Genomic DNA, 57,341 nt, shown 5'->3' with positions numbered 1-57,341 from the left:
CCGACTCGGCCCGGTTGCTGACCGCGACGCTGGAGGCCGGCAAGCCGCTGGGTGTGGTCTGTCACGGTGTGGCGGCCTTGCTGGCCACCGAGCGCTCGGACGGCTCTTCGCCGTTCACCGGCTACCGGGTCACCGGCTTCACCAGAGCAGAGGAAGTCCAGACCGGTCTCGCCGAGAAGGCGAAGTGGGTGTTGGAGGACCGGCTGGTCGCTATGGGCGTGCGGTTCTCCGCAGGCGAGCCGTGGGCGCCGAACGTGGTGGCCGACCGCAACGTGCATACCGGGCAGAACCCTGCCTCCTCCGCCCCGCTTGCCGCCGAACTGGTCAAGACGCTGGGCTGATCCGAAGTCACCTCGCCTAGGCGGGGCGATCCCGACCATCGCCCCGTGTACGGCGCATGCCGGCGCGAGTTGGGTCACCACGGCCACTCTGCTCTCCGCCGCCATCTGCACGCCCCTGCTCGGCCGATTCGGCGACCAGCACCGCACCAGACCCACGCTCATAGGGGTGCTGGTGCTCACGCTGGCCGGGTCGGTACTGGCGGCCATCAGCACCACGCTGACCTGGCTGATCACCGCGCGGGGGGCTCCTTGATCGCCGCGCAGGCCGGCGGGGCGTTGGTCCGCCGGATCGGGACACGCCGGACGCTCGCCTCAGGCGCCGCGTGCGGAGTGGTCGGCTTCATCCTGCTCGCCGTCGCGCACCATACGACCGGCTCGGTCGTCGCGGCAGGCATGGTCGTCGGCGTCGCCGTCGCCTTCGGTTTCGCCGCCCTCCCCGCCGTCTTGCTCGGCGCGGTGCCCGCGAGCCGGACCGGCATCGCCAACGGGATCAACTCTGTTTTCCGCTCCGTCGGCAGCTCCGTCTCCAGTGCCTTGATCGGGACGCTGCTCATCGTCAAGCCGGCGAAGAACCTCGCCCCCGGGTGATCGTCCTGCCGCCCGAAGGCCGGTTCACGCTCGGGTTCTCCCTCTCCGGAGGCGCGCTGGTCCTCGTAGTGGTCGTGGCCCTGGTCGGGTTGACCACCGCCCGCCCGAGCGCGCCGCATGAACTCGGCACCCGCTGCGTCCCGGAACCCGAGACGGTACGCGGCGGCGCCGCGTAACGCCCCAGCCATTCCATGGCTCTGCTGCGGTGGTACCTCCTGCGGCTGAGCATCCCGAACATCCATTCCCCGTCGATTCACTCAACTCTGAGAGAGACAGATGGCACTGATCCTGATCACAGGAGCTTCGGACGGACTCGGCCGTGCCCTGGCCGATGACCTCGCAGCGAGCGGGCGGCACCGGCTGCTGCTGCACGGACGCAACGCCCAGCGCCTCCGGGAGGTCGCCGACGCCACCGGTGGCGAGACGTTCCGAGCGGATTTCTCATCGCTCGCCGAGGTCGGCTCTCTCGCCGCCGAGATCGCTGGCTCGTACGACCGGTTGGACGTGCTCGTCAACAACGCGGGTGTCGGATTTCACGCCAACGGCACCACACGGGAATTGTCGGCGGACGGCTACGAATTGCGCCTGGCAGTCAACTACCTCGCACCCGTGCTGCTCACCCGCAAGCTGCTGCCACTACTACGCCGGGGCGCCCCCTCGCGGATCGTCAACATCGCCTCGGTCGGTCAACAGCCGATCGATTTCGACGACCCGCACCAGGAACGCGGATACACCGACGTCGCCGCCTACTGCCGGTCCAAGCTCGCCCTCATCAGCCACACGTACGACCTGGCCGAAGAGCTCGTGGGAACCGGTGTCACAGTGAACAGCCTGCATCCGGCGTTGTACATGCCGACGGCCATGTCCAAGAGATCCGGCATGGAGATCGTCGACTCCCTGGAAACGGGAGTGGCGGCCACTCGGCGCCTGGTGGACGCGCCCGAACTCGCCGACGTCACCGGACGCTACTTCGAAATCGAGAAGGAGGCACGAGCATCCGAGGAGGCCTACGATCCGGAGTACCGCCGACGCCTCGGCGAGCTGACGCGGGACCTGCTGAAGGATCTGTGAACAGGATGCCGAGAGTGGTGACCTTGAGGTCGGCATCGACCGGTTCGGGCAGTGCTCGCAGCGGGCTCGCCTGGTTCAGGGCCCGGTGCGGACGATGGGTGTTGCAATGGGTCTCGTACTCGGCGAGGACCTCGCGCAGGTGCCGGACGTTCATGATGGGGATCCGGCCGAGGAGTTCGCGGCGTACGCTGCCTGACCACCGCTCCACGATCGCGCTCATCCGAGGGACCTGTGGAGCAGTCAGCCCACACGGATCTTCTCGGCCCTGAACACCTCATCGAACAGTCCGGTGGAACTTGCTGTCCCGATCTCTGATCAAGAATCGGAAGTCGCCGGAGCGTCGGCCGCCAACCGCACCAGGGGCCCGGACGGTCGGCCGGGTCGGTGGCCGTCCCGGCTCGCGCTTGGGGGTGGGTCCAGCGCCGCTTCACCGGGTCGGCGTGCCAGCGCAGAAGCGTCCGTGGCGTGACGAACAGCCGGCGTCGGTGGCTTCGTGGCAGTAGTCCGCGTGAGCGCGGAGAGGATCGCCGGTCGGCCACGTCGGCTGGGGTTGCGCACCGAGCCGGTCGCCACCACCGCGACCCGCACGCCCAGCGCGGTCCCGTCGGACAGCCCGGCCCGGCACAGCCGGCCGGACGTGTCCGCCTCCAGTCGCCGCACCGTGGTGCGCACCCGCAGGTCGACGCCGTGCGCCCGCTGCGCGCGTGGTCGTATTCCAACGATTCCTCGCCTCGGGAACAGAACACCTCCGGTGCGGCGAACACGCGCTGCCCGTAGCTTTGGCAGCGATTCAGGTCGACAACGATGTGCACGACGACCTCGCATTCATCTTATTCGATACTCGGTTAAACAGCTTCGGCTGTAGCCGAACCGACCTTTATCTGGTCGCCTCCAACGCTACGACCTGTGTCGTCGGCGTGTCGTGCGACGGAAACCGTAGCCCGGGTGGAGAATCCTCCACCCGTGAATACGGCGGACGCCGCACGACAGCCCATCGGTCGGCTCCGTAACTTCATGGGCGATGGAGTTCTCGGGCATCCCCGAGTTCGTCGCGAATGAAAGGACTAAGATCCGTGGGCTATCTGCGAGGCTTTCTCCCCTGGATCACGTTCGACGCGGTATCGCTTTTCGGCTCCCAGCGGGCAGCGCTGGTCGCGCTCGTGATGACCACATACTTCCTGGTGAAGGACCGCCGGGCGGGGGTGGCCGCGGACGCGCAGATCCTCGACTTCGGCACGATCGCCTACTTCGGCATGCTGACCGCAGTGGCCTTCGCCGATCCGCACTCGCCGCTGCTGAACTACGAGAGTGGGCTGTCGTCGATGTGGCTGGCGCTGATCGCCGGGGTAAGCCTGCTGGTGCGGCAGCCCTTCACGCTCGGCATCGCCAAGCGCCGCACCCCGCCCGAGATCTGGCGCACCCCGCGTTTCCGGCACACCAGCACGGTCATCGCGCGGGTCTGGGCGATCAGCTTCACGTTCGGCGCGGCCGCCACGCTCGTCTGCGAGGCGACCGGCACCAGTCAGGTGATCCGTGCCGTCATTCAGGTGCTCGCGTTCGGCGTCCCGGCGACCTTCACCCACCAGTACGTCAAGAAGGTCCGTGCCCGGAAGGCGGCCCCCGTCGCCACCACCGAGAGCGTTCCGGTGGCCGGTGAATGACGGCCGCGGCGGCGCGGTGCCGTACCCGGCCGATGTCGTCGCCGAATAGCGCCGTCGTGTGGGCGGCGCCGCCGTCCACACGATCCCTGCCGATGACCCGGCGGGTCGTGTCGCCCGCGGCGTGCGTCCACCCCGGGTGCAGACGGTTCTCCACCCGGAGATACGGCGCTCGCCGCACGACGGCGATGCCGGTCGGCCGTAATTTCCATCGCAACGGAACGACGTCCGAGTGGAGGCGATCCAGATGAGCGGTCCCGTTGAGATCGTGTTGATCGTGGCCGCGGTCGGCTACGTGCTGGTCCGGCGCGTGCTGGGGGAGCCCGCGCAGGCCAAACGGATGCTGGTCCTGCCGGCCGTGCTGAGCGTGATCGGGTTGTCCGACGTGGCCTCGCAGGCCAAGACCCCCGTGTCACTGCTGTTCCTGGTCGCGACAGTAGCGATCAGCGTCGTCCTCGGGTTGTTGCGCGGTGTGAGCGTGCGCGTCTCCGGGCGTGACGGCCTGGCCTTCGTCCGGTACACCTGGATCACGGTCGTGTTGTGGGCGGTGAACCTGTTGATCAAGTTCGGCGCGAACGCCGGGCTCGCCGTGGCGGACCCGAAGGACGCCGGCGCGGTCGGCGACAGCCTGCTGTTCCCCCTCGGGCTGGGCATCCTCGCCGAAGGTCTCGTGGTGCTCTACCGCGCGTTGCGCGCCGACCACGCGGTGATGTGGGCCCAGGGCCAGGACGGCACCCCGCACCGGATGTCGCCGTTCCTGGACGACCTGCGGCGCGGGCTGAACGACCGTGACGACGCCCCCTACGATGACCGCCGTGGGGCCGGACGGAACACTCGGCCCCACCGGCTTCGCGACCGCCGTCGATGACGATCGGATCCACGGAACCATGACCACGCCGGAAGAACGGCCGCCGGCCCGACCCGAGCTCTTCCGGGACGAGCTGATCCGGCCGTTCGTCACGCTCGCCGCGCTCGCCGTCGCCGTCGTCCAGTGGCCGCAAAAGCAGATCCTGTGGCCTGCGGTCGCGGTGCCGCTGTTCGTCCTCACCTCGATCGCCGCGGTCGGCACGCTGTTGCCGTGGACCCGGCTGACCGGCCGTTCGCGACTCGCCGCGGCGACCGTCTACATGCTGCTCGGCTCCCTGTTGCTGCCGCTCGCGCACCATACGGCCACCACGTCGCTGTTCCCGTTCGTCGCGGCCTCCACGGCGGGTGCCAAGCTCGCCTCGCGCACGGCCGCCATCGGGGTCGCCGTGGCCGGTTCCGTCGTCGCGGCCGCCGCGACCTGGCTCGACGGGCTGCTGGCACCGGGCTCGGAGCAGTGGCCGTGGTGGCTCACGCTGACCGTCGGCCTGCCCGTCTACATCGGCATGTCGCATCGAGACCGGCTCGAAGCCCTGCGCAGTGCGCGACGCGCGGCCGAACAGGCCCAGCGCGCCAGGGAGTCCGAAGCACGCGAGGCGGCGCTGATCGAACGTGGCCGCATCGCCCGCGAGATCCACGACGTGCTCGGCCATTCGCTGTCCGGGATCGCGCTGCAACTGGACATGGCCGACGCGCTGCGCGACAGCGGCCGCCAGGAGGAGGCCACGGCGGCCATCCGCAAGGCCCGCGGGCTCGCCGTCGACAGCATCAGCGAGACCCGCCGCGCCGTGCACGCGCTGCGTGAGGACACCCTGCCGCTGCCCGACACCCTGCGCCGGCTCGCCGAACACGGTGAGGTCCCCTTCGCGCTCACCGGCGAGGTGGGCCCGGTGGCCGCCGAGACGGCGCACACGATGGTCCGGGCGGCGCAGGAGGCGCTGACCAACGCGGCCAAGTACGCTCCGGGCGCGGAGCGCGCCCTGTGCCTCGCCTTCACCGCCGACCGCATCACCCTGACCGTGCGCAACGGACCGGCCACCGAGCCCCCGCGCGCCGATCTGGCCGGCGGCACCGGGGTCGGCCTCGTCGGCCTACGCGAACGCGCCGCCCTGCTCGGCGGAACCCTGCACGCCGGGCCGACGCCCGAGGGCGGCTGGACCGTGGAACTGGAGCTACCCCGATGACCGAGAATAACCCGATCAGCCTGGTGGTCGTCGACGACCAGGCGACCGTTCGCGAGGCGCTCGCGGTGATGCTCGATCTCGCCGCCGACGTGACCGTCGTGGCCACCGCGACCAACGGCGCGCAAGCCGTCGAGGCGGCCGGACGACACCGTCCGGACGTGCTGCTCATGGACCTCAACATGCCGGTCATGGGCGGTGTGGAGGCGACCGAACGGATTCACGGGACCCGGCCGGACACCGCCATCCTCGTGCTGACGACGTTCGACGACGACGAGTCGATCCTGGCCGCCCTGCGCGCCGGTGCCAGCGGCTACCTGACCAAGGACTCCGACCGGAACACGATCCTGCACGCCGTCCGAACCGCCGCCCAGGGCCAGACCGTGCTCGCCCCCGAGGTCCAGGGGCGCCTGCTCGCGCTGGCCTCTCGGCCCGTGCCGGCCATAGCGCCGCAGGACGACGGCATCGACCTGACCCCCCGGGAACACGAGATCCTCGGCTTGATCGGCGAGGGCCTGCGCAACCCGGAGATCGCCGCGAAACTGGTGATCAGCGAGGCCACGGTGAAGACGCACATCAACAACCTGTTCGCCAAGGCCGGTTTCCACTCCCGCGCCGACGCCGTCCGCTACGCCCTGCGTCGCCGGCACCCTGGCGACCGGCGCTAGGTGTACTTGCCGGATCAGCCACGCCTTCCAGCAGGCATGTGCCGACCTGGGAGCCCGCCAAGAGTTCACCCGCCCGCACTGCCCGTGGACCAACGGCAAAGCCGAACGTCTCAACCGCACTCTCGCCACCGAATGGGCCTACCGGCGGCCCTACATCAGCAACGACCAGCGCACCCAGGCCCTCACACCCCGGCTCGAGCACTACAACACCACCCGACCGCACTCAGCCCTCGGCCACAAGGCACCCATCAGCCGACTGACACCGACCTCATGACCGAGTACATCTAGCTCCCGCATTCTCGTGATATCCGCGGACTGAGCTGAGTGCGCGGGGTCAGCGATCTACGGGACGATCGGCGAGTGCTTGAGCCATTCGTTCGAGCAGGAGCCTGCGCTCATGCCGGGTGGGCGCGAGTTGGGCGGCGCGCTCCAGTTCTTCGGCCGCCTCGGTGTTCCGGCCGAGGCGGAGAAGGATGTCGCCCCGGACCGCACCGAGCAGGTGGTACCGGGCGAGCCTTCGATCCTCCCGGAGGGAGTCGGCCGCCGCCAGCGCGGCCTCTGGCCCGTCGGTGTAGAGCAGCGCCACCGCCCGGTTGAGCTCGATCACGGGAGACGGGGTCAGGTGGGCGAGAGCGTCGTAGAGCGCGACGATGGCGGCCCAGTCAGTGTCGGCGAAGGTGGCTGCCCGGGCGTGGTACGCGGCGATGGCGGCCTGGAGTGTGTAGGGCCCGAGTGGGCGGCGCAGACCGGTCGCCTGGTCGAGCATGGCGAGACCGTGGGTGATAAGCGTACGGTCCCAGCGGGTCCGGTCCTGGTGTTCGAGCAGCACCGGCGCGCCGTCCGCATCGGTACGGGTGGGGAACCGCGAGGCCTGCAGTTCCATGAGCGCGACCAGCCCGAAAACCTCGGGTTCACGCGGCAGCAGCCCCGCGAGTACCCGTCCGAGCCGCATCGCTTCCAAGGCCAGGTCTCGTCGTACCCACCTCTCGCCGGAGGTCGCTGTGTAGCCCTCGTTGAAGACGAGGTAGACGACTTCGAGTACCGCGCTGACCCGCGCCGGCAGTTCCGCGGGCTGCGGGGATTCGAAGGGAACGCGCGCTTCGGACAGTGTGCGCTTCGCCCGCGAGATGCGTTGGCCGAGCGTGGCGGAAGGGACGAGGAAGGCGTGGGCGATCTCCTCGGTGGTCAGACCCGCGACCAGGCGCAGAGTGAGCGCCACCCGGGACTCGGGCGAGAGTACCGGGTGGCAGGCGATGAAGATGAGCGTGAGCAAGTCGTCGGGAATCGGGTCGAGCGCTTGCTCGGCGGCGTCCGGTGTCCGGTCGTCCAGGTCGGCCGCGAGCAGCGCCGCCTTGCAACGACCGGCCTCCTCCCGGCGGGCACGGTCGATCGCCTTGTGCCGGGCGGTGGACATCAGCCACGCGCCCGGCCGCGGCGGGATGCCGTCGCGGGGCCACTGTTCGAGGGCGGCCACGAACGCCTCGGAGGCGAGGTCCTCCGCTATCGCGACATCTCCGATCTGCCGGGCGAGCGTGGCGATGATCTGTGGCGACTCGATCCGCCACACCGCCTCGATCGACTGGCGGACATCCATGATCAGGCATCGCCCCGCTCGATGAGCTCCTGGCCCTTCGCAAGCGTCTGGGAGTCGACGACCTCGGCGAAGTCCGCCATGTCGAAGAACGGCCGGATCTCAAGTATCTGCGTTGCGCCGTATCGAGGGTCGAAGGGGCACCGCCTGGCCCACTCCACGGCCTCCGCGAGCGAGCTGACCTCCCAGATCCAGTACCCGGCGATGATCTCCTTCGACTCCGTGAACGGCCCGTCGACCACCGAGGTCTCTCCCGCCGTAAAGACCACCTGGGCCCCGGCGTCGCTGGGCTTCAGACCTTCCCCGGCGAGCAGGATGCCGGCTTTGACGAGTTGTTCGTTGTAGGCCTGCATCTTCTCGAACATCTCCTGGGACGGCTGGCCTTGGCTCTCATCAGCGCCGGTCCCCTTCGTCATCACCATGACGCGCACGATGCGGTCTCCTTCCTTGTCGGTCAGCGCGCGCCGCTGGTACGGCGCAGGATGTCGGCGAGGAGGTCGTAGTCGACCTCGTCGGCTTCACGGATGTCGACGGCCTTCCGCTCACCGTTGCCGAGCGGCCGAAGAAGTCCCGGCACGGCCTCGACGCCGACCGCGTCGAACACCATGAACGAGACCTTGTCCCGCGCGACGTGGATCACCGCCGAGTGACGGCCATCGCGAACGAAGTGGGGCTTTCCGTACTGGAACGCTTCCTCGACCCCGGGAATGGTACGGTGCATCATCTCCCGCAGCCTCGTACACACCTGAGCCTGCCAGGGCTTCGTCTTCTCGATGTAGGCCGTTACGTCGTCGTTCATCCGGTCCACCTTCAAGTGTTCGATCAACGCTCGTCTCGTCGCGCCGGTCATGCCGCAGCCGGGCGATAGGTGAGCACGACGACGCCCGAGTCGAAGGTGACCGTATCGACCAACTCGACCGGACCGGTGCTCTCCGGCCGGAAGAGCGGCTGGCCGTGGCCCTTGATCACGGGGTAGAGCCAGATGCGGTACTCGTGGAGCAGGCCGGCCGCGGCGAGATCATCGGTGAGCCGACCGCTGCCCCAGATGATGATGTCGGCGCCGTCCTGCTGCTTGAGCTGGCCGACTGTCTCGACCAACTTGTCCCCGGGGACCACGGTCGACGGTCCCCACGTAGCGATGTCAACCGGCTCGGAGGCCACGACGTACTTGGCGATCGAGTTGACGTGGTCGGCGTAGGGATTGCCGCCCATGTTCGGCCACGCCTGAGCCATGCCCTCGTAGGTGACACGGCCGAGCAGCAGCGCGTCGGCACCGAGGATGAGCTCGAAAGCGTAGTTCTGAGCTCCCTCGTCGTTGTACTGGAGCGACCACTCGTGCGGGTTGTCGATGTAGCCGTCGAGCGTCGTGTAGGTCGAAGCGATGATCCTGCGCATGGCAGTCCTCCAATGATGAAGTGATCGGGCTCGGCAGCCCTGACACCCGGTCTTCGAACGGGGGCCCGCGTTTTCGACACCGGCATGAGAGAACTTCGGATCGGTCACGCTACCGACGGCCAGTGAAAACGCGCGGAGCCCGGTCACCGTGCCGCCAGCAGCGAGGACGGCGTGGTCAGGCAGGCACCTCATGACCGGTGGGCTTCGCCGCGGGGAGCTGGAGCCGCGCCGGGAGCGGGAGACCGCGGCCGGTCTATGGCCGATCGGCTGGGAGTTGACCGTCGCCGGTCTCAGCGTGGCGGTGGGGCTCACGGCGGTGACCGTTGTGGCGCTGGCGGTGCTGGGATATCCGCACCTGGCCCGGCACCCGGCGCTGTGGGTCGGGGATCTGCTGGATGTGCTGAAGCTCGTGGTGGGCACGGTCGCCGGGGCCGGCGGCCTTGCCGCGCTGGTGATGTTGTGCGCCTACCCGCGCATGCCGTATGAGCCCGACCCGGGCCCGCGCAACGTCGTCGAACGCTGCTTCGCCCGCCTCAAGCAATACCGCGCCATCGCCACCCGCTATGACAAGACCGCCCTCTCCTACCAGGGCATCACCGACCCGGCCACCCTGCTTAACCGGGGCGTCGGGCCGCCAGCCGGCGCGCACGTCGCGCACGTGCGCCCGGTCGGCCGGCGTGAGCCGGTGAAGACGCCGCGGTGTTGCGTCGGCTTCCACGGGCTCGGGTTCGGCGCTGCGCCGTCGCTGCGGCTGGCGCAGGTCAACGGCCACCCGGCGCTGATTCTCCGACTCGACAGCGAGGTCGGCACCGTCATCGCGGTGCGCATCGACGATGGCATCATCACCGGGCTCTACGCCGTGCGCAATCCCGAGAGGTCGTCGCGGGTGGAGCGGGAGACCGCCCTGCGCCGCTGAGCCGGCACTCGATACGGAAGCCGTCCCGAGCCCCTCCCCGGGACACGTCAGGTCAGCCGGACCCGTCGCACTTCGTTCCGCAACTCGCCCAGTCGGCTGACTCGGGTGACGATCACATCGCCGTCTTTCAGGAAGATCTGCGGCTGGCGCGCGCTGCCGATCCCGCTCGGCGTACCGGTGAGGACCACGTCCCCGGCGCGCAGGGTCATGCCCCGGCTCAGCTCGGCGATGACCTGGGCGAACGAGAAGGCCATCTGAGCGCTGGAGGCGTTCTGCAGCAGAACGCCGTTGACCTCACACTGCACCCGCAGGCCCTCGAGATCGTCGATCTCGTCGGCGGTCGTGAGCCACGGGCCGAGCGGCATCGTGCCGTCGATGCTCTTGCCCTTGAGCCACTGGCCGCCGTGCGCCCGCTGCAGATCGCGCTGGGATACGTCGTTGGCCACGAGGTAGCCGAAGACGTGCTCGAGCGCCTTCTCCTCCGGGATCGACCGGCCGTCGCGGCCGATGACGAGGGCGATCTCGGCCTCGTAGTCCCACTTGGCGGACAGCTCGGGGTCGTAGGCGATCTCGTCGGCAGGTCCGATGACGGTGCCAGGGCCCTTGGTGAAGAACGTGGGGTGCTCCGGACGCTGGGGCGGGTCCTGGCCTTCTCGCTTGCCCTGGGACTCCTCGAAATGGTCCCAGTAGTTCCACCCGGTGCACAGGATGTCGCGGTTGAAGCGGTGCAGGGGCGACTCCAGGCGTACTTCGCGGAGCGGCACGGGGTGGGCGTCGGCGAGCGCCGCCCGTACCGCGTCGAGGGCCGCCGGGCCGCCGCGCACGATGTCGTCGACCGTGCCGATGGCGGCGGGCAGCAGTGCCACCATGCCTTCGGCCTCGTTCACGGCGCCGGCTCGCCGTGTGCCGTCGACGGTGACGGAGGCGAGTCTCATCTCCGCGGCCCATCAGGGCCCGGTCCGGGGAGCGGCGCCGGCGGTACGAGCCGGTGTTCCGGGATCACGGCCACGCCCAGGATCTCGATCATGGCCTCCGGCTGCCACAGGGCGGTGCAGCCGATCCCGGCCATGGCCGGGTAGACGGGACCCGCGAGCTCGCGCCAGACCCGGCCGATCTCCTTGCCGTGAGCCTGGTAGTCGGGGATGTCGGTGAGGTAGAGGGTGATGCTCACCAGGTCCTCGGGTTCGCCCCCCACCGCGCGGAGCGTGGTCAGCACGTTGCCGAACGCCTGGCGGAACTGCTCGACGATGCCGCCGGGAACGATCTTCATGTCGGCGTCCAGGGCGGTCTGTCCGCCCAGGTAGAGCGTGTTTCCGGTGAGGGTTCCATGCGAGTACCCGCTTGGCGCCGGAAGGGCGCTCGGGTTCACGGCGGCGGGCGTCATACGGCCTCCCGTTGGGATGGGTCGGGCTCCGGTTCGTCCGCGGAGCAGTATTGACAATAAATGACGGTCGTGAAAAATACGACATGTCGAACGTTCACAAGCACGCTCCGACACAGCGATCCGCCGACAGCCGTCCCTGGCACCGGTCTCGCACCTCGACCGGCCGGCGCCTCCCCCCACGCGATTGAAACGGAGCCCTTCCGATGGAGCCCGACTTCAGCAAGTACCGCCTCGAGGGTGACAACTCGATGTATCGGCTGCCGAGCGGCCTCGTCCAACCCGTGGTGACGCGCGGCGGACTGGAGGACACCGGTACGGCCGACTCCGGTGGAGCGGTGCGGATCTCGGGGGTCAGCATCCAGCACACCCCGGCCACGAAGCTGTGGTTCGGCAAGGTCAGCAACGAGCCGGGCTACCGGTCGGTCTCGCACCACCACGGCGAGGCCGAGACCGGCGGCTACGTCCTGTCGGGGCGGGCGCGCATCTACTTCGGCGACGAGTTCGAGGACTACGTCGACATGGAGGAGGGCGACTGGGTCTTCGTGCCGCCGTTCATGCCGCACGTCGAGTGCAATCTCTCGCGCACCAGGCCTCTGGTGTGGATGACCACCCGTACGCCGGAGAACATCGTCGTCAACCTGCCCGACGTCGCCGACACCGACCTGCGGGACTGGCTGAACCGATGACGACTCAGGCCCTGGAGACCTCGGCGGTCTTCACCGCCGCCGTCACGCTGACGCCCGCGGAGACCGAGCACTTCGACGTCGCCTTCACCGCCACCACCCAGCCCTGCCCCTGGCCGAAGGCCTATGGCGGTGATCTGGTCGCCCAGGCCGCGGCCGCGGCCATGCGGTCGGTGACCGACGGCAAGACGCTGCACTCGATGCACGGCTATTTCCTGCGCCCGGCCGACATCGGGGCGCAGGTGCGCTACGAGGTGGAGCTGCTCCGCGACGGCCGTGGCTACAGCACCCGGCAGGTACGCGCTTATCAGCACGGCAAGCCGATCTACGTCTGCCTGGCCAACTTCGCCGCCGGTGAGCCCGGCGGGACGTTCCAGGCCGAGCCGCCCGAGGACGTCCCCGATCCGGAGGAGCTGCCCAGCTCCGCGACGTACCTCGCGCACCGGACCGGCGGCACGATGACCGATGAGTCCAAGGCATACTGGTCCGGCGGCCGCAGCTTCGACATGCGACATCTGCCCGGGCCGGTCTACCTGACCATCGAGGGGCGGCGGACGCCGCACCAGGCGGTGTGGATCAAGCCGTTCGACCCGCTCCGGCCGGTCGAGGGCCTGAGCGACCCGCAGCGGGACATGGCCGCGCTCGCCTATGTCTGCGACTACACCATCCTCGAGCCCGTGCTGCGTGTGCTCGACCTGCCCTGGGCCCGGCCCGGCCTGATCACCGCCAGTCTCGACCACGCCATGTGGTTCCACCGGCCCGGACCGGTCGACGACTGGCTCCTCTACGTCCAGGAAGCGGTCGCCGCCGACACGGGCCGCGGTCTCGGCACCGGCCGCTTCTTCACCCGCGATCGCCGGCACCTCGCCACCGTTGCCCAGGAGGGCATGATCCGCGCCGTTTGACCCGTCGTCCCCTCGCCGGCGGCTCCCGGAAGGCATCCTCATTGTCTCTTTCGCCATCAGCCCACCTGGACACCTTCACCCGCGACCACCTGCCGCCGGCGCATCTGTGGCCGACGCTCGAGTTCACCTTGCCGGAGCTGCGGTATCCGGACCGGCTCAACGCCGCCACAGAGCTCATCGACAAGGCGGTCGCGACGTTCGGAGCCGACCGGCCGGCGCTTCGTACGCCGGACGGGGAGATCTGGTCCTACGGCCTGTTGCGGACACGGGCGAACCAGGTCGCCCAGGTGCTCACCGAGGACCTGGGCCTGGTCTCCGGACAGCGCGTGCTGCTGCGCTCCCCGAACAACCCGTGGACCGTCGCTGCCTGGCTCGGCGTGCTCAAGGCCGGAGGCGTCGTCGTGACCACCATGGCCGCGCTGCGCGCCCGCGAGGTGACGCCGATCGTCGAACGGACCCGGCCGTCCATCGCGCTGGTGGACCACCGGTTCGCCGAGGACGTCCACGTCGTCAAGGACACGACGCTGCCGTCCATGACGGTCGTGGAGTACGGAGGCGCCGGCGCGGACGACCTCGTCGAACGTGCCCTGGTCAAGTCCGGGCGATTCAGCGACGTGGCGACCGCCGCGGACGACGTCGCACTCCTGGGGCCGACGTCCGGCAGCACCGGCGTCCCGAAGATCACCATGCATTTCCACCGTGATCTGCTGTCCATCGACCGCACCTTCGGCCGCCCGGTGCTCGGGCTGACCCCGGACGACACGGTCGCCTGCTCCGCGCCCCTCGCGTTCACGTTCGGTCTCGGCATGCTCATGGTCTTCCCGCTGCTGGCCGGCGCCTGCGCGCTGCTGACCGAGTCCGCCACCCCGCCGCAGCTCGCCGACATCGTCCAGCGACACGGCGTCACGGTGCTCGCGACCGCTCCGACGGCCTTCAAGGCGATCCTGCGTGACGGCCAGGAGCAGAAGCTGGCCGGGCTGCGGACCGGTGTGTCGGCCGGCGAACACCTTCCACGGGCCACTTGGGAGGGGCTACGCGACAGGCTCGGGCTGCGGGTCATCGATGGCATCGGCGCCACCGAGATGCTGCACATCTTCATCGCGGCCGCCGGTGACGACATTCGGCCCGGCGCCACCGGGAGGCCGGTGCCCGGCTACCGCGCCACGATCCTCGGCCCGGACGGCGAAGAGCTCGGACCCGGTGAGTACGGACGGCTCGCCGTCATCGGCCCGGTCGGTTGTCGCTATCTGGACTCCGCCCGCCAGACGGACTACGTCGTCGACGGCTGGAACGTCACCGGCGACGTCTTCTACCGGGATGAGGACGGTTACTTCTTCTACCAGGCCCGCAGCGACAACATGATCGTCTCGTCCGGCTACAACATCGGCGGGCCCGAGGTCGAGGCCGCCATCGACACCCATCCCGACGTGCTGGAGTCCGGTGTCGTCGGCCGTCCCGACGCGCAGCGCGGCTCCGTCGTGTGCGCCTTCGTCGTGCTTCGGGACGGCGTGGTCGGCGACGCGGCCAAGGCGAAGGAGATCCAGGATCACGTCAAGCGGGTCCTGGCCCCCTACAAGTACCCGCGCGACGTGCGGTTCTGCGACTCGCTGCCGCGCAACAGCAGCGGCAAACTCCAGCGTTTCGCTCTGCGCGGGGTCATCGACGACGAGCAGGCCGCCATGCCTGTCGCCGAGCAGTGAGAGGAACTTCCGTGAAGATCGCGATTGTCGGCGGTGGCCCCGGCGGCCTGTACTTCGCCGCCTTGATGAAACAGCTCGACCCCGGCCATGACATCACCGTCTGGGAGCGGAACGCCCCGGACGACACGTTCGGCTTCGGCGTGGTGTTCTCGGATGAGACGCTCGGCGGCATCGAGAGCGCCGACACGGAGTTCGCCGACGCCATGGCGAGGCGGTTCGCCCGGTGGACCGACATCGACATCCACTTCCGGGGAGAAAGCCATACCGTCGGCGGGCAGGGCTTCGCCGCCATGAGCCGCAAGGAACTGTTGCGCCTGCTGCAGGAGCGCTGCCGCGGTCTCGGCGTCGTCACGCACTTCTCCACGCTCGCCCCCGCCGTCGGCGACCTCATCGCGTCCTACGATCTGGTGGTCGGCGCCGACGGGCTCAATTCGCAGGTCAGGCAGGCTTACGCGGACGTGTTCCGCCCCACGCTGGACCGGCGGCCCAACAAGTACATGTGGCTCGGCACGGATCGGGTCTTCGAAGCCTTCCAGTTCTTCATCAAGCAGACCGAGTGGGGGACCATGCAGGTCCACGGCTACCCCTACTCCGACGGCGGCTCCACCTTCATCGTCGAGATGCGCGAGGACGTCTGGCGTCGTGCCGGTTTCGACGTCACCGAGGGAGTCGAGTTCCCGCCGGGCGTCTCCGACGAGCAGGCCATCGAGCGGCTCCGGGAGCTGTTCGCCGATGAGCTCGGCGGTCACCAGGTCTTCGCCAACAACTCCAAGTGGCTGAACTTCACCACCGTGCGCAACGAACGGTGGCATCACGGCAACCTCGTTCTCATCGGCGACGCGGCGCACACCGCGCACTTCTCGATCGGGTCGGGCACCAAGCTCGCCATGGAGGACGCGCTCGCCCTCGCGGCCTGCCTGCACGAGAACCGGGATGCCGAGGCCGCGCTGACGGCCTACGAGAGTGAGCGACGACCCGTCGTCGAATCCACCCAGCGGGCGGCCCAGGCATCCCTGGAGTGGTTCGAGAACATCGGCATGTACGTTCACCAGGAGCCGACCCAGTTCTGCTTCAACCTGCTGACCCGGTCGCGCCGCATCACCTACGACAATCTGCGCACCCGCGACCGGGATTTCGCCGACCGCGTCGACGCCGCCTTCGCCGCCTCGCAGGGCCTGGACGGCGTCGCGCCGGCGATGTTCCAGCCCTTCCGGCTGGGGCGGCTGGAGCTGAAGAACCGGGTCGTCGTCTCCCCGATGGACATGTACTCCGCCGTCGACGGCATGCCCGGCGACTTCCATCTCGTCCACCTCGGTTCCAAGGCCATGGGCGGGGCGGGACTGGTGATGACCGAGATGGTCTGCGTCTCGCCGGACGGCCGGATCACCCCCGGCTGCACGGGTCTGTGGACCGACGAGCAGCGTGACTCCTGGGCCCGGATCGTGTCCTTCGTGCACGACCGGACCACCGCCCGCATGGGTCTTCAGCTCGGCCATTCCGGCAGGAAGGGGTCGACCAGGCTGATGTGGGAGGGTGTGGACGACCCGCTGGAGCGGGGAAACTGGGAGGTCGTCGGCCCGTCACCGCTGCCGTACGGTCCGGGCTCGCCCGTTCCGCGCGAGGTCACCCGCGCCGACATGGACGAGATCGTCGCGGACTTCGTCGCGGCCGGCCGTCGCGGTGCCGAAGCCGGATTCGACCTGCTCGAGCTGCACTGCGCGCACGGCTACCTGCTGTCCTCCTTCCTGTCGCCCCTCTCCAACCACCGCGCCGATGAGTACGGCGGCTCCCTCGAGAACCGCCTCCGCTTTCCCTTGGAGGTGTTCGACGCGGTACGTGCCGCCTGGCCCGCCGAGCGGCCGATGAGCGTGCGGATATCCGCGACGGACTGGGCTCCGGACGGCAACACCGAGAAGGACGCCGTCGAGATCGCCCGGGCCTTCATCGCCCACGGGGCCGACGCCATCGACGTCTCGTCGGGCCAGGTCACCAAGGACGAGCGTCCCGCGTTCGGCCGTTCGTACCAGACCCCGTTCGCCGACCGTGTCCGGCAGGAGGTCGCGGCCGCCACCGGCACGGCCGTCATCGCCGTCGGCGCCATCGCCTCCTACGACGACGTGAACTCGATCCTGCTGGCCGGGCGCGCCGACCTGTGCGCCGTCGGTCGTACGCATCTCTATGACCCGCACTGGACGCTGCACGCGGCGGCCGAGCAGGAGTACCGAGGCGCGGCCGCGGAATGGCCCGTGCAGTTCGCGGCAGGTCGCCGCAAGCCGCCGACCGCGCGCACCGACGCGGTACGCCCCCGTCTGTCTCTCCTGCGTACCGACACCACCGACCAGAACGTCCACCTGCGCTGGACCCCGCACCGGGACCCGGCACCCGTCTCCTGATCCGTGGGCGGCCCGGACCTCGTCCGGGCCGCCCACGGCCGCCTGACCCCGGCCCTAGGACATCCCGGCCTTCGCGCGGAGCATGAACTCCTCACTGGTGACGACGTCGGCGGTCGACTGGGCGAGCACGACCAGCGAGGCGCGGTGGACCTCCTCGGCGGTCATGGCCCCCCACCCGAGGTCCGGGTGGTCGTAGGTGGCACAGGAGTCGGCGAGGACCAGCGTCCAGAAGTCCCGGAACATCGCGTCGCGTGCGGTGGCGTGCACGCAGTCCTCCGTGGTCACTCCGGTGACGGCCACGGTGGTGATGCCCCTGCCGCGCAGGACGATCTCCAGGTCGGTGCCGTGGAATCCGCTGTAGCGATGTTTCTTGATAACCGGTTCGCCCGGTAGGGGAGCGACGGCCGGATGGACCTCCGTCCCCGGAGTGCCGTCGATCAGCGCGCCGCGCTGGGCGATCGGCGGGTAGAGGTCGGCGTAGCGTCCCATGTCGGTCCCGTCCGCCCGGTGAACGTGGGTCGTGTAGACCACGAAGATTCCGGTGTCGCGGCAGAAATCGAGGGTGCTCTTCAGCGTCGGCAGCATCGCCCTGCCGGCGGGTGACTCGAGCGGTGCCCCGGGAGCGACGAAGTCGTTCTGGACGTCCACGACGATGAGCGCGGTTCGTGCCGGATCGATCCGGCTGACGTGATAGCCCACGGCGGCTGTCCTCCTTGGTTCCAGCCTTAATGTCGTAAATATGACGATCGTCACGGAGACGTTAGCGCCTGGCGTTGATCGGGGGCAATGCCCGAATGCTCGCCGCCTGCCGGGAGACGCTGAGAGTCCATCGCGGACGTACGGCCGGGGCGCGCAGGTGTGTCCGGTGCCGCGTGTGATCGTTGGTATCGTGGCCGGGTGACGGCCGCGTCAGACACGAGTGAGACCGGCGCCGACGCGCCGACGCGCAGTGCGCAGCCGAGGCACCTGATCGTCACCGTCTACGGCCTGTACTCCCGGTCGGACGGCGGCTGGCTGTCGGTCGCCTCGCTGATCGCGCTGCTCGCCGATCTCGGAGTCGACGAGCCCGCCGTCCGCTCGTCGATCTCACGGCTCAAGCGGCGCGGGATCCTGCGCGCGCGCCGGCACGACGGCGCGGCCGGCTACGAACTGTCCGACGAGGCGCTGGCCATCCTGCGCGAAGGGGACGACCGTATCTTCCGGCGACGGCGTGCGACGCTCACCGACGGGTGGATGCTCGCCGTCTTCTCGGTGCCCGAGTCCGAACGCCACAAGCGCCATGTCCTGCGTTCCCAGTTGACCAGGCTCGGCTTCGGCACCGCCGCGCCGGGCGTGTGGATCGCACCGGCGCACCTGCACGACGCGACGGCCGAGATGCTGCGGCGACTCGACCTGGACGCATACGCGGACCTGTTCCGCGGCGAGCATCTGGCGTTCGGAGATCTGGCCGCGAAGGTCCGCCGATGGTGGGATCTCGACGAGCTCGAGCGGCTCTATGGAGCGTTCCTCCAGGCGCACGCGCCGGTGCTGCGACGGCGCCGCACCCCCCAGGCGGGGGAGGCGTTCGCCGACTATGTTCGAGTGCTCACCGATTGGCGGCGACTGCCGTACCTCGACCCGGGCCTGCCCGAGGAACTGCTGCCCAGCGGCTGGATCGGGATCCGGGCCGCCGACCTCTTCTTCGCGCTGAAGGCGCGGCTGGAGGAGCCCGCCCGCGCCCACGTCATGGCCACCATCACCGGGTGACCAGCAGCGGCCTCCCGCGCCGAGACCGGCGGAGGTCGCCCTCAGGGAGCCGCCTTCGGCCGGTCGGGCGGCTCGGTCCCGAGACGTGCCCGTCAGCCGCAGCCTGGCCGGTGTCATGCTGTCGGATCGCTGACGACCGGCGTCCCGGAAGTTCTTCAAAAGAATCCGGGAGGTGGTGTCGGATCGGGGCGTGGTGTTCGTAGCAGGGATGGGGCCGCCCACACGGGGCGGCGCCAAGGCAGAGGACCGCGATCATGAAGCTGACTCCTCGCCCTCTACGACCAACCCGTCCGCCTCGAGCCCTCGCCGATCATCGCCCTGAGCCGGGCCATCGCGGTCGCCGAGCTTGACGGGCCGGAGGTGGCACTGGCGGCCGTCGACCGTCTTGAGGACAAGCTGGCCGGCTATCCGGCGGCCGGTTCCTGAACCGGTCCGCTGCAGGGCCTACGTGGCTTCTTACAGGATGTGACCGATTGTGGACATAATGCATTGGTGGCTGTGTGAGATGCCCGGACTACAGGCAGTATGTGGGTGGTCGCTGGAAGGACCGGCGTTGCCGGGATCGGTGTGGCTGGGGTGACTGTGTGGTAGACGATCTGCTCGGTACGGCAGGAAGTTCGATGGACGATGCGGCGCTGGCCGCTCTGCGGGAGTTGGCGGCCGCACCCGATGATCGGTATCGGCAGCGTCCGGCGGCGGGGCCGGCCGGGGAGCCGTGCACGCTCACGGTCGGTATGGCGACCTATGACGACTACGACGGGGTGTACTTCTCGGTGATGAGCCTGTTGCTCTATCACGCCGAGGTGATGGACAGGGTCAGCATCGTGGTGGTCGACAACCACCCCTCCGGGCCGCACGCGTGGGCGTTGAAGCGGCTGGAGCAGGCGATCCCGCAACTGCGGTACGTCCCCTACGACCGGCGTGTCGGCACCGCGGCCCGTGACCGGGTGTTCCGCGAAGCCGCCTCGGACTGGGTGTTGTGCATGGACTCCCACGTACAGCTCCATCCCGGAGCGCTGGCAGCGCTACTGGACTACATCGCCGACCACCCCGACGGCGGCGATCTGATCCAAGGGCCGCTCGTGTCGGAGGATCGGCGCACGGTATCGACCCATTGGGAACCGGAATGGCGGCAGGGGATGTACGGCGTATGGGGCACCGACCCGCGCGGCATCGACGCTTCCGCGCCGGCGTTCGAGATCGGCATGCAGGGGCTGGGTGTCTTCGCCTGCCGTACCAAGGCGTGGCCCGGTCTGAACCCTGCCTTCGCCGGTCACGGGGGCGAGGAAGGCTACCTGCAGGAGAAGTTCCGCCGCGCCGGCCATGGCGTGGTGTGCCTGCCCGCGCTGCGGTGGACTCACCGTTTCGACGCTCCCCGGCCGGTCCCCGCCACCCAGACCTGGTATCGGCGGCTGCGTAACTACCTGATCGGCTTCGACGAACTCGGCCTGCCCGCCGACGAGGCCATCGATCATTTCACCGGCATCCTGGGGGAGGCGACGGTCGAGGAGGGTCTGGCCGCCTACCAGGCCGAGGTGCGGAACCCGTTCACCGCCTTCGACGCCATCACCTGCGTCAACCTCGACGATCGCCCGGATCGCTGGGAACGTATGCAAATACGGCTGGCCGCCTTGGGCATCCCCCCAGAACGGGTCCATCGCCAACCGGCCACCCTCACGCCGGGCAACCACCACATCGGCTGCGCGCTGTCGCACCGGCAGGCGATCCAGCAGGCCCATACCGATGGCCTGGAATCGGTTCTGGTGCTGGAAGACGACGCGGTCTTCCTCAACGGCGCGACCTGGGTGCTGCGCCGTGCCCTGGCCGAAATCCAGTCGCGGCCGTGGTCACTGTTCTACCTCGGCGGTGCCGACTGGGGCCGGACCTTCCCGCGCGTCGACGGATGCGACCACTTGGAGGCGATCACCGGCGTCACCACCACCCACGCCATCGCCTACCACCGCAGCGTCTTCACCCGCCTCCTCGGCGAGCTCCCCGACACCGTCGAGGGCATGTCCGCCTGGATCGGCCGCAACATCGCCCTGGACCAGTATCTGGCCCGGTGGGATGAGCCTGGCTGTTACCGCATCGTCCCGGTCATCGCCGCCCAGGAAGGCCAACTCGATCTGGTTGCCGAAGACCTCCGCGACCAGTTCGCCGTGTGACCACACCCGATCACGACCCCCGGCAACAATGAAAGGAATTCTCACCCGTGGTGAACGCCCCTCTGGCCCGCTATGACGGGCTGCGCGTCAAGGAGACCGGTGACGGCCGTCTGGCCGTCTACGACGAGGCCACCGACCAGGGACATGTCCTGAGCCCGGTGTGCGCCGCGGTGTTCCGCCTGGCCGACGGCACCCGTGGTCTCACCGACCTCACCGCGGCCGTCGCCCAGACCCACCCGACGGCCGATTCCGACCTCATCCGGCTCGCCCTGGCCGAACTGCACACCAGCGGCCTGCTCGACGTCCCGCTGAGCGAACCGGATAACACTCTGTCCCGCCGGCACGCTCTGCGCCGCTTCGCGGCGGTCGGGGCCGCCGCCGCTGCCGTGCCTTTGATCAGTTCGCTCGGCGGCATCGCCCGCCGCGACTCCGCGCAGGCCGACACCCGCGCGGAGGCAGCCGGACGATCCAAGGGCCTGCACGCCAACGTCAACGCCACGGTCCCCAATCCCGGGCTTCCCGTCGAGGTCGACGCCGGTGCCAGCGCCAACGTCGCCGGATCATCCACGGGAATCCACCTCATGTGCGTGACCACTTCGGCACCAAGCGACCGTCGCATCAAGGCCGACATCACTCCGGTGCGCTGGGACCGATGAGGCCACCTCGCCTGAGGCGGGTCTGGTGGGGCGGCCCGGTGGTCCGGGTGGCCCCACCAGCGGTCACGCCGCCTCACCCACCGACGCCCGTCCTCGGCACCGCGAACCCGGAAACGGCCGTGGCCGGCGAGCCGGTGAACGGCTACGACATCCTCGATAAGGTCGCGAGCCTGCCCATCAGCACCTGGCGCTACAAGTGGGAACCCGGCCACGTCCGCCATCTGGGACCCATGGCCCAAGATTGGTACGCCACCTTCGGCCTCGCAGACACCGACACCGCCATCCCCTGCGTCGACGCCAACGGCGTCGCCATGGTCGCCATCCAGGCCCTGTACCGCCGCATCACCGACCTCGAAAACGAGCTCACCGAACTCACCGGCCGGTCCCAGGCACCCACTCAAGCCCAACCACTCCGGCGGGCCTCAGCATCGGTCGCCGCGCCCCAAGCACCTGGCCCGGACACGGTTCGCGATCCGGCCGCCGGGCACCCTCGCCCGCACCGTCACCGCGGCACAGGATCGGCGGGGAGCCGTGGTGTTGGGCACGCGCGGCGCGACCTTCTCTCGGAAGCCAGCACGACCACCCCCCGCCGCATCTTCCAGTTCGCCCACCGCCTCGACGCGATCCCCCCGCTCTGCCGCGACTGCATGGCCAGCGTCCAGGACTTCGCCGCCGCCCACGGCTACACCTACCGACTCCTCACCCTCGACGACCTGCCCGCCCTGATCCACGACGCCACCCGCCCACCTGCCCTCGCTGACGGCACCGACCAGTTCCTGCCGGACCTGTTGCGGCGCTGCCGCAACCTCGGCGACCTGTCCGACCTGGTCCGCAGCATTCTGCTGGACCAGCACGGAGGCTGGTGGTTCGACTGGGATCTGCGCGTCGTCCACCCCGACCGCCTGGCCGACCACCTCCAGGCCGCCGCCCGTTTTCACTGGAGCGGAATCGTCTCCGAAGACGACGACATCGTCTCCAGCGAATTCCAAGGCGCCGCCCCCGCCAACCCCATCCACCGCGGGTTCCTGGACTGGCTGGCCAGCACGACCCATCACCGGGACCCCGGCCAGTTCCTCGCCGGACCCCACGAATTCACCGCCTACCTGCGCACCATCGGCTTCATCGACCACAGGCTCCACCTCGACCCGCTCGGCCACACCTTCCAAGCCGGATACACCCAGGTCAAGCGCTTTGCCGCCTTCCCGGACCCCGCCGACCCCCGGCCCCTGTTCCACCACTGGGTACACGCCTGGGCCAAACCCTTCGACCTGTCCGCGTGGATCAACGACCACTTCCCACCCGCCGAACGCGAGGACCACCAGCCACGACCGTGAACCGGCCTCCCGGCGTACTGCGGCCAACGCCTACCGAACCACGGCAAGAAGCCAGAACACGATGGCGGGCACATTTGCACCGGCCAGTCGATCCATCAGCGGTGCGAGCACGGCCACCCGCGTATCGACGGGCTGTTCTCCCAGCGCGGTACACGTCGCCAGGGCGAGATAAGCGCATTTGTCATGTAGACCTGGAGGACGGCCAGGTGCTCACCGCCCTCCAGGCCCGGCCCGGCTCACCGGAGGAGCAGTCCCTGGCCCTGCTCACCACGATGACCGCGACCCGACGCCGCGGTCAACCGCGCTTCGCCATTGTCGTCCGCACGCTCGGTTCCCGAAATGAACCTTCACGGTGACGGCGTAGCCGAATACCTTGCCCGGCCGCACCTACGGTGAAGGAATGATCCGCTTTCGGCCGGCGAGGCCAGGCGCCGGCCCAAGGCACGACCGGTCTCAGCCCTCTTCGGAGTCGGGCGACGGGCCACCTTCACCTACCCGTCAGAAGATGGGAGCCCGCCGGCTGCCGGGACGGTCACGCCAAGCGCGGAATCGCGGCGCACCGGTACGGCGGAAACCGGGATGGGCGCTCTGGCTGCCTCTCGCCGGCTGGGCCGCGTTGATCGTCGGCACCTTCGGGACAGGCGCACTGCTGCGCCGGGCCGGGGCGATGCCGGTGGATGCGTTCCCACCACTGCATGCCCAGGCTCGGTTACTGCTCCGTCCCTTGCTGCCTGCGGTGGCCTTTGGACTGGTAGCGGTCGCGGTCCTGCCGGTGACGGCCCGGCGGCTGCCGTGGCGGCCGCTGCCGGCGGTCGCGTGGCTTGGTTCGGTGGGCTGGGCGGTGGTCCTCCAGCTTCCCGATGGCATCTCCCGGCCGCTGACAACCCCGACGGAGTACCTCGCCGGACTGCCGGCGATGGGTGATGATCCCCTGGGCTGGCTGCGCGGTTTCACGATGGAGATGCAGACCTTTCCCACGCACGTGAAGGGGCATCCGCCGCTGCCCATGCTGGTTCTGTGGACGATCCAGTGGGTGGGGCTGGCCGGCGCCGGGTGGGCGGCTGCCTTGGTGATCGCGGTTGGGGGTTCGGCGGCGGCTGCCATCGCGGTCACCGTGCGGGTGATCGCTGGTGAGGACGTCGCGCGCCGGGCGGTGCCGTTCCTTGTGCTCTCGCCGGTCGCGCTGTGGGTCGCCACCAGTATGGACGCCTTCTTTCTCGGAGTGGCGGCATGGGCGGTGGCGCTGGTCACCGTCGCGGCCGCCGGTTCCGGCTCGTCCCCGACCGGTGTGGTCGACCCGGGCGCGCGTGGCGGGTCATCCAAGCGGATGGCGGTCGCGTTCGCGGGCGGGCTGCTGCTGGGGTCGCTGCCGTACCTGAGTTATGGCCTGCTGCCGATCTTCACGCTGCCGCTTGCGGCGCTCGTCCTGACGCGGCCGGCCCGGCCGGTTCTCATTGCGCTCGCGGCCGGATCCGTGGTCGTACCGATCGCCTTCACCATCGCCGGGTTCTCCTGGTGGGACGGAGTGGTCGGGACACATGTCGCCTGGCACATCTCCCATGGATCCAGGCGACCCTACGCGTACTTTCTCGTCGGTGACCTGGCAGTCCTGGCCCTTCTCGTCGGTCCGGCGGCTGCTATGGCCCTGCCGACCGCGCTGCGGCGCGCCGCCGTTCTGGCATTCACCACATCACCCGGCGGACGGAGGCGCCCTGCGCCGGACAGACTCGGGTGGCTCGCCGCCGCCGCACTCGCCGGCGTGCTCGCGCTGGACCTGTCCGGTGTCACATCCGGTGAGGTCGAGCGCATCTGGATTCCCTACGCGGCGTGGGTCGTGACCGTGACCGCCGTCCACCGTCCACCGGGCCGGACGATGCTGCTCGCGCAGACGGCGACCGCCCTTGTGATCGAGGCCCTCGTACGGTCGCCATGGTGAAGCGCGCGCTGTGCGGCGGGGCTGCTCAGGCGCGGCCGGCGAACTCGGCGATGCCGTCTTCGAAGCGGACCGACGCGCGGAAGCCGAGTCCGGCGGCGGCCCGGTCGGGCGCGGCGACGATGTGCCGGACGTCGCCCAGCCGGTAGTCGCCGGTCACGACCGGGTCGGGGCCGCCGTACGCCTTGGCGAGGGCGGCGGCCATCTCCCCGACCGTGCGCGGCCTACCGCTGGCGATGTTGTAGGCGCGCAGTTCGCCCGGGCCGGGCCGGGACTCCAGCGCGAGGACGTTGGCGCGCGCGACGTCGCGGACGTGGACGAAGTCGCGCCGCTGGCCGCCGTCCTCGAAGACGAGCGGTGGCTCGCCGTGTTCGAGGCGGGAGCGGAAGACCGCGGCGACGCCCGCGTACGGGGTGTCGCGCGGCATCCGCGGCCCGTACACGTTGTGGTAGCGCAGCGCCACGACGGACCCGCCGGTCGCCCGCGCCCACGACGCCGCGAGATGTTCTTGGGCGAGCTTCGTGTCGGCGTAGGCGTTGCGGGGGTCCATCGGGGCGTCCTCGTCGACGGTGCCGGGGGTCAGCGGCGCCGCGCAGGCCGGGCAGCGCGGTTCGAAACGGCCGCCTGCGAGATCGGCGGCCGTCCGGGGGCCGGGCCGGACGCGGTCGTGGTCCGGGCAGTCGTAGGCGCCCTCGCCGTACACCACCATCGAGGAGGCCAGCACGAGGCGTTCCACACCCGCTTGTGCCATGCCGGCGAGCAGCACGGCGGTGCCCAGGACGTTCGTCGAGGCGTACGCCGGGAGGTCGGAGACGTCGACGCCGAGGCCGACCTTGGCCGCCTGATGGCAGACTGCCTCTACCCCTTCCAGGTGGCGTGCGACCGTCGACTCGTCACGTACGTCTTGATCGGACCGCAGGTCGAGCGGACGTGTGTCGTGGCCACGCTCGTGCAGTGCCTCGACGACATGAGAGCCGATGAACCCGGCCGAGCCGGTGACGAGTACGCGCATGCCCGCACGCTAACCGGAGAGGGCCTCGCGGAGTCCCGCGGCGCGACCGGCCGTACGCATCCGTTGCGAAGTCCAGCGCTCGAGTGCCGCCGACCGTCCATCGACATGGCGGGCACGGCAGGTGAGATACGGCGCGTGCCGTCCTCGCCGGCGGGGCGACCGCTGTGCGCACGATGGTTCCGAGGCCCCACGGCTTCAGCTCAGGATGGCGGCACGGTGTCAGAACGTGTGCCTTGGCGGTCGCGGATGGCGCACGCGGCGTTGATCAGGCCGATGTGGCTGAACGCCTGGGGGAAGTTGCCGATGGGCTCGCCGGTGACCGAATCGACCTCTTCGGCGAGCAGACCGACGTCGTTGGCATGGGAGACCGCGGCCCGGAACACCCGATCGGCGCGTGCCGTCTGGCCGGTCAGGGCGAGGGCATGGGCCAGCCAGAACGTGCAGAGCAGGAAGGTTCCTTCTCCGCCGGGTAGCCCGTCCGAGGTGGTGTACCGGCGAACGAGACCGCGGGCGTCGGTGAGGTGTGTCGCGATGGCGTTCACGGTGGCGCGGACACGGGGGTCATCGCCGGGCAGGAACCCGACCATGGGGATGGTCAGCGCGGATGCGTCCAGGCTCGGGTCGCCGAAGGCCTGGGTGAACGCGCCGACATCCGCGTTCCAGCCATCTGTGAGGATCGCCGTACGGATCTGGGAGCGGATCCGCTCCCAGCCGCTGACGCGGTCGGTCGCCCCGAGGGCGGGGGCCAGGGCGATGGCGCGGTCGAGGGCCACCCAGCACATGAGCTTGGAATGCAGGAAGTGCCGGCTCGGTCCGCGGATCTCCCAGATGCCTTGATCGGGTTCCTGCCAGCGGTGCGCGGCGGTCTCGGCGGCGCCGAGCAGGAACGTTCGCGTGATCGGGTCGTACTGGTGGTGCGTCGTGTTGGTACGGAGCTGGTGGGCGGCGTCGAGCAGTTCACCGTAGACGTCGAGCTGGCGCTGGCGCCATGCGTCGTTGCCGACGCGTACGGGGGCGCTGCCGCGCCAGCCGGTCAGATGAGGCAGCGGGCGTTCGCTGAGATCACGCTCTCCGCCGACGCCGTACATGATCTGCAGATCGGAGGCGTGGTCTAGCCGGGTGGCCGCCGCGCGGGCGAGGAAGCCGAAGAAGGCCGCCTCCTCCTTCTCGCATGCCGCACTGTCGAGGGCCTGCAGGGTGAGGCTGGCGTCGCGGACCCAGGTGTAGCGGTAGTCCCAGTTGCGTACTCCGCCGGTCTCCTCCGGCAGCGAGGTGGTGGCCGCGGCGACGATGGCTCCGGTGGGGGCGAATGTCAGCGCGCGAAGCACCCGTCCGCTGTGGGCCACCTGGTCCTGCCAGGGGCCCTGGTATCGGACGTGCTGCCGGGACCAGGACCGCCAGCCTTCGATGGTGTCCTTGATCCGGCGGTGGATGAGCCGCTGGTTCCAGCACTGCGGTTCGGTCTCCCAGGTGGCGCCGGTGTGGAGCGCGAGGCCGAGGCGTCGCCCGGCCGTGAGGGTGACCGTGGCGCGGGCGACGGCACCGTCGGTCCGCAGCTCGGCGGGGATCGACAGGGAGAGAACGTGGGCGCCGCCGCGGGCTATCAGCCCACCACGTACCGGCTCCATCAGGGGGCGTACGAGACCGAACTCCGGGCGTGGCGCGTACGTCACGGCGAGAGTGACGGTGCCTTCCACGCAGGTCGCCTCGCGGAGAAGGACACCCGGTGAGGACGCGCCGATGCCGTGCCCGCGCTCGCGTCTGCCCAGCGCGAGCGCGTCGACGAGCACGATCGTGCCGTCCGGCGTGCGGAAGGTGGTCTCCAGAACGAGCGTGCCCTCGACGTATCTTCGGGCGATCTCGGCGGGACCGGTCGGGCGGATCGACCAGTGTCCGGCGTCATCGTCGAGCAGGCGGGCGAAGATCGCCGGGCTGTCGAACCGGGGGAAGCACAGCCAGTCGACCGAGCCGTCCGAGGTGACCAGGGCGGCCGAACGGCAGTCCCCCAGCAACGCGTAATCGCTGATCGGCCGTGTGCTCACCAGGCGGCCCTCCTACTTCCGGCGGGGTCTTTCCGTCCGCTGTCTCGGGCGCTGTCGGCGCGCCGAGGACGCCGCGGACCGCAGACGCAGGGCGTAGATGACGGCGGATCCGGCGAACAACAGGCCCGTCACCAGGAGCCACCGTCCCAGATAGGGGCTGAGATCCAGCCCGACCGCCTTTCGGTAGGTCTCTCCGGACTGCCGGAGGATGAGCGGGAACCAGACGAGCAGCAGGAGTCCCGACAGCCCGGCCGGTACGCGAACGTAGTTGATCCATGGCCGCCACCGTACGCGCGGGCCCGGCCGGCGCCGTCCCCACCGGCGTCGCTGCACGGCGACGTCGGCGAGCGCGTACAGCGGGAACAGCACGAGGTCGTGCGCGATCGCCGCGCCGACGAACCAGATCAGAAAGCCGACCCAGATTCCCGCGGCGGCGACCCGGCTCGCGGCGTAGCCGGCCAGGGCGAAGCACGCGAGCAGAGCGAGCAGATGCAGGGGATCGGCGCCATAGCGCGCGGCGATCCGCCGGCGGACGGCGCCGAGCGGACGCCGAAGACCGCCCCGGTGATGTACGGCGATCCGCTGACGGGCGGCCGTGGCGATTCGCCGGCGGACGCTCTGGGACGGTGGCTTGGCACTCATGATGCGGGCCGGAAGGTGAGCCGGGTGACCCACTTGGTGTTGTGCACGCCCGGCGCGTTCGGAACGATGATCCGGGCGGGGAACCCATGGTCGAGGGACAGGTCGGCGCCGTTGACGCGAAGCGCGAGCAACGAGGCCGGGTCCGCGAGCTGGCGGACGCTGAGAGTCACCTGGCCGAAGACCCCTCCGCGTTCGAGGGACTCCACGAAGACCTCGTCTCTGCCGGGTACGGCTCCGGCCAGCCGGGCGAGGTCGGCCAGGCGCACACCGGTCCACCTTTGCCGGGTGGACCATCCCTCCACGCAGGCGATGGGCAGGTCGTAGGTGTGCAGGGGCATGGCCAGCAGATCCGGACGGGCGAGGCGCATCCGCTGCGGGCCGACCAGTTCCAGCCGCCAGCCCGGACCGGCATCGCGCGCCGTGATGCCTTTGGCGGCCGCCGTCTTGTTCACCTGGAAGTCGTTGGGCCCGGTGCCGTATTCGCGCCCATGCGGGGACAGCAACGCGGTACGCCGCAGCGGCCCGTCGATCGTCTGGCCGACGGACAGGCCGAACAGCGTCAGTGACGCACCGCCCACGAAGCCGAGCAGCCCGCGCCGCGAGACGGTCGGATCCGCCGGATGAACCGCGACCAGACCGTCGGGGTCGGGCGGTTCGGGACGGGTTTCCGCCAGCCCGGTGCGCAGTTCCCGGCGGAAGCTCCGCGAGCGCAGCGCGCTGATCATCCGTGGGAGCTTCAACGCGACATGGACCACGAACGCCGCCAGGAAGATCCACGCCCCGTACAGGTGCGCCGGATAGAAGAACGGAAACACATAGAACAGCTGGATGTTGAGGATGCCGGTGACGAACTCGAACACCGCGCCCCCGACCAGCAGCAGCAGGCTGATCCGTTCCAGGGCCTGAGCCGGAGAACGCGCCGGAGGCCAGTCGAACAGCTTCGGGATGACCGACCACAGCTTGGCCAGCAGGACCGGAACCAGCGTGATCCCGAGGATGACGTGGACCGCCTGGCTGAGCCGATACAGCCAGGCCGGACGGGTCGGCCAATCGAAGAGGTAGAAGCCCAGGACGCCCTTTTGCGGTGTCAGGTCGTTGCCCGCCAGTCGCGGGTCGTAGGCGGCATAAGACAGCAGCCCGGTGACCGCGATCAGGGTGATGCCGACCAGTAGGACGACGCCGAACACCGATGTCAGCCACGGCCCCCGCACCGGGCTCCGCCAGAACTCACGACGAAACGGCCCGGGCGGTGGGTGCGCGGTCAGCCAGGCGCTTCCCCCGTACCGGCGCCGGCCCGGACGTTCAGCAGAGCGGGCCTCGTTCCGTTCGTCTCGCGGCATTCGTTGATCTGCCATGGCTCCCCCCGAAAGCCACTGCTTCTCCCATTCCCCGCAACGTCCGGCCCGATTCCCGACAAGCGCACGGTCATGGGGCGAACCGCCACGGTGGCGAGGCGTCCGCAGGGACGAGATCGCGTACGCAGGCGGCGAAACGGGTCCGTGGGGCGAGACGAGCGACCGCGGCAGCGTCCACAGCGGTGTCGACGTCCCGCAGCACAGGAAGATCGGACACCCGCAGACCGGCAGCGCACAGCCGTGCCCGCTGTACGGCGCCGGTGGCGGGAGTGGACATGGGCACGCCTCGCAGCAGCCCGGGGTCGGGCTCTCGTAATCCCAAGGCCCAAAAGCCACCGTCGGCGGCCGGACCGAACCACGCGTCCACCCCCTCCCAGTCCACGGTGAGCAGATCGGGGGTGATCTGCGGCGTGTCCATACCGATCAGTAGCGCCGGCCCCGACACGGCCGCGAACGCTGCGGCCAGTCTCTCATCCAGCCCTCCCGTGACCTGGGGGACGATCTCAAATCCCGCTGGGACCCACGGCCCGGGCCGGCCGTCCAGGACCAGGACCCGGCGGCGGGCGGGCGCGGCGAGCGCTGCACGCAACGTGTCCGCCAAGGCGGCCTCGGCCAGCACGGCCGCCTGCTCGAAAGAGTACGGAGGTACCAGCCGTGTCTTGACCCGCCCCGGCACCGGTTGCTTCGCGATGACCAGCAGGGTCGTCACCGCGCCGTCAGGTGTGAACGCGCCACCGTCCTTCACCGGGTGAGCACCGCGCTCATGTCCTGGACGGCCTGCCGGAAGCCGCGAAGCGTCCCGGTGACCTTCGACCGGCCGATCCGCGGCAGGTAGTCCACCTCGACCTCCCGCACCCGCCAGCCGGCATCCGCCGCGCGTACCACCATCTCCAGTGCGTAACCGCACCGCCGATCGGCCAGCTCCAACGCGAGGAGGTCCGCACGCCGGGCCGCCCGCATCGGCCCGAGATCACGCACCCCTACGCCGGTACGGCGTCGGATACGCCGTGCCAGCTCTCGGTTGGCCAGCCGGCCCGGCAGCGGCCAGACCCGACGTGCAACAGGCCGCCGTCGCCCCAGCACCAGATCGGCCGAGCCGTCCAGGACCGGTCCGGCGACCCGCGGCAGCTGACGGGGATCCAGACTCGCATCGCAGTCACAGAAGCAGACCACCTCGGCGGCGGCCGCCGAAAGGCCCGCGTGACACGCCGCGCCGAACCCACGCCGCGGCTCCATGATGACCACCGCGCCGAGCGACCGGGCGACGCCCGGAGATCCGTCCCCGGAGCCGTTGTCGACCACGATCGGGCGAAAACCGTCGGGGAATCGCTCGAGCACCCATGGCAGCGCCTCGGCCTCATCCAGGCAGGGCAAAATCACGTCAACGACAGCATCAGTCACACTCGGTGATTTCCCCTGAGTGCCTCGGCTCCACACGACCGTGGAAGATTCGGTTCGCTCGCGGCCGGGTGGAGGGTCGACAGGACGGCGATGGTGTGCCGTGCGGCAGATTTGGCGGCGCCGGGCCGCCGACGGAGCCGCTCGGCGGCGGAGCGACCGCGACGGCGATGACCCTGGCGGGCTGGCCGCTCGAAGTTCAGCGGCTCTGGGTACGGGCTCACTGGGACGACGCGGGACGAAGAACGAGTTTGTCGTAGTGGTTCGCGAAGAACTGGACATAGGCGAGCGCTTCCGGGATGACGCCCATGCCGTCACTCTTCGCTGACAGCACCGCGGTTTCGGTCTTGTCACGGACGGCGTACACGGTGAACGCCCGGTGCGGGGGAAGCCCTCGCAGATCGACGACGATCTTCCGGGAAGGGACCGGATGTTCACCGTTCCGGACCCGGGAACCCCTCGTACGTCAATCGGAAGGTTGACGACGGGCATGTTCAGTCCCTGTCGGCTCAGGCCCGCACGGGAACCGGGAGTCGCGCGGGCCACATAGACCAACGCCATCGGGTACTGCCCGATGCGCAGAGTCTTGACCACCGACATGCTCTTGGTGTCGATGCGGGCCGCCGTTCGGCGAACGACGGTAGACCAGCGTCTGGTTCAGATCACCGACCGTGACATAGGCGTAGTCGACCCCGCCGACAGTGACGAAGTTCGGGTGGTTGGTTCGTGGTCCTGTGTCCAGGACGGCCTGGACCTTGTAGGTCTTCGCATTGAGCACGACGGTGGTCCGGCCGTTGGTGGGCATGCCGAGCCAGATCTCCTTGCCGTCCGGGGACACCGCCTCGTCGGACGAGCCGCCCGCGTTCGAGGGAAGGGCTGAACACCACCTTCGAGGGGCCGTCCTCGGAGACGATGCGATCGACGACCCGGTTGTTGCGCCAATCGATGATCGCGACGGTGCCCTGGCCACGCTCCGCCACCCAGAGATAGCGTCCGTCCGGGGAGAAGAAGCCCTCATGCGGGGCGCGGCCCACGTAGATCGTACGCACCACCTTGTTGGAGGCGGTGTCGATGACGTGTGCGGCGTTGGTGGTCACATCGACGACATCGAGGGCCGGCGCTCCGGTCAGATGCTCCGGGACGCCGCGAGCACCTGGTCGCGGTAGGAGACGCCGAGTTGGGCCACGTTGAGGAGCCGCGGGTGGAGCTGCTGCAGGGACATCCGGGCGCGCCAGCCCATACAGCCGAGGACCTAACACCTCGAACGCTGATGACCAGATCACGATGTCGACCTGGCGTACCAACCGCTCGTTTTCAGAGGGCTGTCAGGCGAAGTGTCGGATCGTCGCCGGATTGGCGGATTCGTACGGGTGCCACTGCGCGGCGGGCCGGCCGGTGGCAGCGAAGGCCGCTGCCGCGCGGGAGAAGGTATCGCCGAGAGAGCGGACGGCGGCGGTGGCCTCGCCGAGCATCGCGCTGTCGGGGTAGGCGTCGAAGGTGTTGAAGAAGAACGGGAGTTCGACGCAGTGCGCGGCGCCCAGGTGTGCGGGGTCGTTGGCCGGGGCGTAGTCGAACTGGTAGACGTAGGTGGTGTTGCCGGCGTCGGCGTGGTGGTCGGCGATGGCGAGGGTCCCGTCGCGGAAGACGACCTCGGTCTCGAGCTCGGTCAGGACGTCGCTCGGTGTCGCGTTCGAAAGCCGGGTGGCGGTGCGGTCGAACCGCTCGGCGCCGGCGTCGATCTGTCCGGCCACGGTCGAGCGTGCCTGGTCGGCGGTGACGGCTTGGATGCGCGGGTCGAACGCGAAGAACGAGGTCATCTCGTTCCTGGTGGTGCCGGTCAGCAGCTGCTTGCCGTCGAGGCGTCCGTCGGCCAGCGCCTGCTGCCAGGTCGCGGGAATCCCGGAGGCGCCGAGGACGGGGTACATCGGCGGGGCGACGTTGCCCGGGCGGGAGAGGTTCTGGGAAAGCTGCTGGTAGGCGACCAGGAGCCGGTCGGCGGGAACGGCGCGTAGCGCGGCGCGGGGGTCCTGGCCGCCGCCCAGGCCGAGGATGTCGAGGAAGCCTTGGGCATGGTCGGTCGCCTCCTCGGGGTTCTGCGGCGCCAGCCCGAAGGGGCCGCTCTGGGTGATGACCCGGTTGATGTACGGGCCGGTGACCGGGGAGACGGCGAGGTAGAGGGCGGAGAACGCTCCGGCGGACTGGCCGCCGACGGTGACGTTGCCGAGGTCTCCTCCGAAGACGGCGATGTTGCGTCGCACCCAGGCGAGGGCGGCGACCTGATCCTGCACGCCGAGGTTCTCGATGCCGAGTTCCGGCAGGTAGAGGTAGCCGAGCGGGCCGACGCGGTAGTTGGCGGTGACGACGATGATCTCGCCGGCGGCGGCCAGGTTGCGGCCGTCGTACCAGTCCCAGCCGCCGGATCCGCTGGTGAACCCGCCGCCGTGGAACCACACCAGGACCGGAAGGGCGTGCGAGGCGGATCCGTCGGCCGGCAGGCGAGGGGTCCACACGTTGAGGGTGAGAGAGCCGTCCTCGTTCCAGTCGGGCGTGCGGGATCCCATGACCGCTTCGAGACGGGAGGGGCTCTGCGGGACGGACGGGCCGGGGTGAGCGGCGTCGCGCAGGCCCGGCCATTTCGCGTGCCGCTCGGGAGCGGCGAAGCGCCGTTCTCCCACCGGCGAAGCCGCGTAGGGGATGCCGCGGAACGCCGCGACGCCGTCCTCGATGGTGCCTTGGACGCTGCCCGACTCGGTGTTCACGACAGGGTGCTCGATCACGTTCATCGGTGTCACCTTTCCTTTCGGAGGGGATGGCTCTGGTTTACCGGCGGACGACGGAAAGGCGCGAGAAATCGTCACCCGATGCGCGATGTGCGCCAGGAACCATGGGATTCTGCTGGATATGGGACACGCGAGGCAGGAACTGGATGAGACGGAGCGACGGATCGCCGCTGTGCTGATGGCGTCGCCGCGAGCGTCATGGCGAACGGTCGCCGGTGCCCTTGGCCTCTCCGAGCGCACGGTCGTGCGCCGTGCGACGCCGCTGTTGCACGATGGCACGCTGCAGCCCACAGCGGTCCGCAATCCCGATCGCTTTCCCCGGCTGATCCCGATGGCGTTGCGGATCCGGTGCCGGCCCAGCCGCATCAAGGCGATCGCCGCCGGACTCGCGCGACGAGCCGACACGGTGTGGGTCGACATCCTCGGCGGCGGTGACGAGATCAGCAGCGTGCTCTTTCTCGACGGCCCCCGGGCCCGGACCTCGCTGCTGCTGCGCGACCTGCCCGCCACGGCCGACGTCCAGTCCTGGGACGCCTACGACCTGATGAAGGTGTTTCCCGCGGGATTCGCTTGGAGCGCAGGACTACTGACGACCGATCAGTTCGACTCCCTCACCCCTATCTTGCGCGAGCCCCGTGACGCGCCGGAGATTCAACCGCTGGACGACGCACTCATCGACCAGCTGGCCGCGAACGCGCGCGCCGGCTACGGCGACCTGGCCACCCGACTGGGCGTCTCGGCCTCGACCGTGCGCCGTCGCCTGGACGTGCTCGTGTCCGGGCACATGGTGCGGCTGGCGTGCGAAGTGGACCTGAGGCTGCTGGGCGTCGACGCCGACGCGCTGCTGTGGATCGCCACCGGCCCAGGCAGCCTGGAGCCGATCGGGCACGAGCTCAGCCGGCATCCGCAGGTGCGGTTCGCCGCGGCGACGACCGGAGCGGCGAACCTGCTGGTGGCCGTCGCAGCCGAAGATCTCGGCGGGCTCTACACCTTCCTGACCGAGACCGTTGGATCGATCGACGACGTCCGCGGGCTGGAGGTGACCCGGATTCTCAGCTCGGTCAAACGCACCGGTCGAATTCGCCCATCCGCGATCTGACGCCGCCAAGCTCTCGATTCCAAGAGATCGTTAGCGCGAAACCGAAACGCAGGTCAGGCGCGTAGCCTGACCTGCATCGATGTGGTGGGCGAGCGTACGTGGATCTGATGCGGCCGCTGCACATCCTTCCGCTGCTCGGCCGCGGCACCGGCGCCTTCGGCAAGGTCCAGGGATCCGATGCGCAGGAGGTGTAGGCCCGCCGGCCGCGGGCCCCGATGGCGCTGCAGATCGAGACGGCCTCAGCCCCGCGTGGTCAGTCGGGTCCACCCTGTTCGCTTCGGTGATCTCGCGCTATCCGGGCAGGCCGTCCCGCGCGGTGAGTCGGTTGACGTTCGTCGAGCGGCGGCGTCGGCCAGTGAGCTTCTAGAGGACGGCGTCGGCGAGCCGCAGGATCTCCTCGGGGTTGTCGAGTGTCGGGTTGAATATCAGTTCGTCGGCGCCGATCGCGGCGAATTGCTGGACGGCGGACCGCACCGCATCGGGTCCGCCGTTGACACCGGACGCGGTGGCGTCGGCGAGCTCATCACCGTGCGCGCTGTAGTAATGGTGGACGTTGGCACGGCCGGCGTCGATGTCCCCGAACGCGTAATAGGCGATCGCGACCAGCCGAGGTGAACCCTCCCGTCCCGCGCCGGCCCACGCCGCCCGGGCCTTGGCGAACGCGTCGGCGACCGTCGCCGCCGGCATGGACGCGCCGATGTACCCCTGGCCCCAGCGGGCCATCCGCTCGAAAGCAGGGTTGGAGAAACCGCCGAAGAGAATCGGTACTTCCCGGGTGCCGGTGGGAACCGCGGGGTTGGTCCCGCCGATCGGCTCTCCCTTCCAGATGGCGCGGTAGATCGCCAGGCTGTGGTCGAGTCTCTTACCCCGTCCCTGCGGCCCGAGGCCTTCGGTCACGAAGTCGTCCCGGTGCCCGCCGGTGCCGATGCCCAGCGTGAGGCGCCCGCCCGAGATTCCGTCGATGCCGGCGATCTCTTTCGCGAGGAGTGCCGGTGGCCACACCGGCGCTATCAGGATGTTGGTGATCAGCTTGATCACGCTTGTGACGCCGGCCGCGGCGGCGAGCGCGACGGTGTCCATCACCCCCGGATAGGCGATGCGGCCGACCGTCCCCAGCGTGGAGAACCCGGCCCTCTCCGCCTGTGCGGCCCATTCGGGGATGACGGTGGGACGGACGTTCCGCACCTGATTCGGCAGGCCTATCCCGATCTTCATCGCCGACTCCTGAATCTCGGCCGTCCGGTCGCGTCGTCCGCAGACTTCGATGCCGTCCCCTCGGCGCTCGTCGTTGACCGGCGAAAGCGGGCAAGGTAGCGAGGCGGGAAAGATCGACAAGGTCCGGCTACCCGGCGGGGACGGCGTCGAACCGCACCTGACCAATAACTTTGTCGACGTCTGACCCGACCATCGTCGGCCTCTCGCACTGCATCACGTCGCCGCGTGACCACGGCACAGATTGTTTCATTCGTATGCCGATCGTCTCGTGGCTGCATCCGCCTTGTGCGGATCGATGAAGAAGATCTCCTATCGGGAGGTTGACGCGGAACAACGCCGGAGGAAGCATTCAATTACCGCTACCGCGGTTTCGGGGGAGTGTTTCGGGGATCAGGTATGGCGGGGGAGAGGTCACCGGCGCCGGAGGACGGCTGGAGTGGCGGAGGCTGCCCGGGGGGTTTCGGGCGGCGTTTCTTCCTGCAGGGGATGGCAGCCACGGGTATTGCTGCGACCGCGGCCGGGAGCGGTCCCTCGCCCCCCGGTGGGAAGCAGAAGAAGCGTACACCCGCGTATGCCGGAGAGCCGGGCAATGACGGCGCTGTCCCGTTCTACGGTGAGCATCAGGCGGGCATCATCGAACCGGCTCCTAACGCTCGGCAGGCGGCCGGGAACTTCGTCGCGTTCGACGTGACCGCTGCCGACCACAACGAACTCACCGACCTGTTCCGCACGCTGACCGCGCAGGCCGCCTTCCTCACCGCGGGCGGGAAGGCGCCGACCGCGCCGCCGGGTTCACCGCAGCCGGACGACGGCGTCATGGGCCCGCGGATTCCCGCCGACGCTCTCACTATCACCGTCGGTGTCGGCGCCAGTCTGTTCGACGGCCGCTACGGCCTGGCCGCGCGCAAGCCCGTCCAACTGGTCGCCATGACACCCTTCCGCCACGACGAGCTCAATTCCGCGCTGTCCAACGGCGACCTGCTGCTCCAGCTGTGCGCCGGGAGCCGCGACACAGCGATCCACGCGCTGCTGGAAATCATCTTCCACACCAAGGGCGCCATGCGGCCGCGCTGGAGCATCAACGGCATGCATAGCCCGCCGCGCCCGGTCGGCATCTCGCGGGACTTCTTCGGTTTCAAAGATGGCATTGCCAATCCCGACCCCAGGAGCCCCGATCAGATGAACCAGTGGGTGTGGGTGCAGCCGCACACGGAGGAACCCGCCTGGGCCGCGGGTGGCACCTACCAGGCCGTGCGCATCGTCCATTTCGATGTTGAGAAGTGGCGAGGGGTCCCGCTCGCCCAGCAGGAGCGGATCTTCGGCCGCCGCAAGGTCAGCGGAGCGCCGATGTACGCCTTGGACCCGAACGCCCCGGACACCCTGGACCCCGTCTATACCAACGACCCGGAAGGGCTGATCACCCCGCTGAACTCCCACATCCGGCTCGCCAACCCCCAGACTCCCCAGACCGCGTCCACCAGCACCATCCTGCGCCGCAGCTACGAATACCAGCACAGCCCCGATACCGGTGGGGCCCCTGACGTCGGACACGCGTTCTGCTGCTTCCAGCGCCATCTCGACACCTACATCGCCATGCAGGCCCGGCTGGAAGACGAACTGCTCGTGCCCTACATCACTCCGCGGGGCGGCGGCTACTTCTTCGTCCTGCCCGGCGTACGCGATCGCCAGGACTATTACGCCCGCGGGCTGTTGACCTGACCGTCACCGCGCACCGGAGCTACGATGCGTCAACATCACAGGAAAGCGTTCCGGCCGGTACTGGGCGCCGGTGCCGGAGTGCTCCTGGCGTCCGGCCTGCTCGCCGTGTGCGCAACGCACCAGTCCGTACGCCCCGTGTCCGACATCCGCGCGATAGCGGGCCCGGCGCCCGTCATGGCTGCCGCCCCGACGCCAGCCGACGGGCGCGTATACGTCACCAACCAACTCGACGACACGCTGTCGGTGATCGACGCCCGGACGAACAAGGTCACCGCCACCGTGCCGGCCGGCACCGCGCCCGAAGGCGTCGCGATCAGCGCAGACCACGGCCACCTCTACATCGCCGACAACGGATCAGCCCGGGTGTCGGTGCTCAGCACCGCGAACAACAAGATCACCGATACCGTTCCCGTCGGCAAGGACCCCACGGGCGTCGCGCTGAGCCCGGACGGCCGGCAGCTCTATGTGGCCGACGGCGGCTCGGACGACGTGTCGGTGATCGACACCCGGGCCGACCGGGTGACCGCGACCATCCCGGTCGGCGTCTCACCGGTGGACCTGGCCGTCAGCCGCGACGGCACCGCCGTTTACGTCGCCAACCAAGGATCGGCGAACCTGTCGGTCATCGATCCCCGCACCAACCGGGTCGTCCGCACCCTGCCCGCGGGTCGCTACCCGGTGGCCGTCGCAGTCGCTCCGGGCGGCGGTTCGGCCTATGTCGCCAACGAGGTGAACGCGAGTGTCTCGGTCATATCGCTCAGTACCGGCAAGATTGCGGCAATCGTGCCGACTGGACAGGGCCCGTTCGATGTGGCACTCGCATCGGACGGACGGGCGGTGTACGCCGCCGTCCTCGGCCCGGGCAACGTTTCCGAGATCAACACCCGCACCCACCACGTCTCACGCTCGGTCAGCGTGGGGCCCCCGGGAACCGACCCGTTCCGCATCGCGGTCACCCGGACCGGGATCTACGTCGCCGACCAGGGAGCGAGCACGATCACCGTTATCGACCCGGGCTCTCTGAAGGTCACCGCCACCGTCAACGTCGGCAACAGCCCGTATGGCATAGCGACGACCTGATGGCCGTTCGCGGCACCTCACCAGCACAGACGGCTCGCGGGGGAGCGGCTGGTGCGTCGACCGCCGTCCGCCCGGTCGCGCCGGCGACACATCTTCGGGCCAGGCCGGCCTTATTCCCTGGGCGACTCGACGGCCGAGGTCGGAGCCGATCCTGCTCCAGTAGTCGTGGACCGTGCGCCTCGGCTTTCGTTGCTCCCGTTGGGGCACCGCACAAGCAACGTCACCGCAGCAGCGGTAGCCTGGATTCAAGATCAGCTCCGCCCACACTTTCGGCGGCCATGAACGGATGCCGTTTGATCGGACCGGCGCCGGGATACGGACCGATTAGGGCCACAGACGGTCGGTGCGCTCTCGTGGGCCGCTGGCGGTTTCGACGAGCGCCCTGCGGTCAAACGCTCCCGGAGGACATGATGGTGAGAGTCGGTCGGCTGCTCGTGACCACCGCCGCCCTGGGCAGCGGGATCAGCCATACCTTGGCCGACCTCAACCGCACCCACGTCTTCAATCCCCGTTGGACGCCGCACGCCCGCTTCCACGCCGCGTCGGCGATCGCAACCGACGTCGGCTGGTCGATCGCCTCCCTGTGGCTGCTGTGGCGCCCGGGAACGCGTCACGAGCAGGAACTCGCGCTGAAGATCGCTGCGCTGCATCCGATCCTCAGCTATGCGCCCTTCTACATCGCGGTCGCGGTGCCGGGATCCAAGGCCGAGGACGAGCCCGGGCAGATACCGCGCGTCGCCGGCATACCGGTGAACCTGTTCGTGGCCGGCGTCCTGTCGGGCCTGTCGGTGCTTGGATATCTCCTGGCTCATGCCGACGATCGCCCATCGCGGTAAACCTCCGCTGAGCCGGACGTGGCGCTGTGCCGGACGTCGTGCGGCCGGTCTGTCTGGACCTCGGGTGGGGTGAGGGCGTCGCGGAGGGCGGCTCGGGAGGTGATGCCTAGTTTGGGGAAGGCCTGGTAGAGGTGGGTGGAGACGGTTCGGGGGGAGAGGTAAAGCCGGGCGGCGATCTCTTTGTTGGTGCGGCCTTCGGCGGCGAGGAGGGCGATCTGGCGTTGTTGGGGGGTGAGGGCGGCCAGGCCCGTGGCGGCGGGGGTGATGGTGACGCCGGTGGCGCGGAGTTCGAGGTCGGCGCGGGTGGCCCAGGGGCCTGCTCCCAGGCGGTGGAACGTGTCGGTGGCGGCGGTGAGGTGACGGCGGGCGTCGGTGGTGTGTTTGGCGCGCCGGAGGTGGGAGCCGTAGGTGAGTTGGATGCGGGCGAGGTCGAAGGGCCAGCGGTCGTTGCCGGGCTCCTTGATCGTGGCTTCCAGGGCGGTGCCGTCGGTTTCGAGCCCGGTGAGGGCGGCTCCGGCGAGGACGATCAGCCGCAGGCGCGGTGAGAGACGTTCCAGGTCGAGATCGCGAGCGGCGGCGACGTGGCGGGCGGCCTCGTCTCGGCGGCCGCTGGGCAGCGCCGCTTCGACGAGGTCGTGGAACACCCAGAGGGCGTGCGGCGTGTACGGGGCTAGGGTGCCGGGCGGGCTGATGGCGGCGGCGTGGTGGAAGGCGGTCTCGCAGTCGGCCAGGCCCAGGGCGGCGAGGCCGCGAATGTGGTGGGCGTAGGTGGTGATGATCCCGGTTCGGCGGGGTGCCGCCCAGCTCTCCATCGCCTGGGCGATGCCGATCGCCTTCGTGGTGTCGCCGCGCGCGGCGGCCAGCAGGCCGAGGGTGAGGCGGCCCGGCCAGGTGAGCAGGTCGTAGCCGTGGGTGTCGCAGAGGGCCAGGCCCTCGTCGGCCAGGTGCTGGGCTTCGTCCCAGCGCCCGGTGTGGAACGCGTCCTGGGCGAGGAGGAACAGCGCTTCGATGGCCGAGGTGATCGCGCCTCCTTCGCGGCCGTGCTGAACGGCGCGCTGGAGCGGTTCGCGGCAGGCCGACAGCCGGTCGAGGTAGGCGACGGCGATCCCGGTGCGGACGATCCGGGCGGGGCTGACCTGACGGGCGAGGTCGGCGACGGACGCGTCAACACGTTCCAGCATGGCGGGGGTGGCACGCGCGGGGTCGCCCAGGGTTCCGGCCAGAACGGCGAGGATCTCGGGAGGGTGCGGCTTGAGCTGGTCGACGAGCTGCTGAACGGGTGGCCACAGGTCGGGGCGGCCGCTGAAGAAACAGACCATGATCAGGATGTAGAGCACTTCCCATAGGGCCTTGTAGCGGCCGTCACGGGCGTCGTCGAGGTCGCGGACGGCGGTGATCAGGACGCGGTAGGCGGCGTCGATGTCGCCGTCGGCGTGGAGCAGGAGGTAGCTGCGGGCCATGGCCGCAGTGAACGGTTCGTCGGGTTCGGGATGGGCGAGGCGGGCCTGTTCCATCAGCTGTGGGGCCTCGCGCAGGTCGCCGGTGACGATGGCTCCGAGGTAGGCCGCCTCGGCCAGACGCCCCGAACGGGCCTTGCCGGTGGGGCTGAGGTCGGCGGCGCGCAGCAGGCGGGCGACGGCGCCGACGGAATCGCCGCGCAGCAGGGTGGTGTGGGCGGCCTGCTGGAGGAGGACGGCGACCTTCTCGTTGGGACCGTCGGTGGCGCCGGCCAGGTGCCAGGCGTACCGTTCGGGCCGGTCGGCGAGGTGGTGGGCGAGTCGGGCATGGGCGCGGCGGCGTTGCTCCCTGGTCGACAGGTCGACGATCGCCGAACGGATGAGGGGATGCCGGAACGCCAGCCGGCCGCGGATCTCGTCGGCCTGCACGAGCCCGGTGTGCTCGGCGGCGCTCAGATCGGCGTCGGCGTGCCCGGCGGCGATCACCCGGATGGTCCGCAGGTCGCCGGTTCCGTCCAGGACCGCCAGCAGCAGCAGCTCGAAGACCGGGGTGGGCAGTGCCCGGACCCGGGCGGCGAAGACGTTCTGGAGGCGGTGGCTGAGCGGCAGCGTCTCGGGAAGACCGCTGCGGGCCGGATCGCCGAGCGAGACGGGGAGTTCGAGGAGGGCGAGCGGGTTTCCCAGGGCGGCGTCCAGCAGCCGGCGCCGTACCCGCGGAGTCATCGCCGGATACCGGCTGGACAGCAGCGCCGCCGCGGCCTGCTCGGAGAGCGGCTCGATTCGCGTGGCGGGCAGGTCGGACTGGTCGAAATGGCTGGGTTCGCCGGTACGGCACGCGGTGAGGACGGCCACGGGGTGACCGGCGATGCGGCGGGCGGCCATGGCCAGGACGAGCGCACTCGTGCGGTCGAGCCAGGGCAGGTCGTCCACGATGAGCAGCACGGGCCGTTCCCCGGCCACCTCGCGCAGCAGCGCCAGGACGGCGTTGGCGACCAGGAGCTGCGGCGGTGGCGATCCTTCGCCGCCCAGGCCGAGAGCCACGGTCAGCGCGGCCGCCAGCGGCGGGTCGAGCCGCGGGATCTCCGTCATGCACGGGTGGAGGAGCTGGTGGAGCGCGGCGTAGGGGATGTCGGCTTCGAACTGGGAACCGGTCGCGCGCAGCGTCCTGATCTCGGCCTTCACCGCGAGTGAGGCCGCATGGTCCAGCAGGGAGGTCTTGCCGACACCCGGGTCACCGATGAGCCGGAGCGAGCCCGCCGTCCCCGCGGCGATCCGGGCGACGAAGCGGCGGAGCCCCTGGGTCTCGGGTTCACGGCCGACCAGGTCCGTCGACGCTTGATCTCGGCCTGTGCTGAAACCGTCCATCTCCCGGCGTTCTCTCCAGACTTCCACGGTCCGCCACCCGACGCGCCGACACCATCTCCCTTTCCGTGACGGGACGGCGCCTTCGCGGCCAAGGGTGAGATTTCGACAATGCCCGACCATCCCTGGACGACCCAAGGACGTGAGCGCACCCGAAGTAGGATCGGAGCGCACGAGCCTGCGCAGTGGGGTCCAGCGATGATCCTCAGTTTCGATGGCGTCGACGTCGGTGACCGGCGGGAGTTCTGGCGCGATGCCTGTTCCCGGACGTTCGTCGGCGTCGACGCGCGGGGACGGCCCGGCACAGCCGTCGGCGGTCGGGTCCGCGCCTACGATGCGGGTGGGCTCGCCGTCGGGGACATCGCCGCCACGGCGCAGTCGATGACCCGCACGCAGCGCCTCATCGGCCGCGCCGACGGCGAGTACGTCCTGCTGGCGATGCAGACCGGCGGCAGCGGCCGTGTCGCCCAGGGCGACCGCCGCAGCCTGCTCATCCCGGGCGATTGCACGATCCTGGACTCCCACCGCGGGTTCGAGCTGGACTTCCCCGTCTCGTTCAACCTTTGGGTCTTCGCGTTCCCCACGGAGCTGGTGCGGCTGAGCGAGCACGACCGGCGCCACCTCGCCGGCTGCCGGGTGACCGCGCTCACCGGACTCGCCGGCGTCGCCCGCCGGGCGCTGCTGGACCTGGCCGAGAACGGGGAGAACCTCCGCCGGGCATCCGCCGGCAGCGTGGTCACCCTGGCCAACGACTTGCTCGTCGCCCTCCTCAACGAGCCGCTGGCCGAGAGCCGGGAGCTGGCCGGAGCGCTGCGGCGGACCCTCCCACTGCGGATCAAGGACTACATCGATCAGCGCCTCACCGACGCGACGCTCGATCCCGCGCAGGTGGCGGCCGCCTTCGGAATCTCGGTCCGGTATCTCCACCGGCTGTTCGAGTCCGAACCCGAGACCGTGACGCGCTACATCCGCGACCGCCGCCTCGAACGGGTCCGGCAGCGGCTCACCGACCCGCGATGCGCCACCCGCCCGATCTCGGCGCTCGCGTTCGACGCGGGATTCGGCGACCTCAGCGGCTTCAACCGGGCGTTCAAAGCCAAGTACGGGATCAGCCCCCGCGAACTGCGGTGGGCGGACACACCGCCCACCCATCGCGCGCCCGAGTGATGACGGGCACGTCCGGTGTTCCGGTCCTGCGGAACGGGACGCCGACGGTCAGGACGTGGCCTTGGCCGCGGCCTCGATCTGCCTCGCCGTCACGTAGGGGTGGCTCATCATCGGAACGTGCGAGGCGCCCTTGACCTCGATCACGTGGGAGTGGGCGCGCTTGTAGAGCCAGCGCTCCAGCGCTGGCGGGATCGCCTTGTCCTCCGTGGCGACGACCGCCCAGGACGGGATGGTGTGCCAGGCCGCTGCGGTGGTGACGTCGGTGAGGGACGACTGCGCGAACGGCCGCTGGGTGATCTGCATCAGGTCGGTGGTGGACTTGGGAAGGTCGGCGGCGAACGCGGCGCGGAACTTGTCGGCCCGCAGGTACAGGTCGACGCCGGTCTTGCCGTCGGGCAGCGGGTAGGGCACGCCCTGGACGGAGTCGCCGATCAGGCTGCCGGGGAACTTGCCGAGCAGCGGGCCGAGCTGCTCGCCCTTGTCGGGGGCGAACGCCGCGACGTACACGAGTGCCTTGACGTTGGTGTTCCCGGCGGCGGCGTTGGTGATGACCGCGCCTCCGTAGGAGTGGCCGACCAGGACGATCGGGCCCTTGATCGACTTGAGGACGCTCGCGATGTAGGGCGCGTCGGCGGGCAGGCCGCGCAGCGGGTTCGCCGGGGCGATGATCTTCTTGTAGCCGTCCTTGCGGAGTTGCGTGATGACGCCGTTCCAGCCGGAGGCATCGGCGAACCCGCCGTGCACCAGCAGGAACGTCGGCTGGGCCTTGGGCTTGGATCCGGCGGACGCGGCCGAGCCGGCCGGAGCCAGCAGCGCGGCCGTCGCGGCGACGGCGACACCGCTCGCGAGAGCTCTGCGGCGGGTGATTATTCGGCGGACATGCATGAGGGACTCCTTGAGAGGGGGATGGATCCCTCCCGGCGCCGGCTGCCGGGAGGGAAGGCGCGGCGTCCGAGCGCTAGCGGGCGGAGAGAGTCTCCGCCGCCTGTGAGATGACGCCCGCCACGGCCGCGGGGTTGGACACATAGATCGCGTGGCTGCCCGGCGTCTCGGTGACCGTCGACCCGGCCCGCTCGGACATGGCCCGCTGGGCGGGCGGCGGGATCATCCGGTCGTCGGTGGCCACCAGGTACCAGGACGGCTTGGTCCGCCAGGCAGGCTCGGACACCGCTCCGCCGAGCGCGTCGACGCCCCATGGCACCTGGGAGTCGGCCATGAACGCCGCGACGTTCTCGGGCACGTCGGCGGCGAACGACGCCGCGAACTTGTCCCGATCCAGGAACAGAAACCCGTCCACAGGCGGCAGGATCGGCGGCACCGGAGCACCGGGCGGCGGGTCGGCGATCAGGGTGTTGACCGACTCGCCCTTGTCCGGCGCGAACGCCGTGATGTAGACGAGCCCCGCGACGTTCGGGTGATTGCCGGCCTCGCTGATCACCACGCCGCCGTAGGAGTGGCCGACCAGCACCGCCGGGCCATCGACCCCGTCGAGGACCCGGCGGGTCACGGCCACGTCGTCGGCCAGCGAGATCGTCGGGTTCTGCACCACCGACACCCGGTAGCCGTCGGCCGTCAGGTGGTCGTACACACCCTGCCAGCCGGACCCGTCGACGAACCCGCCGTGGACCAGCACGATGTTCTGGACTTCGCTCACGTCACTGCCTCCTTCACCCGGATCAGAGCCGGGCTTCGTAGGGGAATGACGCGACGCTAGAACCCCGACGGTGATCGTCGATTGAGCCAAATGACGTAGTTCCGTGATCGGCCAGGAGGCTACGTCACATCAGTAGGCTCGGTGAGCGTGGGCCGACCATAGATCATCGCGGATCGACGCCCGCGTCGAGCAGTTCGTGGATCTGGCGCCGCCGCCGCAGAACCGCCGTAGCGGGAAGTCATCCACGCCCAGCACACGCGGCGTTCGCCACCACCGGCAGCGGGATCCGCAGTAGGGCCCGCAGTGCGGTGTGGCGAGAGATCGGCATTCCCAGTCTCAAGAGCACGCGGGCACTGGCCCGGCCCGCTAACTCCCGAACTACCCTCCGCTCACACCACGCATCGACATACGCGTCGACACCTTCCGCTACCCCCGAAAGTGTGACAGAGCCGAAAACCGTGCGGTCCCACCTTTAATAGAGGTTGACCGGACGTCGCCTAGCGTGGGAAAGGGCCTGGTGGGCCGCCCGGCACGGACTTTTCCGGAGGCGCGGCGATGTTGACCCGACGGGATTTCGTACGCCTGTCCGCGGTGGCGGCGGGCGCGGGGGCGTGGGCGTGGGGCGCGCGGATGCCGGCCCGGGGCCTCCGCAGGTACGTCGATCGGTTGCCTCGTCTGCCCGTCGCTGTTGCCGACACGTCGGTGTATCCGGACGCCGACTACTACGAGCTGACCATGCGTCAGCGGCCGTGGCGCTTCCACGCCGATCTCGGTGCCACCGTGGCCTGGGGGTACTGGGCGTCCGATCCCTCCGGCCGCAGTGGGCCCGCCGGGCTCGGTTGTCTGGGCCCGACCCTGGTGGCACGGCGCGACCGCCCGGCCGTCGTCCGGTACCGCAACCATCTGCCGGCCGTACACCTGCTGGCCGGCTCGATCGATCAGACCCTGTGGATGCAGATGCCCGGCGTGCCTGGCGATCCACCCGGCGGCCGTCACATGGACATGCCCAACGGTGCCATGGTGTGGAACGTCGTCCACCTTCACGGCGGATGGAACCCGCCGCAGTCGGACGGCAACCCGGCCGCCTGGTTCAGCCCCGACGGACATCACGGCTCCCTTTACGCCTCCCTGCCCGGAGCCGCACCCAACGAGGCGATCTACGCCTATGGCAACCGCCAGAACGCGACCATGCTCTGGTACCACGACCACGGGATGGAGATCACCCGGCTCAACAACTACGCGGGCCTGTCCGGGGTCTACATGATCCGGGACCGGGCCGAGGATGCCCTCGGTCTACCCTCAGGGCGCTTCGAGGTCCCGTTGATCGTGCAGGATCGCATGTTCACCCGAACCGGTTCGCTCTTCTACCCGACCAAGGGCGTGACCCCCTACCACCCCCTCTGGTCCCCGGAACTCTTCGGGGACACGCCCGTCGTCAACGGCAAGGCCTACCCGTACCTGGAAGTCCAGCCGCGGCGTTACCGGCTGCGCATCCTTAACGGGTCCAACTCCCGTTTCTACCACCTGTGGTTCGGCGAAGGCCGGACCCGGCTGCCGTTCTGGCTCATCGGGATCGGCGGCGGCTTGCGCGGTGAGGTCCTGCGCTGCACCGATCTGCTGATGGCCCCGGCGGACCGGGCCGACATCGTCATCGACTTCGCTCCGGTGCCCTTCGGCGGCGGCGTCACCCTCATGAACGACGCCCCCGCGCCGTACCCAGGCGGAGGCGGCGGTCCGGCCATCCCGGAGATCATGCGGTTCCAGGTGACCGAGCGCCTGGGGGCTCGCGATCTCACACCGCCACCCGAGGAACTGGCTCTTCCGCCGTTCGAGCCCATCGAGCCGGGCGCGGGAACGAGGCGCCGAGAACGCGTCCTGACCGAGTTGACCGACCGGCACGGCAACTCCGTCCACATGCAGATCAACGGACGCTACTTCTTCGAACCGGTCGACGATTTCGTTCCTGCCGGGGCGACCGAGGTGTGGGAGTACGTCAACACCACCGGGGACGCTCACCCGATGCATGTCCATCTCGTGCAGTTCCACCTGCTCGACCGGCAGAGGTTCCGGGCCGACGACTACAAAAGGGACTACGGCCGGTGGGTGACCGCGGGCCGCCCTCCCGGCAGAGGGCCCGAGCTGGGCAGGTATCTCGCCGGCCGGCCAGTGCCGCCGGCCCCGCAGGAGCAGGGCTGGCGGGACAGCTTCGTGGCCCTGCCGAAGATGGTCAACCGGATCGTCGCGACCTACACGCCGGCACCGCCCGTCTCGGGCATCGACGGCACCGGCACGAGTTTCCCGGCGGACTACATCCACCACTGCCACATTCTCGAGCACGAGGACAACGACATGATGCGCCCCTGGCAACTCGTCAGCTGACCGCCCGCCATCTCGCTTCCGTGGTCTTTCGCGCGGCTGCCCAGCGCGTCTCCCGGTGACCGGGCACCCGGCCAGAACTTCCAGCACAGCGGGATACCGCTGCTCCGCGACGCTCAACTCCACCAGCACTCGGCAGAATGTCACGAACCTCCTGAGCAGGATGTGTCACGCGGGTCCCCAGACCCGACTGATATGCCCCCCCGGCCTCGGTGGGGTCTGCTTGCTGGGATCCTCATGATGTTGATCACGAGGAGAGGACGGAGCTATCCCCCGGAGTTCCGCCGCAAAGTGCTGGACCTGATCAAGGCCGGCAGGTCGGTGAAGCAGGTCGCCGCTGACCTGCAGATCAGCGACCAGACGTTTTACTCCTGGCGCAAGCGGACCGGATCGATTCCGGCCTCGAACCCGACTTGAGCTCGGCCGACCACGCCGAGTTGGTCGCAGCCCGGCGCCGAATCGCGCAGTTGGCCTTCGAAGGTGATCTCGAAAAGGCGTTCAGGGCCGCTTGGGCCCCAGCCGCGTTGGCCGGCGGGGGGTCCTGATATCGGCGTGCTCGCCGTCGACGACCTGTTCGACGCCGGCTGATCGGGCAGGCGACGCATGCCGAGTCCGAGGGTGCCAAGGTCTCGCGGAGCACGTCGCCGCCTGGCGCGGTCTATTGACGACAGTTGACGATCTTGATAGAAGTCCGATTGATACCTGTTTGCCGTTAATCCATATTTCGGGCAGGGCGAAGATGACGGGATAGCGTCCCTCCTACTGGCCAGACCGGAGGTTGGTACCGGATCATGACCGAACTCGACCTCGTCATCACCGGTGGAAGCCTGCTCGATGGCACCGGCGCCGCGGCCGTGCCGGCCGACGTGGGCGTACGAGGTGATCGGATCGCCGCCATCGCGCCCCCCGGGGCGTTGTCCGGCGCTGAGACCCTCGACGCGACCGGCCACGTGGTGACGCCGGGCTTCATCGACCTCCACTCCCACGCCGACTTCTCCATCCAGGGGCACCCTGGCGCGGACACCTGCCTCTACCAGGGCGTTACGACACTCGTCGGCGGTAACTGCGGCTTCTCCCCGTTCCCGGCCAAGGACCCGGAGAGCCTGCGCAGGGCGGCCGGCTTCATGGGCCGGGACGAGCTGAGCTGGGACTGGACCGGCTTCCGCGACTACGCCGACTCCGTCGACCGCGCCCATCCGGCCGTCAACCTGGTGGCCCAGGTCGGGCTGAACGCGTTGCGCATCGCCGCCCTCGGCGACGACGAGCGGGCCGCCACGCCGGATGAGCTCGCCGCAATGCGCCACCTGCTCGAACGTGCCACCGAGGAGGGCGTGGCGGGCTTCTCCACCGGCCTCATCTACGCCCCCGGGTGCTACGCGTCGCCGCACGAGGTGACGGAACTGGCGCGCACCGCGGCACGGCTCGGCCTGCTGTACTCCACGCACATGCGCAACGAGGCCGACAGGCTGATCGACGCCGTCACCGAGGCACTGGCCACGGCGCGTGAATCCGGCGTACGCCTGGAGATCTCGCACCTCAAGGCGATGGGGCGGGCCAACCATGGAAAGGTGCATGAGGCACTGCGGCTGATCGACGAGGCCCGCGCGGAGGGCGTGGACGTCACCGCGGACGTCTACCCCTACACCGCCTCGTCCACGACGCTGACGTCTCGGCTCCCGGGCTGGGCGCTGGACGGCGGCGTCGACCGGTTGCTGGACCGGCTCGCGGACACGGAGGTCAGGCGCCGGATCGCCGCGGAAACGAGGATCGACCCCGACGCCACCGTCCTCGCGCAACTGCCACCGGGGCCGTACTCGACATGGATCGGCCGGAGTCTCGCCGAGCTCGGCGGCGAACTCGGCCTCGGCGGGGCGGAGACGGCCCTGGAGGTCCTCGCCGCGCACAACGGCTCGGCCGGTATCGTGAACCACGCGATGGCCGAGGACGACATGCGCGTGGTGCTGTCGCATCCGCAGGTCAGCGTCGCCAGCGACGGATGGACGCTCCGCCCTTCCGGTACGGGACGACCGCACCCGCGCAGCTTCGGTACGTTCGCGCGGGTGCTCGGGCGGTACGCGGGCGATGCGCGCCTGCTCACGCTCGCCGACGCGGTGCGGAAGATGACCTCGCTGCCCGCGTCGCGGGCGGGGCTGAGCGACCGCGGCCGGATCCGCGAGGGCCTGGCCGCCGACCTGGTCGTCCTGGATCCCGGCACCGTCCGGGACACCTCGACCTTCGACGACCCTTGGAACCTGGCGACGGGCATACGCCACGTCGTCGTGAACGGTACGGCGGCGCTGCGTGACACGGCCCTGACCGGCAACCGTCCCGGACGCGTGCTCCGGCGACCCAGGCCCTGAGGAGCCCCATGAGTACGACCACCCCCATCGAGAAGGTGCCCCCGGAGGAACGCTCCCGGCGGCTGCCGATGATCGCCACCGGAGCCTTCGCGGTCGCGCTGGTCATCGGCATCGTGATCGCCGTGGGCGGCGCCAAGGCGGGCCTGTGGGGGCTGATACCGATCTTCCTCTACGCGGTGCTCGCGCTCCTCGGCGTCGATGTGGTGTTGGCGACCGCCGGCGCGCTCATCGTCGCGGCGGTCATGACACGGACCGGCCCGATCCCCCTCGGGGCTCAGATGGCGACGTCGCTCGGGTCGCTGGTCGCGGTCATCGGCGTGATCATCCTGCTCGGATCGGCGCTCGGGCAGGTGACACAGGAGACCGGCGCCGCGCAGGCGCTCATCAGGTTCGTGATGGGCCGGATCGGGCTCAACACGCGCACCCGGGTGCAGCTCGGAATCATGGTCTCCTCCCTCATCATCGTGGGCGCACTGGGCACGCTGGCCGGCGGTAACGCGATCCTGGCGCCGATCATCATCCCGATCGCGGCGCGAACCGGCTGGCGTCCGCCCGCGGTGGCGGCGATGCTGCACGCGGCCGGGGCCGCGGGCCTGATGACCGGCCCGTTCACCCCGCCCGTGGTGACGATCACGGCTGCGACCCGGCTGAGCTACGGCGCGTACCTGCTGCACGCGGGCCTGCCGGTCGCGGCCATGACGATCGTGACGGGCTTCTTCATGGCGCGCTGGATCCAGCGCCACACCGACCAGGAGTACACCGCGGCGGACGCGGCCGACACCACCGCCGGGACCGACACCCGACAGGCCCGCCGGGCGGCGCTGGCCCTGGCGGTCGTGCTGCTGGCGCTGGCCGTCTACGGCATCGCGGAGAAGGCCACGTATTCGTACGCAGTCGTCGTCATGATCGTCACCGCCATCGCGACCGGCCTGGCCGGTGGGCTGGCGCCGAAGCGGATCCTGGACGCGATGTACGTCGGCGCGGCGCGGCTGATCTGGCTGTTCCTGCTGTTCTGGATGCTCGATCCGATGCTCACGCTGATCGGTGAGACCGGCGCCTTCAACGCGGTCTTCGCCGATCTCAAGCCGGTGCTGTCGCACGCCGGCCCGTGGGTGTTCCTGATGCTCATCGTCTTCCTCGGTTATCTCCACGCGGTACCGGGCGCGGCCGTCGCCCAGGTGGTGCTGGTCAACAAGCTGTTCGGTCCGGTCGCCGCCGCACTCGGCGTCGCCCCCGGCGTGTGGGCGGTGGCGCTGCTCGGCACCTCCCAGATCGACCAGCTCGGCCCGCTTCCGGGTGCCGACATGATCGGGCAGATGGGCTTGGCGCGCTCGTCCAGCCTTCGTCTGATGTTGTTCAACGGCTGGGCCATCATCATCACCAACACCGCGCTCTTCGCCGTGCTGTTCCTGGCCCTGACATGAGCCTGCGCGAGTCGCTGACCGAGCTGGCGGCCGGACGGGCGGCGGTCGTCGTCCGCCCGCTCGGCGCCGGCGAGGCCATCGAGATCGCGGCGGATCACCGTTTCACCGCCGCGTCTTTGATCAAGCTTCCGATCCTGGCAGCCGCCCTCGACTCGGGCCTGCCCTTCGACGAGCGGCTGCCGGTGCGGCCCGCGGTCCCCGGCTCCGGCGTGCTGGCTCATCTGGGCGATGTCGCGGACATGAGCGTCCGCGACCTGCTCACACTGATGATCATTGTCAGCGACAATACGGCGACGAACGTGCTCATCGACCGGATCGGCATGGGACGGGTCAACGCCTGGTGCGCGCGTCACGGCCTGACCGCCACCGTGCTGGCCCGGCGGATGATGGACACCGAGGCACGAAACCGTGGCGTGGAGAATCTCATCAGCGCCGCCGACGCGGCGTCGGTGCTGTGCCGGCTGGCGGATTCGCCGTTCGCGGTCCGGGCGCTGGAGGCGCAGCAGTTCAACGACCGGCTGCCGCGTCACCTGCCGCCCGGGTTCCGCCTGGCGCACAAGACCGGTGAGCTGCGCCACGTCTGCCACGACGCCGGGATCGTCTATCCGCCCGGCGGCCCGCCGGTGGTCCTCGCGGTGCTGACCGAAGGATCCACCGACGGCGCCGGCCTCATCGCCGAGTGCGGCCGCCTGGTCTTCTCCGCCCTGGGCCGCCCGTGACGCCGGTACCGCCCGGCGCCCCCATGAGACACGTGAAGTCGATGCCGATCGTCATCACGGCCGGTCCCTTCCCTGGGCCGGTCATATCAGGCGGCGGATGACGCGAGGCCGCTGGATCGCCGTACGGTGCGCGGCGGCACACGCCGTTCTGCGGATCTCGCTGCTCAGTAGGCGGTGAGCCCGCCGTCGACCACGAGTTCCGAGCCGGTGACGAAGGAGGAGTCATCGCAGGCGAGGAAGAGGAAGGCGGGTGCGACCTCGTCGGCGCGCCCGGCTCGGCGCATCGGGGTGCGTTGGATGTCCGGCTGCCGGTCGCCCTGCTCGTCCAGGATCTCCTGGATCATCGGCGTCGCGATGACCCCGGGATGCACGGAGTTCACCCGCACTCCCTGCCGCGCGTACTCGACGGCTGCGGTCTTGCTCAACAGTCGCACCGCGCCCTTGGACGCCTGATAGGCCGCGGCGGCGCCGCTTCCCACGAGCCCGAGCACCGAGGAGGTGTTGATCACCGACGCGTTGCCGCTCGCGCGCAGGAGCGGCAACGCCGCCCTCATGCCGAGCCAGGTGCCCTTCTGGTTCACGTCGATGACGCGATCCCACGCGTCCTCCCGCGTGTCCTCGATGCCCGGCCAGTCCACGATGCCGGCGAGGTTCACCAGCACGTCCAGCGCGCCGAAGCGGTCACGCACGACGCCGATCACCTTTTCCCACTCCCGCGCGGAGGAGACGTCGAGGCGGGCGGCGACGACCTCGGCGCCACGGGCCTCGATACCGCGGGCCAGATCCCGCAGGGGCCCTTCTGCGACATCGGTGATCACCAGCCGAGCGCCTTCGCGGGCGAACAGCTCGGCGGTCGCCGTGCCGATGCCGCCGGTCGCGCCGGTGATCAGCGCGACCTTGCCGGCGAGTCGTTGTCCTGCCATGGGAGATCCCCCGGATTCTCGTTGATGTCGTCTTGCTCGGTTCTGTCTGGTCGCGGCGCGGACGCCGGTCAGGCCGCCTGCCGCCGCGCGGCGGGCCGTCACCTCGCCGATCAGCGCGGCTACTCCTCGCGGTAGAGCACAAGGTGCTCGTGATAGAGGACGCCGTCCCGGATATCGCCCGTCGCGGTGAACCCGGTGTCGTCGATGTAGTCCAGGTGGCTGCCGGTCACCGTGTACCTGCCTGTGTAGGCGCTGCGCCGCTCGCCGCGGGCCTCGTCGTAGCGGCCGTCCGGCAACAGTTCCTGACGGATGTGACCGTCCGCCGTCACCCACATACCGACCACGTCGACGTTCTCGCCATCGGCTCTTTCCGGCATGGCAGGCTCCTCTCCTTCGCTCATCTCAAGCAGTCCGGCCTTGCTCTCCCGAGTCTGTGCAGGTCGGCCGACACTGACCAGGACGTGCGCTGCCTGGGTGCGGCGCACCCAGGCAGCACGCGCGGCCGCCCCTTAGCCTGGCCGCATGGACGACAACCACCTGGGAGGATTCCTGCGCGCACGCCGCGCCGGGCTGCGGCCGGGGGACGTCGGCATGGTGAGCTACGGAGCCCGCAGGGTCGCCGGGCTGCGCCGCGAGGAGGTCGCCGTCCTGGCCGGAGTGAACGCCGACTACTACACCCGCCTGGAACAAGGGCGCGAGCGCCACCCCTCACCGCAGGTGCTCGACGCCCTCAGCCGCGCGCTCCGCCTGGACGCGGACGCTCAAGCGCACCTGTACCGGCTGGCCGGGGCGGCGCAGGGCGACCGGCCCCGCACCCACGTCGCCGACCAGGTCAGCCCGGCGCTGCGCCAGCTGATGGACGGCTACCCCAACACTCCTGCGTACGTCATGAACCGGACCCTGGACATCCTCGCCACCAACGCTCTGGCCGACGCCCTCTACGCCCCGTTCGAGCGGGCGGACAATCTGGCCCGCATGACCTTCCTCGACCCCGCGGGCCGATCCTTCTACACGGACTGGGACCGGGCGGCCCAAGCCACCGTCGCCAACCTTCGCCAGGCGACCGGCTTCGACCCGAACGACCCGCGGCTGGCCGAACTCGTCCGCACCCTCACCGATCAGAGCGCGGACTTCGCCCGCCTCTGGAACGCCCACACCGTCCGAGGCAAGACCCGGGACGCCAAGCACTTCCTGCACCCCGACGTCGGCCCTCTCACGCTCACCTACCAGGCCTTCGACGTACGCGACGCCCCCGGCCAGCAGCTCGTCATCTACCATGCCGAACCGGGCGGCCCCGGCGCCCAGGCCCTCGATCTCCTCGGCTCCATTCACACCACCCGGCACCAGACCGAACCCAGCCCCCGCCGCTGATCGGCCGAGGCGGCGATGAACGCCACGGTCTCGGCCACGTCCGCCGGGCGCAACGGGTCGTTCTGGGTGAGCAGCCCCGTCGATCGCGGAGACTGGTTCGAGGCGCCGGTGACCACGGCGACGCGGCCGTCCAGCGGCCGACCCCGGCAGCCTGTCCTGCCGGGGCACCAACACCGCGTGTCAGGCCACTGCTTCATCGGACGTGCCGACTGCCGGCTCGTGTGCACGAGCCGGCAGTCACGGCAGCGGGCTGGTCGTGGGTGTCGTGCTCGACGATGTCGTTGTACGGGTTTCCCGGCGAGATGCGCAGGCCGGTGCGGTCGGCGCCGATCTCGTCGGCGACCGCCGACACGACCTCGGTCGCGAAGCGGATGCGGTTGTCGATCGAGCCGCCGTACCGGTCGGTGCGCTGGTTGGCGTTGCTGGAGAGGAACTGGTGGACGAGGTAGCCGTTGGCGCCGTGGATCTCGACGCCGTCGAAGCCTGCGGCGACGGCGGCGGACGCCGCGTGGCGGAACTCGTCGATCACGCCGGCGACCTCTTCGGTGGTCAGGGCCCGGGGGGTGGGCATGCCCTGCGGGCCCGAGGCCGTGAACATCGCGCCCTTGGGCTGGACGGCCGACGGGGCGACCGGCCGCCGGCCGTGTGGCGTGTTGTCGGGGTGGGCGATGCGGCCGGTGTGCATGAGCTGGACGACGATGCGCCCGCCGGCGGCGTGCACCGCGTTGGTGGCCTCCTGCCAGCCGGCGATGTGCGCCTCGGTGTGGATGCCGGGGGTCAGCAGGTAGCCCTGCCCGTCATCGGAGGGCTGGGTGCCTTCGGTGATGATGAGGACCATCGACGCGCGCTGCCGGTAGTACTCGCGCTTGAGGTCGGTCGGGACGCCGTCCGGTCTGGAGCGGTCGCGGGTCATCGGCGCCATGGCGAGGCGGTGCGGGAGCTCGATGGAACCGACGGTGGTGGGGGTCCAGAGGGTCACGTGATCTCTCGTTTCGTGATGAACCGCGGGCTCAGATCGACTAGAGCACGCGGATGCGGTCGGCGATGGCGCGCCGGGCGACGTCGGAGGTGAAGGCGATGGAGTCGAACTCGTGCGGCGCGCCGGGGTGCAGGTGGAACTCCACCGGTACGCCGGCGCGGCTGAGCTTCATCGCGTAGGCGAGGTCCTCGTCGCGGAAGACGTCGAGCTGACCGACCTCGATGTAGGCCGGGGGAAGGCCGGTGGCGTCCTCGAGCCGGGCCGGGGCCGCCGTGGCCGGGACGTCGGGGCCGCCGACGGCCGCGCCGAGTAGTGCCGGCCACGCGGTGCGGCTGTCGTCGTAGGACCACAGCACGTAGGGCGCGATGTGCGGGTCGGGGGTGGTGGTGCGGTCGTCGAGCATCGGCATGAGCAGGATCTGGTGGGCGATCTTCGGTCCGCCGCGCTCGCGGGCGAGGATCGACACGGCTGCGGCCATGCCGCCCCCGGCGCTGTCGCCCATTACGCCGATCCGGGCGGGGTCGACGCCCAGCTCGGAGGCGTGTTCGTGCAGCCAGCGCAGCGCGGCGTAGGCGTCCTCGAGCGGGGTCGGGAAGGGGTGCTCGGGCGCGCGGCGGTACTCGACCGACAGCATGGGCACGCCGCTGGCGGACACGTAGCGGGAGACCGGGCCGTCGAACAGGTCGATGTGGCCGAAGATGTACCCGCCGCCGTGGAAGAACAGGACGGCCGGGCCCGGCGTCGCACCGTCCTTGACGTACCAGCGCATCGTGATCTGCGCGCCGTCGTCCGCGGTCGCGTAGTGCTCGCTGGTGGTCACGTCGGCCGGAATCGGCTGGGCGGTGCCGGCCGCACCGATGATCGGCTCCCACATGGCGCGGCGGCCCGCGACATCACCCACCGCCGGAGGGGTGGCGTCCGCCATCGCGCCGGCCATCGGGGCCAGGGCCTCGGCGATCTCGGGATCCAGGTTCAACGACATGACTACCTTCTTTGAGGGGTCGTTGGGGTGTCGGTGGGCGATGACCTCAGGCGCCGGGAAGGACGATGACCTTGCCGGACAGCGTCGCGGCCCTGGCGTGGAGTGCCGGCAGTTCCGCCAGGGGCACGCGCTGGGCGACGTCGACGCACAGCTCGCCGGAGTCGATCAGTGCAACCAGCCGCGCCAACTGGTCGGCGTCGCTGCGGACGTACAAGTC

The 57,341-nt window shown here is 69.9% G+C and carries 53 protein-coding genes and 3 pseudogenes (1 of these 56 running past the window's edge); 30 read left to right on the top strand and 26 right to left on the bottom strand.

Annotated elements, in window-relative coordinates; genetic code table 11:
- From AB0K82_RS35820 to AB0K82_RS35805, 4 genes are all read left to right on the top strand, one after another.
- On the top strand, positions 1–341 hold the 3' portion of the coding sequence (locus AB0K82_RS35820; protein WP_364405574.1) for a type 1 glutamine amidotransferase domain-containing protein. The gene continues 316 nt to the left of window position 1, outside the view; the window shows 341 of its 657 coding nt (coding positions 317–657); the start codon falls outside the window, past its left edge; it ends in the stop codon at positions 339–341.
- A gap of 249 nt (positions 342–590) precedes the next feature.
- The gene (locus AB0K82_RS35815; RefSeq protein ID WP_364405569.1) at positions 591–929 is read left to right on the top strand and encodes an MFS transporter; all 339 of its coding nucleotides are present in this window, start codon (positions 591–593) and stop codon (positions 927–929) included.
- Complete coding sequence (locus AB0K82_RS35810) at positions 926–1,105, top strand: hypothetical protein (protein WP_364405567.1); 180 nt, start codon at positions 926–928, stop codon at positions 1,103–1,105. Before AB0K82_RS35815 ends, AB0K82_RS35810 begins: the two co-directional genes overlap by 4 nt.
- A gap of 100 nt (positions 1,106–1,205) precedes the next feature.
- Positions 1,206–2,000, top strand: a complete 795-nt coding sequence (locus AB0K82_RS35805) for an SDR family NAD(P)-dependent oxidoreductase (RefSeq protein WP_364405565.1) — start codon at positions 1,206–1,208, stop codon at positions 1,998–2,000.
- On the opposite strand, the gene AB0K82_RS35800 is transcribed toward AB0K82_RS35805, so the two are convergent.
- Entirely contained in the window at positions 1,885–2,220 is a 336-nt protein-coding gene (locus tag AB0K82_RS35800; protein ID WP_364405563.1) for an integrase core domain-containing protein, read from the bottom strand. The two genes, AB0K82_RS35805 and AB0K82_RS35800, sit on opposite strands and share 116 nt — an antisense overlap.
- Before the next feature lie 853 nt (positions 2,221–3,073).
- Here AB0K82_RS35800 and AB0K82_RS35795 point away from each other — a divergent pair.
- The 5 genes and pseudogenes from AB0K82_RS35795 to AB0K82_RS35775 all read left to right on the top strand — a co-directional run.
- On the top strand, positions 3,074–3,661 hold the full coding sequence (locus AB0K82_RS35795) for a hypothetical protein (RefSeq protein ID WP_364405561.1): 588 nt from the start codon (positions 3,074–3,076) through the stop codon (positions 3,659–3,661).
- Between the two features lie 244 nt (positions 3,662–3,905).
- Positions 3,906–4,526 carry a DUF1453 domain-containing protein gene (locus AB0K82_RS35790; RefSeq protein ID WP_364405560.1) on the top strand — a complete coding sequence of 207 codons (621 nt, stop codon included), beginning with the start codon at positions 3,906–3,908 and terminating at the stop codon, positions 4,524–4,526.
- Entirely contained in the window at positions 4,474–5,706 is a 1,233-nt protein-coding gene (locus AB0K82_RS35785) for a histidine kinase (RefSeq protein WP_364405558.1), read from the top strand. Before AB0K82_RS35790 ends, AB0K82_RS35785 begins: the two co-directional genes overlap by 53 nt.
- Positions 5,703–6,371 carry a response regulator transcription factor gene (locus AB0K82_RS35780; RefSeq protein WP_364405556.1) on the top strand — a complete coding sequence of 223 codons (669 nt, stop codon included), beginning with the start codon at positions 5,703–5,705 and terminating at the stop codon, positions 6,369–6,371. The genes AB0K82_RS35785 and AB0K82_RS35780 overlap by 4 nt, the downstream gene beginning before the upstream one ends.
- A gap of 37 nt (positions 6,372–6,408) precedes the next feature.
- Positions 6,409–6,645, top strand: a pseudogene (locus tag AB0K82_RS35775) (integrase core domain-containing protein); the annotation flags it as partial.
- Positions 6,646–6,705: 60 nt separating this feature from the next.
- Here AB0K82_RS35775 and AB0K82_RS35770 read toward each other — a convergent pair.
- Genes AB0K82_RS35770 through AB0K82_RS35755 form a run of 4 tightly spaced genes read right to left on the bottom strand, consistent with a single transcriptional unit; the run spans position 6,706 to position 9,357 of the window.
- Complete coding sequence (locus AB0K82_RS35770; RefSeq protein ID WP_364405554.1) at positions 6,706–7,965, bottom strand: RNA polymerase sigma factor; 1,260 nt, start codon at positions 7,963–7,965, stop codon at positions 6,706–6,708.
- 2 nt (positions 7,966–7,967) lie between these two features.
- Entirely contained in the window at positions 7,968–8,384 is a 417-nt protein-coding gene (locus AB0K82_RS35765) for a YciI family protein (RefSeq protein ID WP_364405572.1), read from the bottom strand.
- 32 nt (positions 8,385–8,416) lie between these two features.
- A complete protein-coding gene (locus AB0K82_RS35760) occupies positions 8,417–8,812 on the bottom strand; it encodes a DUF1801 domain-containing protein (protein WP_364405553.1) in 396 nt (131 codons plus the stop codon).
- On the bottom strand, positions 8,809–9,357 hold the full coding sequence (locus AB0K82_RS35755; protein WP_364405551.1) for a dihydrofolate reductase family protein: 549 nt from the start codon (positions 9,355–9,357) through the stop codon (positions 8,809–8,811). Before AB0K82_RS35755 ends, AB0K82_RS35760 begins: the two co-directional genes overlap by 4 nt.
- 502 nt (positions 9,358–9,859) lie before the next feature.
- Here AB0K82_RS35755 and AB0K82_RS35750 point away from each other — a divergent pair.
- Positions 9,860–9,943: pseudogene (locus AB0K82_RS35750) on the top strand (IS5/IS1182 family transposase); the annotation flags it as partial.
- Between the two features lie 377 nt (positions 9,944–10,320).
- Here AB0K82_RS35750 and AB0K82_RS35745 read toward each other — a convergent pair.
- Positions 10,321–11,208, bottom strand: a complete 888-nt coding sequence (locus AB0K82_RS35745; RefSeq protein WP_364405549.1) for a fumarylacetoacetate hydrolase family protein — start codon at positions 11,206–11,208, stop codon at positions 10,321–10,323.
- Positions 11,205–11,657 carry a RidA family protein gene (locus AB0K82_RS35740; RefSeq protein ID WP_364405548.1) on the bottom strand — a complete coding sequence of 151 codons (453 nt, stop codon included), beginning with the start codon at positions 11,655–11,657 and terminating at the stop codon, positions 11,205–11,207. The genes AB0K82_RS35745 and AB0K82_RS35740 overlap by 4 nt, the downstream gene beginning before the upstream one ends.
- 203 nt (positions 11,658–11,860) lie before the next feature.
- On the opposite strand from AB0K82_RS35740, the gene AB0K82_RS35735 reads away from it, so the two are divergent.
- The 4 genes from AB0K82_RS35735 to AB0K82_RS35720 are packed head-to-tail and all read left to right on the top strand — an operon-like array spanning position 11,861 to position 17,338.
- Complete coding sequence (locus AB0K82_RS35735) at positions 11,861–12,343, top strand: cupin domain-containing protein (protein ID WP_364405546.1); 483 nt, start codon at positions 11,861–11,863, stop codon at positions 12,341–12,343.
- A complete protein-coding gene (locus AB0K82_RS35730) occupies positions 12,340–13,245 on the top strand; it encodes an acyl-CoA thioesterase domain-containing protein (protein WP_364405544.1) in 906 nt (301 codons plus the stop codon). The genes AB0K82_RS35735 and AB0K82_RS35730 overlap by 4 nt, the downstream gene beginning before the upstream one ends.
- A gap of 41 nt (positions 13,246–13,286) precedes the next feature.
- Positions 13,287–14,945: an AMP-binding protein gene (locus tag AB0K82_RS35725; RefSeq protein ID WP_364405542.1), complete on the top strand. Its 1,659-nt coding sequence runs from the start codon at positions 13,287–13,289 to the stop codon at positions 14,943–14,945.
- A gap of 11 nt (positions 14,946–14,956) precedes the next feature.
- On the top strand, positions 14,957–17,338 hold the full coding sequence (locus AB0K82_RS35720; protein WP_364405540.1) for a bifunctional salicylyl-CoA 5-hydroxylase/oxidoreductase: 2,382 nt from the start codon (positions 14,957–14,959) through the stop codon (positions 17,336–17,338).
- A 54-nt stretch (positions 17,339–17,392) separates the two neighbouring features.
- Here the strand turns inward: AB0K82_RS35720 and AB0K82_RS35715 are convergent, their stop codons facing one another.
- The gene (locus AB0K82_RS35715) at positions 17,393–18,037 is read right to left on the bottom strand and encodes a cysteine hydrolase (protein ID WP_364405538.1); all 645 of its coding nucleotides are present in this window, start codon (positions 18,035–18,037) and stop codon (positions 17,393–17,395) included.
- Positions 18,038–18,235: 198 nt separating this feature from the next.
- Here AB0K82_RS35715 and AB0K82_RS35710 point away from each other — a divergent pair, with 198 nt between their 5' ends.
- From AB0K82_RS35710 to AB0K82_RS35690, 5 genes are all read left to right on the top strand, one after another.
- Complete coding sequence (locus tag AB0K82_RS35710; RefSeq protein ID WP_364405536.1) at positions 18,236–19,084, top strand: PaaX family transcriptional regulator C-terminal domain-containing protein; 849 nt, start codon at positions 18,236–18,238, stop codon at positions 19,082–19,084.
- A 620-nt stretch (positions 19,085–19,704) separates the two neighbouring features.
- Positions 19,705–21,249 (top strand): glycosyltransferase, encoded by a 1,545-nt coding sequence (locus tag AB0K82_RS35705; RefSeq protein ID WP_364405535.1) that lies wholly within the window; start codon positions 19,705–19,707, stop codon positions 21,247–21,249.
- 47 nt (positions 21,250–21,296) lie between these two features.
- Positions 21,297–21,905 carry a hypothetical protein gene (locus AB0K82_RS35700; protein ID WP_364405533.1) on the top strand — a complete coding sequence of 203 codons (609 nt, stop codon included), beginning with the start codon at positions 21,297–21,299 and terminating at the stop codon, positions 21,903–21,905.
- A complete protein-coding gene (locus AB0K82_RS35695; RefSeq protein ID WP_364405531.1) occupies positions 21,902–23,239 on the top strand; it encodes a tail fiber domain-containing protein in 1,338 nt (445 codons plus the stop codon). Before AB0K82_RS35700 ends, AB0K82_RS35695 begins: the two co-directional genes overlap by 4 nt.
- A gap of 616 nt (positions 23,240–23,855) precedes the next feature.
- Positions 23,856–25,175 (top strand): hypothetical protein, encoded by a 1,320-nt coding sequence (locus AB0K82_RS35690; protein WP_364405529.1) that lies wholly within the window; start codon positions 23,856–23,858, stop codon positions 25,173–25,175.
- Between the two features lie 25 nt (positions 25,176–25,200).
- Here the strand turns inward: AB0K82_RS35690 and AB0K82_RS35685 are convergent, their stop codons facing one another.
- The 9 genes from AB0K82_RS35685 to AB0K82_RS35645 all read right to left on the bottom strand — a co-directional run bounded on the left by AB0K82_RS35685 (position 25,201) and on the right by AB0K82_RS35645 (position 34,404).
- Complete coding sequence (locus AB0K82_RS35685) at positions 25,201–26,184, bottom strand: NAD-dependent epimerase/dehydratase family protein (RefSeq protein WP_364405528.1); 984 nt, start codon at positions 26,182–26,184, stop codon at positions 25,201–25,203.
- A 200-nt stretch (positions 26,185–26,384) separates the two neighbouring features.
- Positions 26,385–28,226 (bottom strand): glycoside hydrolase family 15 protein, encoded by a 1,842-nt coding sequence (locus AB0K82_RS35680; RefSeq protein WP_364405526.1) that lies wholly within the window; start codon positions 28,224–28,226, stop codon positions 26,385–26,387.
- Positions 28,227–28,238: 12 nt separating this feature from the next.
- Entirely contained in the window at positions 28,239–28,868 is a 630-nt protein-coding gene (locus tag AB0K82_RS35675) for a hypothetical protein (RefSeq protein WP_364405524.1), read from the bottom strand.
- A complete protein-coding gene (locus tag AB0K82_RS35670; RefSeq protein WP_364405522.1) occupies positions 28,865–30,079 on the bottom strand; it encodes a molybdopterin-dependent oxidoreductase in 1,215 nt (404 codons plus the stop codon). Before AB0K82_RS35670 ends, AB0K82_RS35675 begins: the two co-directional genes overlap by 4 nt.
- Before the next feature lie 214 nt (positions 30,080–30,293).
- A complete protein-coding gene (locus AB0K82_RS35665; RefSeq protein ID WP_364405521.1) occupies positions 30,294–30,968 on the bottom strand; it encodes a DUF2064 domain-containing protein in 675 nt (224 codons plus the stop codon).
- The gene (locus tag AB0K82_RS35660) at positions 30,965–31,603 is read right to left on the bottom strand and encodes a glycosyltransferase family 2 protein (protein ID WP_364405519.1); all 639 of its coding nucleotides are present in this window, start codon (positions 31,601–31,603) and stop codon (positions 30,965–30,967) included. Before AB0K82_RS35660 ends, AB0K82_RS35665 begins: the two co-directional genes overlap by 4 nt.
- Positions 31,604–31,841: 238 nt before the next feature.
- Positions 31,842–31,988 (bottom strand): hypothetical protein, encoded by a 147-nt coding sequence (locus AB0K82_RS35655; RefSeq protein WP_364405517.1) that lies wholly within the window; start codon positions 31,986–31,988, stop codon positions 31,842–31,844.
- A 99-nt stretch (positions 31,989–32,087) separates the two neighbouring features.
- Positions 32,088–32,426 (bottom strand): hypothetical protein, encoded by a 339-nt coding sequence (locus tag AB0K82_RS35650; protein WP_364405515.1) that lies wholly within the window; start codon positions 32,424–32,426, stop codon positions 32,088–32,090.
- A 520-nt stretch (positions 32,427–32,946) separates the two neighbouring features.
- Positions 32,947–34,404 (bottom strand): carboxylesterase family protein, encoded by a 1,458-nt coding sequence (locus AB0K82_RS35645; RefSeq protein ID WP_364405513.1) that lies wholly within the window; start codon positions 34,402–34,404, stop codon positions 32,947–32,949.
- On the opposite strand from AB0K82_RS35645, the gene AB0K82_RS35640 reads away from it, so the two are divergent.
- Entirely contained in the window at positions 34,373–35,500 is a 1,128-nt protein-coding gene (locus AB0K82_RS35640; RefSeq protein ID WP_364405512.1) for an AsnC family transcriptional regulator, read from the top strand. The genes AB0K82_RS35645 and AB0K82_RS35640 overlap by 32 nt on opposite strands.
- Before the next feature lie 363 nt (positions 35,501–35,863).
- Here the strand turns inward: AB0K82_RS35640 and AB0K82_RS35635 are convergent, their stop codons facing one another.
- A complete protein-coding gene (locus AB0K82_RS35635; RefSeq protein WP_364405510.1) occupies positions 35,864–36,715 on the bottom strand; it encodes an LLM class flavin-dependent oxidoreductase in 852 nt (283 codons plus the stop codon).
- Between the two features lie 486 nt (positions 36,716–37,201).
- On the opposite strand from AB0K82_RS35635, the gene AB0K82_RS35630 reads away from it, so the two are divergent.
- The 3 genes from AB0K82_RS35630 to AB0K82_RS35620 all read left to right on the top strand — a co-directional run bounded on the left by AB0K82_RS35630 (position 37,202) and on the right by AB0K82_RS35620 (position 40,350).
- Entirely contained in the window at positions 37,202–38,434 is a 1,233-nt protein-coding gene (locus AB0K82_RS35630) for a Dyp-type peroxidase (RefSeq protein WP_364405508.1), read from the top strand.
- 135 nt (positions 38,435–38,569) lie between these two features.
- On the top strand, positions 38,570–39,514 hold the full coding sequence (locus tag AB0K82_RS35625; protein ID WP_364405506.1) for a beta-propeller fold lactonase family protein: 945 nt from the start codon (positions 38,570–38,572) through the stop codon (positions 39,512–39,514).
- A gap of 434 nt (positions 39,515–39,948) precedes the next feature.
- Complete coding sequence (locus AB0K82_RS35620; protein ID WP_364405505.1) at positions 39,949–40,350, top strand: DUF6640 family protein; 402 nt, start codon at positions 39,949–39,951, stop codon at positions 40,348–40,350.
- Here the strand turns inward: AB0K82_RS35620 and AB0K82_RS35615 are convergent.
- Positions 40,323–43,199 (bottom strand): AAA family ATPase, encoded by a 2,877-nt coding sequence (locus AB0K82_RS35615; protein ID WP_364405503.1) that lies wholly within the window; start codon positions 43,197–43,199, stop codon positions 40,323–40,325. The two genes, AB0K82_RS35620 and AB0K82_RS35615, sit on opposite strands and share 28 nt — an antisense overlap.
- A gap of 168 nt (positions 43,200–43,367) precedes the next feature.
- Between AB0K82_RS35615 and AB0K82_RS35610 the strand changes: the two genes are divergently transcribed.
- On the top strand, positions 43,368–44,336 hold the full coding sequence (locus AB0K82_RS35610; protein ID WP_364405501.1) for a helix-turn-helix domain-containing protein: 969 nt from the start codon (positions 43,368–43,370) through the stop codon (positions 44,334–44,336).
- 48 nt (positions 44,337–44,384) lie between these two features.
- Here AB0K82_RS35610 and AB0K82_RS35605 read toward each other — a convergent pair whose 3' ends face one another.
- The 3 genes and pseudogenes from AB0K82_RS35605 to AB0K82_RS35595 form a co-directional block, all read right to left on the bottom strand.
- Positions 44,385–45,221: an alpha/beta hydrolase gene (locus AB0K82_RS35605; protein ID WP_364405499.1), complete on the bottom strand. Its 837-nt coding sequence runs from the start codon at positions 45,219–45,221 to the stop codon at positions 44,385–44,387.
- Positions 45,222–45,294: 73 nt separating this feature from the next.
- Complete coding sequence (locus AB0K82_RS35600) at positions 45,295–45,990, bottom strand: alpha/beta hydrolase (protein WP_364405497.1); 696 nt, start codon at positions 45,988–45,990, stop codon at positions 45,295–45,297.
- 222 nt (positions 45,991–46,212) lie between these two features.
- A pseudogene (locus AB0K82_RS35595) lies at positions 46,213–46,372 on the bottom strand (ISL3 family transposase); the annotation flags it as partial.
- A gap of 173 nt (positions 46,373–46,545) precedes the next feature.
- On the opposite strand from AB0K82_RS35595, the gene AB0K82_RS35590 reads away from it, so the two are divergent.
- From AB0K82_RS35590 to AB0K82_RS35570, 5 genes are all read left to right on the top strand, one after another.
- The gene (locus tag AB0K82_RS35590) at positions 46,546–48,369 is read left to right on the top strand and encodes a multicopper oxidase domain-containing protein (RefSeq protein WP_364405495.1); all 1,824 of its coding nucleotides are present in this window, start codon (positions 46,546–46,548) and stop codon (positions 48,367–48,369) included.
- A 240-nt stretch (positions 48,370–48,609) separates the two neighbouring features.
- Positions 48,610–48,783 carry a transposase gene (locus tag AB0K82_RS35585; RefSeq protein WP_364405493.1) on the top strand — a complete coding sequence of 58 codons (174 nt, stop codon included), beginning with the start codon at positions 48,610–48,612 and terminating at the stop codon, positions 48,781–48,783.
- Between the two features lie 374 nt (positions 48,784–49,157).
- Positions 49,158–50,726, top strand: coding sequence for a D-aminoacylase (locus AB0K82_RS35580; protein WP_364405491.1), 1,569 nt, complete (start codon positions 49,158–49,160; stop codon positions 50,724–50,726).
- An 8-nt stretch (positions 50,727–50,734) separates the two neighbouring features.
- Positions 50,735–52,150 (top strand): TRAP transporter large permease subunit, encoded by a 1,416-nt coding sequence (locus tag AB0K82_RS35575; RefSeq protein WP_364405489.1) that lies wholly within the window; start codon positions 50,735–50,737, stop codon positions 52,148–52,150.
- Entirely contained in the window at positions 52,147–52,869 is a 723-nt protein-coding gene (locus tag AB0K82_RS35570) for a serine hydrolase (RefSeq protein WP_364405488.1), read from the top strand. The genes AB0K82_RS35575 and AB0K82_RS35570 overlap by 4 nt, the downstream gene beginning before the upstream one ends.
- A gap of 164 nt (positions 52,870–53,033) precedes the next feature.
- On the opposite strand, the gene AB0K82_RS35565 is transcribed toward AB0K82_RS35570, so the two are convergent.
- Entirely contained in the window at positions 53,034–53,792 is a 759-nt protein-coding gene (locus AB0K82_RS35565) for a glucose 1-dehydrogenase (protein ID WP_364405486.1), read from the bottom strand.
- 119 nt (positions 53,793–53,911) lie between these two features.
- Complete coding sequence (locus tag AB0K82_RS35560) at positions 53,912–54,169, bottom strand: Atu4866 domain-containing protein (protein WP_364405484.1); 258 nt, start codon at positions 54,167–54,169, stop codon at positions 53,912–53,914.
- A 145-nt stretch (positions 54,170–54,314) separates the two neighbouring features.
- Between AB0K82_RS35560 and AB0K82_RS35555 the strand changes: the two genes are divergently transcribed.
- On the top strand, positions 54,315–55,163 hold the full coding sequence (locus tag AB0K82_RS35555; RefSeq protein ID WP_364405483.1) for a helix-turn-helix transcriptional regulator: 849 nt from the start codon (positions 54,315–54,317) through the stop codon (positions 55,161–55,163).
- Positions 55,164–55,356: 193 nt separating this feature from the next.
- On the opposite strand, the gene AB0K82_RS35550 is transcribed toward AB0K82_RS35555, so the two are convergent.
- Both AB0K82_RS35550 and AB0K82_RS35545 read right to left on the bottom strand, forming a co-directional pair.
- Positions 55,357–56,142: an alkene reductase gene (locus AB0K82_RS35550; protein WP_364405481.1), complete on the bottom strand. Its 786-nt coding sequence runs from the start codon at positions 56,140–56,142 to the stop codon at positions 55,357–55,359.
- 40 nt (positions 56,143–56,182) lie between these two features.
- The gene (locus AB0K82_RS35545) at positions 56,183–57,124 is read right to left on the bottom strand and encodes an alpha/beta hydrolase (protein WP_364405480.1); all 942 of its coding nucleotides are present in this window, start codon (positions 57,122–57,124) and stop codon (positions 56,183–56,185) included.
- Positions 57,125–57,341: the final 217 nt, after the last annotated feature.

The sequence above is a fragment of the Actinoallomurus sp. NPDC052274 genome, assembly GCF_040679475.1.
GTDB lineage: Bacteria > Actinomycetota > Actinomycetes > Streptosporangiales > Streptosporangiaceae > Actinoallomurus > Actinoallomurus liliacearum.
The sequence above is the reverse complement of the archived record's forward strand: the minus strand, read 5'-3'. Positions and strand labels throughout refer to the sequence as shown.

Bases quoted from the DNA above. Each gene is read 5' to 3' on its own strand.
- AB0K82_RS35755 (WP_364405551.1), bottom strand. From the start codon at position 9,357: ATGCGCAGGATCATCGCTTCGACCTACACGACGCTCGACGGCTACATC.
- AB0K82_RS35730 (WP_364405544.1), top strand. From the start codon at position 12,340: ATGACGACTCAGGCCCTGGAGACCTCGGCGGTCTTCACCGCCGCCGTC.
- AB0K82_RS35685 (WP_364405528.1), bottom strand. From the start codon at position 26,184: ATGCGCGTACTCGTCACCGGCTCGGCCGGGTTCATCGGCTCTCATGTC.
- AB0K82_RS35650 (WP_364405515.1), bottom strand. From the start codon at position 32,426: ATGCCCACCAACGGCCGGACCACCGTCGTGCTCAATGCGAAGACCTAC.
- AB0K82_RS35635 (WP_364405510.1), bottom strand. From the start codon at position 36,715: ATGAAGATCGGGATAGGCCTGCCGAATCAGGTGCGGAACGTCCGTCCC.
- AB0K82_RS35765 (WP_364405572.1), bottom strand. From the start codon at position 8,384: ATGGTGATGACGAAGGGGACCGGCGCTGATGAGAGCCAAGGCCAGCCG.
- AB0K82_RS35545 (WP_364405480.1), bottom strand. From the start codon at position 57,124: ATGTCGTTGAACCTGGATCCCGAGATCGCCGAGGCCCTGGCCCCGATG.
- AB0K82_RS35745 (WP_364405549.1), bottom strand. From the start codon at position 11,208: ATGAGACTCGCCTCCGTCACCGTCGACGGCACACGGCGAGCCGGCGCC.
- AB0K82_RS35675 (WP_364405524.1), bottom strand. From the start codon at position 28,868: ATGAGTGCCAAGCCACCGTCCCAGAGCGTCCGCCGGCGAATCGCCACG.
- AB0K82_RS35610 (WP_364405501.1), top strand. From the start codon at position 43,368: ATGATCCTCAGTTTCGATGGCGTCGACGTCGGTGACCGGCGGGAGTTC.
- AB0K82_RS35645 (WP_364405513.1), bottom strand. From the start codon at position 34,404: ATGAACGTGATCGAGCACCCTGTCGTGAACACCGAGTCGGGCAGCGTC.
- AB0K82_RS35590 (WP_364405495.1), top strand. From the start codon at position 46,546: ATGTTGACCCGACGGGATTTCGTACGCCTGTCCGCGGTGGCGGCGGGC.
- AB0K82_RS35790 (WP_364405560.1), top strand. From the start codon at position 3,906: ATGAGCGGTCCCGTTGAGATCGTGTTGATCGTGGCCGCGGTCGGCTAC.
- AB0K82_RS35630 (WP_364405508.1), top strand. From the start codon at position 37,202: ATGGCAGCCACGGGTATTGCTGCGACCGCGGCCGGGAGCGGTCCCTCG.
- AB0K82_RS35570 (WP_364405488.1), top strand. From the start codon at position 52,147: ATGAGCCTGCGCGAGTCGCTGACCGAGCTGGCGGCCGGACGGGCGGCG.
- AB0K82_RS35705 (WP_364405535.1), top strand. From the start codon at position 19,705: ATGGACGATGCGGCGCTGGCCGCTCTGCGGGAGTTGGCGGCCGCACCC.
- AB0K82_RS35760 (WP_364405553.1), bottom strand. From the start codon at position 8,812: ATGACCGGCGCGACGAGACGAGCGTTGATCGAACACTTGAAGGTGGAC.
- AB0K82_RS35735 (WP_364405546.1), top strand. From the start codon at position 11,861: ATGGAGCCCGACTTCAGCAAGTACCGCCTCGAGGGTGACAACTCGATG.
- AB0K82_RS35565 (WP_364405486.1), bottom strand. From the start codon at position 53,792: ATGGCAGGACAACGACTCGCCGGCAAGGTCGCGCTGATCACCGGCGCG.
- AB0K82_RS35560 (WP_364405484.1), bottom strand. From the start codon at position 54,169: ATGCCGGAAAGAGCCGATGGCGAGAACGTCGACGTGGTCGGTATGTGG.
- AB0K82_RS35555 (WP_364405483.1), top strand. From the start codon at position 54,315: ATGGACGACAACCACCTGGGAGGATTCCTGCGCGCACGCCGCGCCGGG.
- AB0K82_RS35605 (WP_364405499.1), bottom strand. From the start codon at position 45,221: ATGCATGTCCGCCGAATAATCACCCGCCGCAGAGCTCTCGCGAGCGGT.
- AB0K82_RS35580 (WP_364405491.1), top strand. From the start codon at position 49,158: ATGACCGAACTCGACCTCGTCATCACCGGTGGAAGCCTGCTCGATGGC.
- AB0K82_RS35805 (WP_364405565.1), top strand. From the start codon at position 1,206: ATGGCACTGATCCTGATCACAGGAGCTTCGGACGGACTCGGCCGTGCC.
- AB0K82_RS35800 (WP_364405563.1), bottom strand. From the start codon at position 2,220: ATGAGCGCGATCGTGGAGCGGTGGTCAGGCAGCGTACGCCGCGAACTC.
- AB0K82_RS35780 (WP_364405556.1), top strand. From the start codon at position 5,703: ATGACCGAGAATAACCCGATCAGCCTGGTGGTCGTCGACGACCAGGCG.
- AB0K82_RS35575 (WP_364405489.1), top strand. From the start codon at position 50,735: ATGAGTACGACCACCCCCATCGAGAAGGTGCCCCCGGAGGAACGCTCC.
- AB0K82_RS35770 (WP_364405554.1), bottom strand. From the start codon at position 7,965: ATGGATGTCCGCCAGTCGATCGAGGCGGTGTGGCGGATCGAGTCGCCA.
- AB0K82_RS35695 (WP_364405531.1), top strand. From the start codon at position 21,902: ATGAGGCCACCTCGCCTGAGGCGGGTCTGGTGGGGCGGCCCGGTGGTC.
- AB0K82_RS35740 (WP_364405548.1), bottom strand. From the start codon at position 11,657: ATGACGCCCGCCGCCGTGAACCCGAGCGCCCTTCCGGCGCCAAGCGGG.